The sequence below is a fragment of the Microbacterium sp. MPKO10 genome (genome assembly GCF_026107415.2).
In the GTDB taxonomy this organism is placed as follows: domain Bacteria; phylum Actinomycetota; class Actinomycetes; order Actinomycetales; family Microbacteriaceae; genus Paramicrobacterium.
The window spans coordinates 458,323-512,895 of sequence record NZ_JAPCHX010000001.1; the positions used below are offsets into that span (position 1 = coordinate 458,323).

A 54,573-nucleotide genomic window follows, 5' to 3' on the forward strand; every position below is an offset into this window, starting at 1 on the left:
TTAGCAAGAAAAGACCCGCCCTCACGTGGAGGAACGGGTTGATAAACCGTACTTTACACACTCTCCGCGTGAGATATCGCAAGGCATCTGGCCTTCACGATTGCACTGAGCGAGAATGGTGTAGCGCACTGCAATAACGGCAAGTTCTCGCACGAATACTGAACGAGGTATCCGATTAGGGCAGCAGCTCGATCGTCTGCGGTCGAGCTTTCATTGCGTGAATCACCAGCTCATTGCCGCTGTCGAAGACGAGAACGACCGTCTCCAAGAGTCGACCGCGAGTGTCGAAACCGAGTCGCAATTGACGTGCCGGACTGTTCGCGTCAAGATCCTCGATCCATACCGCCCATGTCGCTGCTTGGATCGCATCCTCGCGGAGAACACCGTGCTTCAACGCCGAGTCATGAACGTTCACGCTACCGACAGGTGAAGCGCTTCACGGATAACTTCTGAGCGTGACTTGCCCTCACGCTCTGCGCGCTCATCGATCGCGGCGATCTCTTCAAGGGTGAGCCGGAGCGCGACGACCTGAGACGGCTCAGCGCCCCGCCCCGGACGTCCGCGACCGCGCTTCTTCAATGCCGCAACATCATAGCCAGCCTCGGCTTCGGCGGCCCAGGCGGCGATCTGCTCCTCAGTGACGGGAACCCCGTTGATCGTCTCGCGCCCACTCATGTCATTAATGTATAACGAAAATACTGACTGAGCAAGAGAGTTCCTTCGCATGGTCAGCTCCCCGGCCAGCAACAGGCCAAGCTCTACGCCGACTGCCTGGAACGGCAGTTCGGCCGCCGATCCGTCGTCTTCTTCACGAACGGACGCGAACACTGGATGTGGGATGACGCGGCCGGGTAGCCGCCCCGCTAGGTCGCTGGTTTCTACACACGGGGCGAGCTCGAACTTGCTGTGTCGCGCCGCCGCACGCGCCAAGAACTGAGCACAGCCCCGACCGATGCCTACGGGCTCGACGAGTGGGATGCTCTGGAATGGGGCGACGAGGAGCCACCCGTCGAAGTGAGCGCCGACGAGGTCAACCGCCTTCTTTTAATGAGGACACCGTCGACAAGGTGATTTCCACGCTCATGAGCGAGGGTCACGCGGTCGCAGGGGGGGCGACAGGCTCGGCGAGACCATCAGCTTCGCCAAGAACCAGCATCACGCAGACTTCATCGCAGACCGCTTCAACGCTATGTACCCGGAACTCGCCGGTCACTTCGCGCAAGTCATCACCCACGGGTATCCCTACGCCCAAAGCCTCATCGACACGTTCGGGGTGACCGAAAAGACTCCGCACATCGCGATTTCTGTCGACATGCTCGACACCGGCATCGATGTTCCTGACGCGGTCAACCTCGTCTTCTTCAAACTCGTGCGCTCCCGGAGCAAGTTCTGGCAGATGATCAGTCGCGGCACGCGTTTACGCCCGGACCTACACGGACCGGGCGTCGACAAAGCAGACTTTCTCGTCTTCGACTTCTGCGGAAACCTCGAGTTCTTCAATCAAGATCTTCCGCCACGCAACGATTCCATTGCGAAGCCACTCGCACAGCGACCCTTCGAGTATCGCGTAAGCCTCGTTCTCGCCATCGACACGCTGCACGCGGATGCGCGGGAAGCACTCGCGAACCTGCGTGGAGACACCGCCCTCATCGGCGTCACAACGATCCCGGTGGTCGCGGAGCACGCCGAGCATCTCGAGAATCTCGCGAGCGACGAATGGTGGGGTGATGTCACGCTTCCCATGCTCGAGAGCGCGCGTAAACGCATCCGGAGTCTCGTTCGCTTCATCGACGTGGCAAAGAGACTGCCTGTATACACCGACTTTGAAGACGAGCTGGGCGATGCCGTCGCTATCGAACTCAAGCATGCGGCGACGGGAACCGACTGGGCACGCTTTCGAGAGAAAGCCGGCGCCTACCTCAGAGCACACGACGATAATCTTGCGCTGCAACGACTGCGCCGCAACAAGCAACTCACGTCTAACGACCTTGAAGAACTCGAACGGATGCTGCGCGAGAGTGGTTCCGGAGACTCCGCTGATCTGGAACGTGCACGCAGCGGCGGCCTTGGTCTCTTCGTTCGTCAACTCGTCGGCCTTGATCGCCAAGCCGCGATTGATGCGTTCGCACGTTACCTCCATGAGGGGCTATTCAGCGTTGATCAGGTGAGGTTCGTGAAGCTGATCATCGACGAACTGACCGCGAGAGGCGTGATCGAGCCGCGTCGGCTCTTTGACCAGGAGCCGTACACGTCGGGGAAGACCAGTGGAATTCTTGCGTACTTTCCCGAGGATGATGTGGAGATTATCATCGGCACGGTCGCGGAGTTCACGGAGCGCACGAAGCCCTCTGGGGTTGCGTGACGTCGTTCGACTGGCTTGCGTGGTCTTCGATCAGCGCACGCCACGCATGAGGCGAAGCACCCACGGCGAGATCGCCACCACGATCAACCCCAACACGATCGCGATGCCGCCGATGATCCCGAAGTACACGCCCTCGGGCAACGACGTATAGAGACCAGCGAGCTCACCAGAGACGGCGGAACCCAGCGCGACGGAGAGGAAGAACAGGGCAACCATCTGCGCACGCATCGACCGCGGCGCGAGCTTCGTCGAAACCGACAGCCCAACCGGCGACAACAGCAGCTCGGCAATCGTGAACGTGAAGAGAATGAGAACGATGGCCAGAAGCGGTGTCGTGGGCCCTTCTCCTCCGGACCAGATGAGGAAGATCAAGAAGGCGACTCCGACACCGGCAGTGCCCAGCCCGAACTTCACGGGCGTCACGGGCTGACACTGACCCCACTTAGTCCACAGCGCCGCAAAGGCGCCCGAGAGCAGGATGATGAACACCGGGTTGATCGACTGCACCCAGGTCGGCGGAATCGACCAGCCGAAGAGCGTCAGATCCAGACGCTGTTCGGCGTAGATCGGAATCACTGTGAACTGCTGCTGATACAGCGACCAGAAGGCACTCGAGGCGAGGAAGAGCGGAATGAAGGCGAAGACACGGTGACGCTCTGTCGCATCCAGTTTGCGGCTCGTGAGCAGCACCGCGAAATAGGCGATCGCCGCGAACACCGTCACCGCGATCACGATTCCGGGCAGATTGTCGGCGCGAATCAGGCCGACGAGGCACAGAACGACGATGACCACGGCGGCCACGGCAGCGACAGATGCCCAGATGAGCCGCCCCACTCCCGAGAGCGGGTTTGGCACCTCGCGTGCGCTTGCGGGAAGACCACGGCGGCCGATCGAGTACTGAATGAGCCCAAGAACCATGCCGACGGCGGCCGCGCCGAAGCCAATGTGAAAGCCGACGCTCGACTGCAGGGCACCGGTCACGATCGGACCGACGAATGAGCCGAGGTTGATTCCAAGGTAGAACAGTGAGAACCCAGCATCCCGCCGTGTGTCGTCTCGGGAATACAGCGTGCCGACCACGCTTGTGGCGTTGGCCTTGAGGCCGCCGCTTCCGAGAGCGACGAGGATCAGCCCGACACCCACTCCGATGAACCCCGGCAGAAGCGCGAGCGCGAGGTGGCCGCAGACGATGATGATCGCGCTCGAGAACAGCACGCGCTCTGAGCCGAAGACACGGTCCGCGAGCCAGGCGCCGAGAACAGTCGACAGATAGACTCCGCCTCCGTACGCGCCGACGATTCCAGCCGCCGCTGCCTGCGGCATCCCCAGGCCACCGTCGGCGACGGAGAAGTACAGGTAGTAGATGAGGATGCCCTGCATCCCGTAGAACGAGAAGCGCTCCCACATCTCCACACCGAAAATATGGGCGAGTGCGCGCGGCTGGCCGAAGAATGTGCGCGTGGGCGTCGAGGCGCCGCCGTCCGGGGAATGGTCAGATGAGGGCGTGTCAGTCGGAGTATCGCCGGAAGCCATGGCTGCCAGCCTAAGCAGTGAGAATGAATGCGAGGTTCATGGTTGCCGAGTGCGACGTGCTCGGGCATCCAGGACACTCTGCTACATCGCGTAGAGATCGAAGCGCACGTGGCGCTCCACAGCATCCGCCCCGCCAGTAATCCCGAGCACCTGGCGCCGTGCCTGCTCGAGCACGGGATCATCGCTGAGCGCAGCGAGGTACTGAGCATGCTCGGCGAGCGACGCGATCGCGGCATCCACTCCCCCGGAGACCTCGACGGCGTGCGTTCCCGACGGGCTGTTCACGGCGATCGCCGTCACACCCGACCACGGCTCGAGGCCGTCGTCCGCGAGGTCGCGAAAGATCCACTCGTTCGCGGCGTCGGCTACGGCATCCATGACGGCGAGGCCGAACGCACGGTGGTCGGCGCTGTTCCAGGCACCCGGAAACCAGGTCTCGTGGAAGTTCATGGTGACGACGAGTTCTGGCCGGTGCCGCCGGATGGCCGCGGCAATATCGTGGCGGAGCATGGGTGAATACTCGATCGTGCCGTCGCGGTGCCCGAGAAACTCAAGCTCGCTCACGCCGACATGCGCGATCGCCCGGCGCTGCTCGCCCTCGCGGACGCGCGCAGATTCTTCGGGCAGCATCCCCGCGATGCCGGCTTCGCCGCGCGTGCCGAGGACGTAGCGCACGTCCTTTCCCGCGGCCGTCCACGTGGCAACGGCGGCGCCCACCCCGTATTCGGGATCATCGGGGTGCGCCATGATCACGAGTGCGCGCTGCCAGTCGTCGGGCAGGGGCGTGAGGCCGGATGCTGTCAGAGCGGCGTTCATGTCGCCCCGTGTGTCGGGGCATCCCCGCCGCACGAGTCCGACCCCGAGGTGCGAGCCCCGGAACGGCGGATCGCGGGAATGAAGGCGATCCAAGCGATCGACGCGATAGCGCCGCCCATGATCATCGATGCAGCATCCATGTCTTCACGGTATGACTCCGATCGGATGCTGTCGAGAGCGGGACCCATGCGCTTCAGCGACGGCCGTGAAATGCACGATGCCGGCAGGGTAGCGCATACTGGTGCCGTGCCCGAGTTGCCCGAAGTTCACGCGCTCGTCGGCGATCTGAAGCGCAGGGTCGGCGGGCACACGATCGAGCGATTCGACGTATCCGCAATTTCGGCTCTGAAGACCGTCAGCATCCCCCCATCAGCACTTCACGGTGAAACGGTGGACGCTGTCTCACGGCACGGGAAGTTCCTCGACCTGAGAATGGGGTCGACCCACGTGATCATCCATCTCGCACGCGCCGGGTGGATCAAGTGGCGCGCGTCCGCCCCCAAGGCGTCCACGCGGCCTGGCAAGGGGCCCCTCGCCGCACGACTCGTTCTCGCAGGAGGCGAGAGAGCACCGGCTGGATCAGGGCTCGACATCACCGAGGCGGGGACGAAGAAGAGCCTCGCAATCTCGCTCGTCTCGCAGCCGAATGAGGTTCCCGGCATCGCCCGCCTCGGCCCCGATCCGCTTGATGGTGCATTCACCCTCGAGAGGTTCCAGACGATCCTCACGGAGGCTGGCCGGTCGCGCATCAAGGGCGTGCTGCGGAACCAGTCGCTCATCGCAGGGATCGGGAACGCCTATTCCGACGAAATTCTCCACGCCGCACGAATGTCGCCGTTCAAGCCGGCGGACATGGGCACCGATGATGCAGCGCAGCTCTATGCTGCACTGCGGACGACCCTCGACGACGCCGTGGCCCGCGCCGTCGGCCTCGCGGCCGCGGATCTCAAACGCGAGAAGAAGGCACACCTGCGCGTTCACGGTCGCTTCGGCGAGCCCTGCCCCGTCTGCGGTGACACCATCCGGCAGGTGATCTTCACCGACTCGACTTTTCAGTACTGCCCGACGTGTCAGACCGGAGGCAAAGTGCTCGCCGATCGGGTGCTGTCACGACTCCTGAAATGACGCCACGTCAGAGGTCACGACCGTTCGCAGGCCGGGAGAGAAGACTTTCGAGGTCGTGTTCCGGATTCCCGAGGCCGACGAGTAGCGTCTTCATGACGCGGTACGCGCTCTGAGACGCCGACTCGCTGGCGCGCCGGCGCGCGGACGCCTCGTGGATCAGGGCGAGATAGATGCCTCGGGCCCACTCCGCATCGACGTCGGGCTGCAAAAGCCCGGCATCGCGCGATCGCCGTAAGAGCAGGTCAAGATCGGCGATCGCAGACGGGTCGATGCCGCGGGCGCCCGTGCTGTCGAAATCCACGAGCTGCCACGAGGCTCTCCAATCGACCTTGAGCTCGAGGGTCACCACCGTCAGCTGGTACAGAGCGACGAGCGGCGGGGCTGTCGCGACCTCCGCTTTGTCGAGCGCCTCGCGAAGCCGACGGTTGACCGTGGCGACAAGGGCATCGTGCAGGTCGTCGCGCGACACGAAACGTCGGTGCACTGTGGTTCGCGCGACACCGGCGGCACGCGCCACGTCTTCCAGGCTCGCGCGCGGATCAGCAACGAAGACCTTCTCAGCAGCTTCGAGAATGCGCGCGATGGAGTGCTGTGCATCGGCACGAAGTGGACGCTCGGGTTCGAAAGAGGACTGCATTACTCCATACTACGATGCAGCTCTTGACTTAACTGCATCAATTATGTTGCAGTTAATTACTGGCGACCTGCCAGCCGACCAACGCGACAGAAAGAAGACACACGATGGACATGCAGCTCGCAGGCAAGACTGCTCTCGTGACAGGTGCAAGCAAGGGAATGGGACTGGAGATCGTTCGGGTCTTGCGCGAAGAAGGCGTCGCCGTTGCCGCGGCATCCCGCGCCGTGACAGCCGAACTCGCCGAAACCGGTGTTATCACCCTCACCGGAGACCTGTCCGACTCCGAAGCCCCGGCGCGCATCGTGGCAGAAGCGGTCACTGCCCTCGGCGGCCTCGACATTCTGGTCAACAACGTCGGCGGCGGCGCAGCAGCGCCCGGAGCGGGTTTTCTCGATTTCGACGATGCCGCGTGGTCGTCGACGTTCGACCTCAACCTCTACGCGGCGGTCCGCACGACACGCGCGGCACTGCCCGAACTGCTGACCTCTCGCGGAAGCGTCGTGACGATCTCGTCCGACAGCGCCCGTCGCCCTCAGTCAGCGCCGCTGCCGTACGGCGCGGCCAAAGCAGCCCTCAACGCCGTAATGAAAGGACTCTCAGCCGAGTACGGTCCTCAGGGCGTGCGCATCAACACGATCACCCCGTCATCGACGCTGACCGCATTGTGGACAGGCGAGCAGAGCTTTGGTGCGGGGTTGGCCACAGCAATGAACATCAGCAACGAGGAGCTGCTCGCCACGCTTCCGGCGCAGATGGGCATGATCACCGGCCGCTTCATCGAACCCCGAGAAATTGCGACTGCCGTCGCCTATCTCGCCTCGCCGCTTGCCGATAGCGTTCACGGCGCGAACTGGATTATCGACGCGGGGGTTTCGGAGACCGTCTGACAGACTCCGGGTACCCCGCAGCACGGTGAATGCTACGCGATGACCTGCGCGATTTCGGTCGCGTCGACATCGGCGAGCGCGGCCGGATTCCACCGCGGGGCGTTGTCTTTGTCAACGACACGCGCACGGATGCCCTCGACGAGGTCCGGGCGGTCGAGCAGCCACGACGATGTGCGGTACTCCTGATCGAGCACGTCGCCCAAGTGGTCGCGCTGTCGCGACCGCCGCACGCCAAGAAGCGTCGCCACGAGACTCGTCGGGCACAGCTCGGCGAGTTCCGCGGATGCTGCGCGCGCAGCATCCGCCCCCTGGGCCTCGAGCCGATCGATGATCTCGGGCACCGACTCGGCGCTGTAGCAGCCATCGATCCAGTCACGGTCGGAGGCGAGCGGCGCCGGGCCGGGATCGACCTCGAACCGCGCCACTGTCTCACGCGGATCTTCACCCTCCAGAAGAGCATCGCGCAGCTCGGCCAGACGGTCGCTCGGCACGACGTGGTCCGCGAAGCCGCACCACACAGCATCCGCGCCCGTCATCGTCGCCGCGTTGAGACCGAGGTAAGTGCCGACCTCGCCTGGCGCACGCGACAGAAACCATGTTCCGCCGATGTCCGGTGCCAGGCCGATGCGCGTTTCGGGCATCGCGACCTTCGAACGCTCGGTCACGATGCGGATGCTGCCGTGCGAGGCCACGCCGACACCACCGCCCATCGTGACGCCGTCCATGAGGGCGATGTAGGGCTTCGGGTAGTTCGCGATGACCGCGCAGAGTGTGTATTCGTCGCGCCAGAAGTCTCGCGTGTCGTTGGGGCGATCGGCGAGCACGTTCTCGCGGAGCCCGCGGATGTCGCCGCCCGCGCACAGGCCCCGGTCGCCCGCCCCGTCGATCATCACGACGTGCACCCGCGGATCGGTGCGCCAGTGGCCGAGGGCGTCGCGAATCCCCGTGATCATGCGGTGGGTGACCGCGTTGATCGCCCGAGGTCGATTGAGTGTGAGATGCCCGACCCCGTTTGTGACGCGGGCCAGCAGCTGCGGTTCGTCGCTCATGGTTCCACGCTACTCGGGCTGCGACGCCAACGGCGTATGTGCTCGGCTGCCCGAATTCAGGTGTCGATTCTGGCGATTATTCGGCAGTTGAAGCGCCAACTGTGACATCTGAACGCGGTATACCCGATACGGAACGCGTCACACACAATGCTCCGAGTCAGCAGCCCGGCGAAATTAACGGGGTTGTGACAAGCCAGCGTCAGAGGAAGATGTCGGGGAACAGCTCCGACTCGTCGACCCCCGGCGAATACCGCGCCAGATCGGTGACGCCGGCCTCCGCAAGCACGTCCTCGACGATCAGCGACTGCGCCGTGTACTCGCGCGCGGGCTTGATGAGCACCTCGTGCGCAGCATCCGCGTAGATTTCGGGCGTCCGACTGCGCTCAAGCATCGCGTCGCCGCCGAGGATGTTCCCGACCGCTGCCGTCTTGATAGTGGTGCGCGGCCAGAGCGTGTTGGCGGCGATGCCGTCGCGCGCGAACTCGGCGGCCATGCCCAGCGTCGCCATGCTCATGCCGTACTTCGCCAGGGTGTACCCGGTGTGAGCGCCGAGCCACTTCGGGTCGAGGTTGATGGGCGGGCTGAGCGACAGGATGTGCGGGTTTGACGCATCACGCAGGTGCGGGATCGCCGCGCGCGACAGCATGAAGGTGCCGCGCACGTTGACGTCCTGCATGAGGTCGTAGCGCTTGGGCTCGAGGTCGAGCGTGCGCGAGAGGTTGAGCACGCTCGCGTTGTTGACGACGATGTCGATCCCGCCGAACTCCCCGACGGTCTCGGTGACAGCGCGCACCACGTCGTCGTCGCTGCGCACGTCGCCCACGATCGCGATCGCGCGCCCACCGACATCCCGAATCTGCTCGGCTGCGGTGTGCACCGTCCCCTCCAGCTTGGGATGCGGCGTGTCTGTCTTCGCCAGAATCGCAACGTTGGCGCCGTCGCGGGCGGCGCGCAGGGCGATCGCAAGGCCGATGCCGCGGCTGCCGCCGGACATCAGGATGGTCTTTCCGGCAAGGGTGTCAGTCATTGTGCCTCCTGGGCAGCGGTGTTCTCGGGGTTTTCGGGGGTGGATGCTGTCGCCCGACGCGACGATCGCGCGGCAAACGCGGCAATGCGCGCAGCGGCCTCCGGCGTCTCGAACGCCGCGCCGATTGTGCGCGCCTCGTCATCGAGGGCGTCTTGGTAGCTGCGCGGCGCGACGGTGCCGGCCCGGATGAGTCGCTTCGCCTGGCCGAACGCTGCTGCGGCACCCTCGACCCACGATGCTGCGATCTCTCGGGCGTGCGTGCTGAGCGCAGCATCCGTTGTGACCTCATTGACGAGCCCCCAACCGAGCGCGTCCTGCGCACTCAGTCGGCGCGACGTGAGCGTCAGCTCGAGCGCACGGCGCGCACCGATCGCCTCGGGGAGCAGAGTGCTGACGCCGCAGTCGGGGGTTAAGCCGATGTCGGCGTACTTTGAGGTGAAGGTCGCGGCCTCGCCTGCGACGATGTAGTCGGCGGTGAGCATGAAGCCCAGGCCGCCACCGGCGACAGCACCCTGCACGGCGGCGACGATCGGCTTCGGCATCGTCGAGAATGTGGCGTGGCCTGTGTGAATCACGTCGGCGAGCCCTGCGATCGTGCTGCCGCCCTCAGCGAAGCCCGCCATCGCGGCAACGTCGCCACCGGCGCAGAACGCGGGCCCCGCGGCGTCAAGCAGCACAGCGGCGATGTCGTCACGCTCGGCGATCTCGGCAGCCAGGTCGCGCCAGCGGTAAGCCGCCTCATCGTTGATCGCGTTGAGTCGCGTCGGCCGGTTGAGGGTGACGTGGGCGATGCCGCCGTCGACCTCGAACAGGATGCTGTCAGACATCGTTCTCCTTTACTTAGGGGCCATGCGGATGGCGCCGTCGAGGCGGATCGTCTCGCCGTTGAGGTAGCCGTTGTCGACGATGTGCTCGACGAGCCGGGCATATTCAACGGGCCGGCCGAGCCGAGAGGGGAACGGCACCTGCTGCCCGAGCGACTCCTGCGCGGGCTGCGGCAGGCCGGCAAGCATCGGCGTCTCCATGATTCCGGGGGCGATGGTCATGACCCGGATGCCGTAACGGGCGAGCTCCCGGGCAATCGGCAGCGTCATCGAGTGCACGCCGCCCTTCGACGCGGCATACGCCGGCTGCCCGATCTGCCCGTCGAATGCCGCCACAGAGGCCGTGCTCACGATGACGCCGCGCGAACCGTCGTCATCGGCATCCGTCTCGGCCATCGCGGCGGCCGCCAGCCGAATCACGTTGAACGTGCCGATCAGGTTGACGTTCACGATCTTCGCGAAGGCATCGAGTTCGAGCGGCCCGTTCTTGCCGAGCACTTTCGCGGGCGGAGCGATGCCGGCGCAGTTGACGACGGTGCGCAGCGGGCCGAGCGCCGTTGCGGCATCCACGGCTTTCTGCACCTGTTCGGGGTTCGTCACGTCGGCGGCGACGAACTCCCCCTCGAGGGCCCGGGCCGTCTCTTTGCCGTCTGAAGACTCGAGGTCGACGATCACGACCTTGATTCCGCGGGATGACAGCCGCCTGGCCGTGGCATTGCCCAGTCCGGATGCCCCTCCCGTCACGAGTGCCGTTGTGCCGTCAAGCGTCATTGCCTACCTCCAAGCGTCGCAGCCGGTTACGGTGCGAGCCTATGCCGGGCGGCTGTGTGCTTCCACCTGTTGTCGCGAGATGACCGGATGCTGTCGCCCTGACGGCGCGCGCATTGTCGACGCCCTACAACCCCACGCCGGGAGCGCGCCGCCGCTCGTTCCCGTCGCGCCCCAACTCCACGCCGGGCGCTCCGCCGCCGCGATTCGGTCCCGCCGCGCGCCGCGCAGTCTCGCGTTCGACCCGCTGCATTCACCTCGTGCCTCGTCGTGCTCGCACCTCACGCATCGCCTTGTCCTCAAAGATGTCGCCGATTCTCGATGAATCGGGAACAACTGCCGCAAAGTACTTGTTCGGCTAACTAAACCCTCTTCGCGGGAAATGCTTGAACTGACACATACGCCGTTAGACGCGAGAGACAAAACGTACACACGAAAGGAAAGAAACCATGTCACAGTCCAGCGACCGGATGCCGAAAGCGGCAGACGGTCTTTCACGCTCCGGAGCATCTCCGTCACTCCACACCGCGGATGTCGTTGGCCCCGACGATCCGTCACGCGAGCTGTCAGTGCGTCGGCCGAACACCGACGACACGCTGCCTCACTACGGAGTGGTGGGCGACAACTACACGATTCTGTTAACCGGCGCCGACACAAACGGCAGGTACGCGCTGATCGATATGAATGTACCCGCCGGAGGAGGCCCGCCTCCGCACCGGCACGACTTCGAGGAGATGTTCCACGTGACCGAGGGAGAGATCGAGGTGACGTTCCGCGGGCACACGACTGTCGTGCAGGCTGGCGAGACGGTGAACATTCCCGCACGAGCGCCGCACTTCTTCCGGAACGCCTCCGAGCACAACGCACGAATGCTCGGCATGGTCACGCCGCCCGGTCTCGATGAGTACTTCTCGCTCTTCGGGACTCCGCTGCCGGGCCGCATGGCGATCGCGGATCTCACTGACGACGAAAAGCAGGAGTCCATGGCCGCAGCGATACAGCTCGGCCCCCGCTTCGCGATCGACAACATGACCGACTGACCATACAGGCCACGAAGCAGCAAAAGTGACGCGGTCAGTTCCCCGCCCCAGCGGGGGACTCGACCGCCGTCAGGTTGCCCTCAAGACCCTCGAGCGCATCAAGAACGTCGGCTTTGCGAGGGCAATCCCACTCACCGACCGTCAGCTCTTCCAACTGCGCCCAGATGCGTTCGACGCTGCGCTTGAGCGGCACGCTGGCCTGCGTGGCCTCGATGATCGTCGAGCGACGGTCCGAGGGACTCGGCACGCGGCGCACGAAGCCGGCACGCTCCAGCCGCCGGACGGTGCGCGTCATCGTGGGGGCATCCGAGTCCAGTGAGCGCACGAGGTCGACCTGACGTTGCGGCCCCTCGTCCCAGAGCTTCATCATGAGCAGCTCTTGGCCCGGGTGCAGGCCCACCTCGCGCAGCAGCTGACCGGCGAGAGCCTTGTGCAGTCGTGCGACGCGAAAGATGGCGTGGCTGACGGGCCCCAGAGACGACACCGGCTGCGACGATGGCTTTTCGGTGGCCACGGTATCCTCCGACGAAACATCACGTCGTGGGCAAAACCCCGCGACTAGTTGTGCAGGCAATAATACCTTGGTCCCTCTACGCCGATGAGCGAGTCGCAGGTCTGCTGTGGGCGCGTAGGCTGTTGCCTGTGGCCGAGTCACCGTCGAAACCTCGCCGAGGGCGCCCGCGCAAGACCCAGCGCGGCGACACCCGTGCAAGAATCGCGGATGCTGCTGCCGCAGAGTTCGCCGAGAAGGGCTACGAAACAGCATCCGTGCGCGCAATCGCCCGCCGCGCGGAGGTCGACTCTGCGCTCGTGCATCATTACTTCGACACGAAGGCCGCGCTCTTCGCCGAAGTCGTGAAGTTGCCGGTGCGTCCAGACCGCATCGTGAAGCAGGCTCTTGACGCTCCGCTCGAACGCCTGGGCGAGTCTCTGGTGCGCACGGTACTCTCGGCGTGGGAAGACCCGAAGGTGAAGCCCATTGGGGTCACCGTGCTCCGCTCTGCGATCAGCGGCTCGGCCACAGGCGGGCTGATTCGGCAGTTTCTGCTTCGAGAGTTGATGAGCGCTATTGCGTCGAGGCTCGAGAGCTCCGGAGTCCCGGCGTCAGAAGCCACGGTACGTGCCGAATTGGTGCTCACACAGATCGCTGGGGTCCTCATTCTGCGACATGTCGTGGGCGCCGATCCTCTCGCATCGCTTCCCGTCGACGCTGTGATTGCGCGCGTGGCTCCCGCGGTGCAGCTGCACATTGACGGCCTCGAGTAAACCACCCCGGCACAGACCACCACGCGCGAACTCGAGAGCTTCCGGAGGGCGCCGCAACCGGTCATCCATTCGGAGTTGCCCCGACTGTAACGGCGTGTCCCCGCCAACACGCCGGAACGGACTCACGATCTCCGAATGCTTGAACACAACGACGACGCGTGATGGCGTCGCACACACGGCGTGAGGCAGCACACTGCTTGACGCACAACCCCACAGAGGCGTTTAATTCATCACATGGTGAATAATGCGATTGAGGCACGCGGTCTGACTGTCCGTCGGGGCCGCACAACGGTGCTCGACGGCCTCGACCTCACGGTGCCGCGGGGCGCGATCGTCGGTCTGCTCGGCCCCAGTGGGAGCGGAAAGACGACGCTCATGCGCGCCATCGTCGGCGTGCAGATCGTGCGCGGAGGAGAGATCACCGTGCTCGGCGAGCGCGCGGGCTCGGCACCATTGCGTCAGCGCGTCGGTTACATGACACAGCAAGCGAGTATTTACGACGACCTCACAGTGCGCCAGAACCTGCGATATTTCGCGCGTGTGCAGGGCGCACCAGCATCCGATATCGATCGCGTGATTGAACGCACAGACCTCACCGGGCAATCCGACCAGCTCGCCCGGACACTCTCCGGCGGCCAGGCCAACCGCGTCTCGCTGGCTGCGGCGATGCTCGGCTCCCCCGACCTGCTCGTGCTCGACGAGCCGACGGTCGGACTCGACCCTGTGCTGCGCGCCGACCTCTGGGCGATCTTTCGTCGCATCACTGACGACGGCGCAACGTTGCTTGTCTCGAGCCACGTCATGGATGAAGCGACGCGCTGCGACCGCCTCCTGCTTATGCGAGGCGGCGACATCATTGGCGACACCACGCCGAGCGAACTGCTCGAAAGCACCGGGGCGACGTCGGCCGAAGATGCATTCTTGCGCGTGATCGAAGCCAGCGAAAAGATGCCGGATGCTGCTGGGCAGCCTGCAGCATCCGGCAACTCTCGAGACGACAACGCACCGCCTCACGCCTCGCACCCCGACGCCCAGAGTCCGGACAGCCGACGAACAGGCCAGCGCCTATCAGAACCCGCGGGGCCAGCGGAGCCCGCCAAAGCAGACAAACCTCACGGCCGCCACGGACGCCACGCGGGAGGTGCACAATGAACCCGATGCGAACGCTCGCCACCGCGGGCCGCGTGCTGATGCAAATCCGCCACGACCCGCGCACGATTGGCCTTCTGCTCATTGTGCCGAGCCTGCTGATCGGTCTCGTCGCCTGGATCTTCGACGAGACGCCCGTCTTCGCCGATATCGGCCCCGCGATGCTCGCGTTGTTTCCGTTCATCGTGATGTTTCTCGTGACAAGCATCGGCACTCTCCGCGAGCGGCGAAGCGGCACACTCGAGCGCCTGCTGTCGATGCCGCTCGGCCGCGGAGACTTCATCCTCGGCTACACTCTCGCGTTCGGGCTGCTCGCCGTCGCGCAGACAGCCATCGCCGTCGCGTATGCGACGTGGGTGTGCGGACTCGAGATCGAGGGGTCGATCGGGATGCTGTTCGTCGTCGCCATCGCTGATGCACTGCTCGGCACGGCGCTCGGCCTACTGGCCAGCGCGTTCGCCCGCACAGAGTTTCAGGTTGTGCAGTTCATGCCCGTCTTCGTGTTTCCGCAGATCCTTCTCGGCGGCATCTTCCTGCCGCGCGATCAGCTGCCCGATGTGCTCGAGGTGGTCGGCGACTGGCTTCCGCTGTCGCATGCGATCGACGCACTCACCGCCGTATCGACGGGCGACGAAGACGCGGGCTACGTCTGGTTGCGCATTCTATTCATCGCCTGCTGGATCATCGGCGCCATCGTTATCGGCTCGCTAACATTGCGCCGTCGTACGCCATAGCGTCAGCGAACACACAGCGAGGCAACGCGCACAGGGCAAACTGGGTGACCGCAGCTAATGTCGAAGCAGCGACAGCACAATGCGAGGCGAGAAATCATGACAGTAGAAGAACCCGTAGCTCTTATCACCGCGAGTGGCGCTGGAATCGGCGAAGCGATTGCGCGACGATTGGCAGCAGATGGGATGCGCGTTGTCGTCTCTGACGTCGATGATCACTCAGGGCGCGCCGTTGCCGACGACATCAATTCCTCGGGCGGTCAGGCGCTTTATGTGCACACCGATGTCTCTGATGAAGACGAGGTAGCGGCGCTCATCGCCACAACAATCGAGCATTTCGGGGCGGCTCGACTTCGCTGTCAACAACGCAGGGCTCGGAGCCATGCCCAAGCGGCTGTCAGAGGTCACCGCTACGGAGTGGGATCGCGCAATCAACGTCACCCTCCGCGGAACATGGCTCTCGATGAAAGCTGGGCTCACTCATTTTCTCGCGAATGGCGGAGGTTCTATTGTGAACATCGCCTCGATCGCCGGGCTTCAGCCGACACCTCAGCTGACGCCATACGGCGCGAGCAAACACGGAGTGGTCTCGCTCACGCACAGTGCTGCGTCCGAGTACGCCGCAGATGGCATTCGGATCAATGCGGTAGCGCCGGGGCCCATTGAGACAGCATCCTTGGCGTCTCTTCCCGATTCAGCGCGGGAGAGGTATGCCAGCGACGTTCCCATGAAGCGTCTCGGGCGCCCGTCTGAGATCGCGGCGGCTGCGGCGTGGTTGCTGTCAGATGAAGCGTCGTTCATCACCGGCGTCGTTCTGCCCGTCGATGGCGGAACTCTCAGCGCCTAAGCCCTTCGACCTCAGTGCACTCGCACGGTCGGGAGACCTGGCGCGTTCCAGCCGAAGAGCGTCAGATGCCAGAGCCCGGGCCGTTTGCGCGACGGATCGATCAGGCCGTTGGCTCCCGCCGCAACGAGCGCATCGCGCACGCGCCACGAGGGCGGTGTACGCCCCGCGGCGACGTCGGCTTGCCAGTCCGCAGCGGCACGCCTGGGGTTGATACCGAGGGATGCCGCCGCAGCAGCATCCCGAAGGTCGACAATGTTCGACGCGGCGACGTCGAATCCCACAACCTCGAGCTCCCGTGCACGGCTCGCCGCATGGGCGATCATGGCTGCAGCGACTCCCTCTTTCGACGAGCTGAGATACAGCGTCGGCTGATCTGCCCGGGAATATCGCCCGGCGCTACGCGAACCGGCAAGTGCGTCACCTCGGTGCAGCGGATCGATCGCTCGCCAGAATATGCCTCGCACGCTGCAGAATCCGTCGGCGCCCTTCTGGACGACCGGGCCTGACGATGAACCTGCAGGATCTGAGGATCGGTCCACGTTGATCCCCTTCCTCCTTCGCGCCGACGCATCGGCACTCATGCTCGCCGCCGCGGTTTCTGCCAGTTCGGCGCCGATCTACTCATACATGTCGTCGCCGTCACTCAGCTTGCCAGACGACGCCCACACACGGGTGGTACTCTGACCGCGTTCCCATCTGAGGCCCACGCCTTCGACCCCGAGGTCACCATGCTGCAGTACATCGAATTTCTCGCGCGGTTCTTCACCGCCGCGTTCGAGCTGTCTGCTGCCGACCACACGCTGTGGGAACTCGCGCTCGTCGCTGCCATCGGGCTTGCTGGCACCGCCGTCGTTGTCACCGCGCGCACGAGCTTCGCTCCTGCGGTCACAGCGGGAACGCCGCGCACCAGCAGCATCCTGCCACCGCGCGACACCTCACGCATGCTCGCACAGAGCGCACCGGATGCTGCCGGCAAACCGCGCCCGCGAGCTCCGGGTCTGGTCACCGCGACCGTCGCCTAACGCGCCGCAGCATATCTGCGTGCCACCGCGTTCTGTATCGCCACGCTGCGCCCTGCGCACGACGCTGGCCACAGCATCCGCCGACGGTCACACGGTACCCACCCGACTCGTCGAAAGTGACACATGAACATCTACGAATTCGCGCCCATCGCGTGGCTCATCAACATCGCCCACACCGTCCTCACATTCCTGAGCGACCTCATCGAACCCGTCGTCGGCGGAGCCAGCGCGGCTCTTGCCGTCATGCTGCTCACGATCATCGTGCGCGCATGCCTCATTCCGGTCGGCCGTTCGCAGGTCAAGGCGCAGATCGATAGACAGCGCATCGCCCCGCAGCTGCAGGCGCTGCAGAAGAAGTACAAGAAGAAGCCCGAGGTGCTGCAGCGCAAGACCATGGAGCTGTACCAGAAAGAGAAGGTCTCGCCGATGGCGGGCTGCCTGCCGATGCTGGCGCAGATGCCCGTGCTCATGGCCGTGTACGGGCTCTTCCTCGTGCCGACCATCGGCGGCGAATCGAACGATTTGCTGACGCATTCGTTCTTCGGCACTCAGCTCGGCGACAGCCTCGTGCTGCAGATTCAGTCCGGCTCGGTGACGGTCACCTCGGGAATCATGTACGCAATCATCGTTGTCATCATCGCCGTTGTGGCGCAGGCCTCGCGCAAGATCCTGATGCCGCCGACTCCCGCCCCCACTCAGCGCGCCGAGCCCGCACCGGGAATGCCGCAGATGCCGGATATGACGAAGATCACCAAGGTGCTCAGCTTCATGCCGTTCATGACGGCGATCATCGCCACGTTCGTGCCGCTCGCCGCCGCGCTCTACCTTCTTGTCACGGTGTCATGGACCCTCGGCGAGCGCGTCGTTCTGCGCAAGCTGATGGGTGCCGACAAGCCGTCAGACGGCACGGATGCTGTGGAGGCGAAGCCGAAGGCCGCGTAGCAGCAGCCCCACCCGCGCCTGTGCCGTGTCCCGAGAATCGGGCAGTGGAACGCGCGACTGCGAGCGCACGCGCAGACGCAGGTGCAGGTGCAGGTGCAGGTGCGAGAAGTGTGACGCTGCGGACAAGTTGCCACCGCACACCTGCCGATCTTGTCCGCAACGCCACACTTTCTCTGCAACGGCATCGGAACACAGGAGCCGCAGTCCAGTTCTTGGGGCTCGCACACGCTCGCAACACGACACGAGCGTCGACGTCAGTTCACAAGCACCTGCCGGATTTCGCTCCAGAAGCCGGTCACATGGGCGCGCGCTACGTCCTCTGCCGCATCAGGGTCGCCGTCGATGATCGCGGTCAGTAGACCACGATGCTCGTCAACGGCTTCATCCAGCCTCTGCACCCGCTCGAGGCCGAGGAACCACAGTCGCAAACTCAGAGTGAGATACTCAGTCAAGGTCGACTGAAGGTAGCGGTTGTGGGTGGCACGGTGAACATGTTGGTGCACACGCTGGTCACGCCGGATCAGATCACGCTGGCTCGTGGCCCCCGACTCGAGGCTCGCGCGCAGCGTGGCCATGGCCTCCCGGTCGGCTGCTTCGGCTCGATCGGCAGCCAGCCGCGCCGCCAACGCCTCGAGCGGGACGCGCACTTCTGAAACACGCGCCAGGTCGCGCACGTCCACCGGCGCAACGATGGTCCCGCGCCGCGCGTAAATCTCAATCAGCCCTTCGCCGCCGAGCCGCCTGATCGCCTCTCGCACCGGAGTGCGCCCGAGCGCCAGCTGCGTCATCAGGCCCCGTTCGTCCAATGCCGTACCCGGCTCCAATTGAAGGGTGACGATCAGGTCGCGGATGCGGTAATAGGCGATGTCAGAGAGCGATGTTGCGCGCGCGTCAGGTGGTGGCAGCACAGTCAGAGCGGCCCAGGGTGCCCCCGCCGTCTCTTGCCCGTCAGCCTCGGACTCCAATGTCGCACGAACCATGGCCAATTCCTCCACGCTGATATATCTTGAGAGTATCAGGCGGAGGGCAGGAGGTCGCCATGGCACAGCTGCCAAGTCGAGCGGACGTCGTCGTCATCGGAGCGGGAGTGGTGGGCAACTTCGTCGTCCATCATCTAGCCGATCTGGGGTGGCGCAACATCGTCCAGCTCGACAAAGGACCATTGCCGGACCCGGGCGGGTCCACCGGGCATGCCTCGAACTTCGTATTTCCGGTGGATCATTCCAAGGAGATCACCGACCTTACGGTGGACTCCATGCACCAATACTCCGAGCTTGGTGTGCTCACGCCCTGCGGAGGCATCGAGGTTGCTCGCACTGAGGAACGAGCCCAGGAGTTACGCCGCCGCATGACGTCGGCTCGGTCCTGGGGCATCGAGGCCGAACTGCTCACTCCAGAACAGATCGGTGCCCTGGTGCCCTATTGCAATACCGACCTGCTGATCTCCGGCTTCCACACCCCCACGGGAGCGATCGTGGACCCGGTACACGCGGGAGCACTTGTGCGCGACGACGCCGAGCGGCGTGGAGCGCTCACGGTCTGCGCCGAAACCGAGGTTCTCGATCTCGACGTTTCCGCCGGACGCATAACCGGCGTCGTCACGGATCATGGGAGCATCGAAACCGAGATCGTTGTCGTGGCCTGTGGGGTGTGGAGCCCGAAGGTCGCCGCGCTCGCCGGTGCGCGCATTCCCTTGAGCCCGGCCGTGCATCAGATGGTCGACGTCGGCCCGATCCCGGAGCTCGAACAGAGCGGTGACTGGATCAGCTTCCCCCTTGTCAGGGACATGGACTGCTTGATGTACGAACGCCAACGTGGGTCAAGCCTGGAGATCGGCTCCTATGCTCACCGTCCGATGCTGCACAGCCCGGGGGAGATTCCACCGGTCGGGGTGCCTGGTCAAGACAGCCCGACCAGCTTCCCGTTCACGGCAGACGACTTCGCCCCGCAGCTGCGACACGCGCAGGAGCTCTTCCCCGAGCTGCTCGGCGGAGCGACACCACAACCGCACAAGGCGCTGAACGGCCTGCTCTCACTCACCCCCGACGGCGGCCCGCTTCTCGGAGAGACCCCCGAGGTCGCCGGGCTGTGGTCAGCGGCAGCAGTCTGGATCAAGGAAGCACCCAGCGTCGGTCGCATGATCGCGCAATGGCTCACCGACGGCACGACCGAGATCGACCTGCACGCGGCAGATATCTCTCGGTTCTACCCGTACGCTCGGACAGACGCCCATGTGAAAGCGCGAACCGCGGAGGGCTTCCCGAAGATCTACGGCATTACCCATCCACGAGAGCAGTGGCTGAGCAACCGGCCCATACGCACGAGCCCCTTCCATCCCCGCACCACCTCCCTCGGGGCGGTGTACTTCGAGGCGGGCGGCTGGGAGCGGCCCCAGTGGTACGACTCGAATGCGAGCCTGCTCGAGGAGTATGCCGGACGGATCCCGCAGCGCAGCGCAGAATGGGATGCCCGGTGGTGGTCGCCGATTATCGAGGCGGAGCACTTGGCCATGAGGGACCGCGTCGCCATGATCGACGTCAGCGCTTTCGCCATATTCGACGTCTCCGGCCCAGGTGCGCTTGGTTTCCTCCAACGACTAGCCGTGGCACAGCTGGATCGCCCCATTGGCCGCACGATTTACACGCCGCTGCTCGCCCCCGATGGAGGCTTCCGAGCGGATCTGACGATCGTCCGCCGCGGCAACGACGACTTCCGAGTGATCACGGGCGGGTCTGATGGCGGCCGCGACCTGGCATGGCTTCGCGCACACCTGCCCTCCGATGGCTCGGTGCAGCTCACCGATATGACCTCGGCCGTGTGCACCGTGGGCGTCTGGGGCCCACGGGCACGCGATCTCATCGCGGCAGTCACCGAGGAGGACGTCAGCGATACCGCCTTCCCCTTCGGCACCGCCCACGAGATGGTACTGGGAGGTCTGCCGGTCGAGATGCTCCGCATTTCCTATGTCGGTGACCTGGGTTGGGAGATCCACGCCCCCGCTGAGTACGGGTTGTCGCTCTGGGATTTGCTCTGGGCCGCGGGGGAGCCTCTCGGCGTGGTTGCCGCCGGAATTGGCGTCTACGGAACCACCGGTCGCCTGGAGAAGGCACACCGTCTGATGGGTGCCGAGTTGACCGGCGAATACGACCCTGTGGAGGCCGGCCTGGCGCTGCCTCGGGTGAAGAGCCCGGACTTCATCGGTAAGACTGCCTATCTCGCGGCCCGCGAAACTGAGCCGGCGGCGACCCTGTGCGCGCTGGCCGTCGCGGACGGCATAGACCGTTTCATGACAGGGCACGAACCCATCCTCACTCGGAATGGCGAGCCGATCGTCGATGCCAAAGGTCGTCGTTCGTTCGTTACCTCAGCCGGCCCCGCTCCGTCTCTGGGCAGGTATCTTCTGCTGGCGTACCTGCCGCCGGAGCAGGCGGTCGAGGGCCGGGAGCTTCTGGTGGAGTACCTCGGTGAGAGGTACCCGGTGTCGGTGCTGACCGTGGGGCGCACCGCACCGTTCGATCCCGACATGACCCGGGTGAAAGCGTAAGTATGACAGATATGGACGATTCGATCAGGATGCTGCTTGAGCAGATGGCGTCCGGGAGTCCGGGCCCATCTGCTGGGTCTGCTGCAGCCCTCGCGACCGCGCTGGGGGCGGCGCTGGCCGCGAAGACCGCCCGGCTCTCCCATCAGCATCTTGACAATGCCAGCGCGTACGCCGACACAGCGGATGCTCTCTGGGAAAGAGCGCTCACACTGGCAGAAGAGGACGCCCGCGGGGTCCGTGCGATGCTGAGCGCGGCTGCAGACGCTCCCGCCGATCCAAGTACGACACCACGGGAGATTGCCGACGTCGCTGTTGCCGTCAGGGAACTCGCCGCCACACTCGCGGGTCAGGGCAACCCACGGCTCCACGCCGACGCTGCTGCGGCCGCGAGCCTTGCTGTCGCCGCGGGCGCGGTCATCGACGGAGTCCTGCGCAGCAATGCCGGCGATACCGGTTTATAAAAGAGAACATGGGCAAGCACCCGCTGCGCCCTGGAGTCATGCTCAGGGCTCTTCGGCGGGCCCCCGATAGCCCATCCGGCGAGAGATGGCCTCGCCCGCTCGAACCACGGTCACCGCGACGTCAGGCAGCCGCTCGGGACTGAGCCGATATGTCGGACCGGCCACACTGATCGCGGCGACCACAGAACCATCGTGCCTTCTAATCGGGGCGGCCACGGCGTTCAGACCCGTTTCCAGCTCCTCGACGGCGCCCGCCCATCCGTTCTGGCGCACGATCTCCAGTTCTCCGCGCACATCAGCCTCCGAGACGAGAGTGTGCTCGGTGAAGCGTTCCAGCGGGAACGCGAGTCGGCTTTCGCACTCGTCATCGTCAAGGTACGCGAGCAACACTTTCCCGCTGGATGTCGCGTGCAGCACGGTTCGCTGACCCACCCAGTTCTGCGTGGCAACCGCGCTCGTCCCCTGGGCCTGACAGACATTGATGGCATCGTCACCGGCGAGCACTGCAACGTTCACTGTCTCGCCAACTTCGTCGGAGAGAGCGTCGCAGACGGGCTGCGCCTGCGTGGAGACATCAAGGCGATAAGCCGTGGCGCCGGCGAGCCGGAGCAACCCGACGCCGAGCCGGACGCGCCGGCTGTCGGACATCCGCTCAACGAGCTCGTGCGCGGACAGCGCGGTGATCAGCCGAGACGCCGTGGAATTATGCACGTCAAGCTCACGCGCGACCTCGGCGACCCCAACCTCCCCGTCACGCGCCAGCATCTCCAGCACCTGAATCGCCCGGTCAACCGACTGCACTGAACCCGTGTCTCGCATGCCGCGTGGCCTCACTCTCTTGGACAGTCCCGATCCATTGTTGCGCTATACGCAAGTATTGCATAATGCGATGCCTAGAGGGGACACTGGAGTACGGGACCACATGGTGGCCGTGGATAAATTCGGAGGCAACGATGTCTGTGAACACCAACCCACAAATGCTCCTTTACCCGCGCATTCGGAAATCCCCGTTCTTTTACGCCTCCCGGCGCCACGGGGTCGCGATGTACAGTGTCTACAATCACACCTACCATCCGCGTCATTACGGTGACCCAGTCGCCGAATACTGGGCGCTCCTGAACGGCGTCACGCTCTGGGACGTCGGTGTCGAACGTCAGGTGGAGATCACCGGCCCAGATGCCTTTGAGTTCACGAATCTTCTTGTCACGCGAGACCTGTCCATGTGCAAGGTGGGCCAGTGCAAGTATGTCTTCCTCACCGATGAATCCGGCGGCATCCTGAATGACCCGGTGCTTCTGCGACTGGGCGAGAACCACTTCTGGCTCTCCCTGGCCGACAGCGACATCATTCTCTGGGCCCGCGGCGTCGCCTATCGCTCCGGGTACAACGTGCAGATCCGTGAGGCTGACGTCGCTCCGGTTCAGGTGCAGGGACCACGCTCGGCCGACGTGATGCGAGAGCTCTTCGGCGATGCCGTGCTCGACATCGGGTACTACTACCTGCACGAGTTCACTCTCGACGGCATCGACGTGATCGTCTCCCGAACCGGATACACGGCAGAGATCGGGTACGAGATTTACGTTCGTGACGCGAGCGTCAACGCAGAACGGGCATGGGACCTGATCTGGCAGGCAGGACAGCCGCACGGGCTCCAGGTGATCGGGCCGTGTCACATCCGGCGGATCGAAGGCGGGATCCTCGCCCACGGGGCCGACATCACCTTCGACACGAATCCATTCGAAGTCGGCATGGGGTATGACTGGATGGTCAGCGTAGACAAGGAAGGCGACTTCATCGGCAAGGAGGCCCTGACCCGAATCCGCGCCGAGGGCCCCACGCGCAAGCTGGCCGGCGTCGAGATCAGCGGCGCACCGCTGGGAAGCTTCAACGATGGCTCAATGATCGACGTTTTCAGCGTCCGTCACGATTCCCGACCGGTCGGCGAAGTCACGTCGGCGTGCTATTCGCCACGACTCGAGAAGAACATCGGTTACGCGATGCTCCCGGTAGAGCTCACGGAGCTCGGTACGCGCGTCCAGGTCGACACCGGGAGCGAGGTAGCTGAGGCTGTCGTCGTGCCCAAGCCGTTCATCGATCCGACGAAGGACCGTCCGAAGCAGAATGTCTATGCCCTCGCCGGGTCAGACACGTCGACCGCGCCCATGCACGGACCGGCGTGACATGAGCACACCTCGCCTTAGCGCTCCCCTGAAGCATGATGCCTTCGAGCCGTTGCGCGAACCACGGTTTGAGGTGATCCCCCTCCCGGGAATCGCGGACGAGATCCATCGCCACCTTCCCGTCGGTGCGACGGTCACGGTGACCGCGTCCCCGCGCCGCGGGCTGGCGCCAACCATCGCACTCGCAACACAGCTCGCGAAGCGGGGCATCCACACCGTGCCACACATTGCCGCACGGTATGTCACCGATACGGTCGAGCTGACCGGTATCGTGCATGACCTCGATGCCGCCGGAGTACGTGAGGTGTTCGTCGTCGGCGGTGACATGCGCGAGCCCGTCGGGGAGTTCGGCAGTGCACTGCAGCTTCTCCAGACCATGCAGAACATTGGGCACCCGTTCGCCGTGGGCATCGCCGGCTACCCAGAGCCTCACCCGCTGATCAGCGACGACGTCATCGTGCGGGCTCTGCACGACAAGCAGCAGTACGCGTCGTACATCGTCAGTCAGATGTCATTCGACGCTCGGGTCGTGCTCGAGTGGGTGACGCAGCTCAGGCACCGCGGCACCACCCTTCCCGTCCGGGTTGGCATCGCCGGACCCGTCGGAATGACTCGCCTGCTGCGGATCGGAGCACGCGTGGGCGTTGGAGATTCGCTGCGGGTCCTGCGCACGCACCGGGGCATGATGCAGCACGTCTCCGGGTCATGGACGCCCGGCCCTCTGCTGGAAGACCTCGCGCCCGCGTTCGCAGATCCCAGCTACGGCCTCATCGGACGACACATCTACACCTTCAATGCACTGGCGCAGACCGCCCAGTGGTGGTACGAAGAGGGCAGCCCTCGCCCCGGCCAAGCGGTCGAGGGCGAACCGGACGATCATCCGTCAGGGGAATGAGGCGATGACAGAGAGCAGCGCAACACCGGGAAACCTGCAGATCGCGCGAGACGCGGTACTGATGCCGATCGAGGATGTCGCCTCCGGGATGGGGGTGGGTGCTCATCTGCTTGAGCACTACGGCCGCGGCGTCGCAAAGATCGACCTCGCGGCAATCGATGAGTTGTCGAGCCGCCCAGCCGCGAAATACGTCGTCGTGAGCGCGATCACGCCGACACCGCTGGGTGAGGGGAAGACGACAACGACTGTCGGCCTGGGGCAGGGCCTCACCCGCATCGGACGACCCGCCACCATTTCGGTACGACAGGCATCGATGGGGCCCACACTGGGGATCAAAGGCGGAGCAGCGGGCGGCGGTTATAGCCAAGTGGTGCCGATGGAGCGGCTGAACGTTCACCTCACCGGGGACCTGCATGCGGTGACGGCCGCACACAACCAGCTCGCCGCGATGATCGACAACGAGCTGTTCCGCGGAAACTCACTCGACATCGATCCGGACGCAGTGACCTGGCGGCGCGTGGTCGACATCAACGACCGCGCCTTACGCGACGTTGTCACCGGTCTCGGAGCACGCACGAACGGACCACCCAGACAGACGGGGTTTGACATCACCGCTGCTTCGGAGCTGATGGCGACGCTAGCTATGGCCACCTCATTGCGCGATCTACGCGAGCGTCTCGGCAGGATCGTCATCGGCTACACGCGCGACTCCGGTGAACCGGTGACCGCAGAACAGATTCACGCCGCCGGAGCGATGACCGTGCTTCTGCGCGAGGCGCTGAAACCAAACCTGCTGCAGACGATCGAGAACACCCCGGCTCTTGTGCACACGGGCCCGTTCGGCAACATTGCCACAGGCAACTCCTCAGTCGTCGCTGATCTGATCGGGATCCGTACCGGAGACTACCTCGTCACCGAGGCGGGGTTCGGTGCGGACATGGGTGCCGAACGCTTCTTCAACATCAAGTGCCGTGTCTCTGGGCTCGTCCCTGACGTTGCGGTCGTCGTTGCCACAGTCCGGGCGCTGAAGCTGCATTCCGGACGGCACAGCGTCGTGGCCGGGCGGCCGCTGCCCCTCGAGATGCTGGCCGAGAATCCGGAGGATGTTCTCGCCGGAGCCGACAATCTGCGCAAGCAGATCTCCAACATCCGCCGGCACGGAGTCACGCCGGTCGTCGCAATAAACGCGTTCGGCGGCGACTACCCCTCCGAGCACGAAGCGATCAAACAGGTAGCGGCCGAGGCCGGCGTGCGGTGCGCCGTGTCAACGCACTTCTTCAATGGCGGTGCCGGCGCCGTCGAGCTCGCCGAAGCGGTCGCCGAGGCGGCCGAGGAGCCGAGTGAGTTTCGGTATCTCTACCCGGTCGACGCGGGATTGCGCGAGAAGATCGAAACCATCGCTACCCAGATCTACGGAGCCGATGGCGTCGAGTACACACCTGCAGCGTCTCGCTCACTGGACCAGTACGAGCGCAACGGATGGGGCGACCTGCCAATCTGCATGGCGAAGACACACCTGTCGCTGTCCGCCGATCCGACGTTGCGCGGGGCGCCCGGTGGCTGGACACTTCCAGTCCGTGAGGTACGTGCTTCGGTCGGCGCTGGCTTCATCTACCCGATCTGCGGGCAGATGCAGACGATGCCCGGGCTCGGATCAGACCCGGCGGCCGCCCATATCGACATCAACGACGACGGCGAGACCGTCGGCCTGTTCTAATCAGAGGTCCTTGATGGCGTCGCCTTCAACCCACCGGCGGAGCTCTGCCGTGAACTCGGCGGGCTGACACAGGTTCGACGGGTCGAAGGAGTTCGTGATCACACGAAACTTCGAGCCGGCGATGGCGTTGTGCACGCGACGCATCATGCCGACAGCCTGAGAAGCGTGGTCTCCAACAAGACACAGCGTCGGGCAGTCGACGGACCGAAGCGCGTCTTCGTAACGAATGGAATTGATGGCGCGGCGCTGCGTGACGAGATCATCGCGCCTGGCTGTGGTGACAGCATCCGCCATTGCCGTTCCGGCGTCGGGCCACCGCGTGTAACTCCGGCGAATGAGCGCGGCGAGCCACCGTCGCGGCACGCGGTACAGAAGAGGCTGGGTCTTCGCTCCCCACATCAGCAGCCGTTCAGAGAAGGAGCGCGGCCGAGTGTCGCACAGGCTGTCGCAGATGACAGCCGATCGAACGCGGTCACGGTGCCGAATGAGCAGTTCTTGGACGACAGCGCCACCGTATGAAACACCGATGACGTGCGCACTGTCGATGCCCCGATCGTCCAGAGTGGCCACGATGTCGGCTGCCTGTCGCGGGATGACATCGTCAACGGCGATCCCCTCGAGCGTGGGCGACTGCCCCGTCCCCCGTAGGTCAACGGTAAGACACCGAAAGCGGTCAAGAGCCGTATACTGCGGCTCGTACATTCTGTGGTCGCTTCCCAACCCCGGAATCAGCACCAGCGGAGGGCCGCTGTCGGAACCAGTCTCGTGCACGTGCATTGGGATCTCCCCTGATCGCCATCGGTAGTACTACGATCGTAGTATGAGTACACGTCACGTGGAAGTGCTCGACGCCGCGATCCGCGTCATAGCATCGTCAGGAATGCACGGATTGACCCATCGCACCGTGGACCGAGCGGCCGGAGTGCCTGAAGGGTCAACGAGCAATGTTTTTCGGACCCGGAGTTCGCTCGTTGCCGGCGTCGCCACGCACATCGCCAACCATCGGCTGGCTGCGGGCTCAGCCATGTCACCCGATGTCTCGCTTGCCTGGTTCGAGCTCCTCATCGAAGCCCGGCGCAACGCGGATGTCGCCACTGCGATCGCTTCGCTGCGCGCTCAGATGATCGACCGGCTCGGAACTGAACGATCAGATCAGCTTCCCCTCACCAACAATGAGCTGGCTGCCCTGCTCACGGGTCTAGAGTTCGCCGAGACAGTTACCGGTGAGCAGGTGATGACCCGAGTCTTCGAGCGTCTCGATCGAGACACCGAGAGTCCGAGCCAGCGAAACACCTGACGTCGCAGTGGCAGCATCCCGAATCAGGGTTATTGGCGGCCACCGCCGAAGAGCGAGGCGACCAGTCCGATGATTCGGAAGACCTGCACGATGATTGCCAGCGTCTGAAGAATCGCCATCGTCACCTTCAGAGTCGACCCGAGGGCACGGAGGTTCTGAATCGTGACGTCGGCATTGCCGAGGTATTCAAACTCCTTCTGCCATTCGCGCTCACACCGGAACAACACGGCGTAGGGCAGCATCCGCTCGATGAGCACATACCTGTCGAGGCCTGACTGCGCGACAGCATCCCCTGCTGTCGGCCGCTCGCGGAGCCCGAGCGCACGACCACCAGGTGTCAGCGCCCCGGCCGGAGTACGCAGCGCACCCTGCGGCGATTGCAGCATGCGCAGACGATCCTGCTCGGCGAGGCGCACGTAGTCGCGCAGACCGGAGAGATGCCGACGCAGCTCCTGACCACGCGGCGTGAAGAGCATCATCGGCGGAGGCGCGATCGTCAGCACGCCGAACACCCCAGCCGTGGTGAGGATGGCAACGCTCCCCCCGACCACGTCCCCGTTCATAAAAGCACCCAACGCGAAAATGCCACCCCCGACGATCAACGCGAGGATCAGCAGCGAAAGCACGTAGAGGTGGACGCTCATCGTGAACTTGCGCGCAAGGCCGTTCTGCTTCATCTGCCGGCGCACTGAGTCGAAGTAGTCAGACAGCGCACGACGCTGGTAGCCGCGAAAAGCGCCCTTTCCCGTGAGGAAGGAGATGTCTGGGGCTTCTTCGGGTGCGTTCACGTGGATACCGATGTTGGCCAGCGCGCGCACGTAGCGACGCCGCTTCCGCTTCGAGTTCATCGGCGGCCGCAGTGCCTGCAGGAAGAACCGTTCGTCTGGGCCGAACGATGCGCCCGGTCGCGCCTCGATTGCGACGGGGCCATGGCTTCCACGCGGGGCGAGCACGCGAACCTTCTTCTGCACGGCCAGCTGAACGATTGTGGCTGCGAGCACCGTTCGATCGGCCCGGAGAGCCAACCCGTGCTGCACGACGCTGCCGGGCGGCGGCACATAGTGGGCGACGAGCGACTTCGGCAGATGGCGCGCGAACGGGCGCGTGATCGCCACGACGAGCAGGGCGAACCCGACGATGAGGATGCCGAGAACGATCACACCGACGATATAGTTCGGTGTCAGGTGCTGGTCGGTCATTCCGGGCGTCGGCTCCCTGTCAGGTCACAGTTTCATGGTGCCGTCGTGAGTCGAGGCCCCGTGACCGATGCTACGGAGAATCGCGCAGCCCGACGATGGAGAGTCCTGCCCATCGGGACGCCACGTCTCGGCCCGTTACGCGGCGTCTCTTCTGACATCTGCGGACTTCCTGCAGCACCGCGGAATGACAGCCGGGCCGCACAGGACAGCAAACTTCGCTTCCGCGCCCGTTACTCGGCGCCCCCGAACTCACCGATGCCCTTGAGGATGCCGCGTGCGAGGGTGTGGAAGTGCAGGTTGAACCCGAGCACCGCTGGCGTCGACTGCGCGTCGATGTCGAGCGATGGCACATCGACGGCGTGCACGACGAAGTAATACCGGTGCACGCCGGTGCCCTCAGGCGGCGCAGCACCCGTGAACGAGGGCTCACGCAGTTCGTTGGGCAGCGTGACCGCACCCGCGGGCAGCATCCCGGAATCTGGCGCACCTGCTCCGGAAGGCAGTGATGTCACATCGGCGGGGATGTTGAAGACCGCCCAGTGCCAGAATCCCGAACCGGTCGGGGCATCCGGGTCGTACGCTGTGACGGCGAAGCTCTGAGTCTCGGGCGGAAACTCAGACCAGGTCAGGTGCGGCGACGTGTCGGACCCGCCAGCATCCGAGGCGTACTGAGGGGCCTTGAGCGGCAGGTCAGGGTCGAGATCATCGCTCTCGACGGTGAACTCCGGCACTGCGTCGAGCTGTGCATACGGATCGTAATCAAACATGAACTACTCCGTTCTGTCGGGCTCTTTCCAGCCTAACCACGAACCCAGAGAACGCCAGAGAACGCCAGAGAACGCCAGAGACCTCAGGCGAACACTCGTGCCAACTCGGCAATGCGCGCGTCACGCCGAGAGGTCGGCAGCCGTCCGTCCCGCTCAAGTGTGGCCAGACCGTGTAAAGCGCTCCAGAACAGCTCTGTGCGAACGTGGCTCTCGTCGCGATCATCGAGGAGCTCTGCTAATGCGTCGAACGAGGCGCGCAGTTCCTCTGGCGTCTCAACGCTGGCGAAGCGGGTATGCGACTGCAGATGGAACATGGCTTCGTAGAGGGCCGGATGCTCACTGGCGAACTCCACGTACGAGTGGGCAGCCGCCGCGAGCGCGCCCCTCGGCTGCTGGGCGAGCGCCTCGCGTAATCCGGCAAAACCGGCTCGCGATACGGCGGCGACAATCTCGCGACGCCCGTCGGAAAAGTGTTGGTAGAGAACGGGCTGGCTGTACCCGATCGCCGTTGCAAGACGCCGAACCGTGACCGCCTCCCAGCCTTCAGTCTCGGCAATCGATCGTGCCGTTTCGATAATCGCCTGAGCGCGCTGCGCGGCGCGGGGCCGGTGCGTTCCCGTCGTGGTCTTCACACATCGATGCTAGCAGTGCTAGGCTTCATCGAAAGGAATCTAGCACTGCTAGCTCCGGAGAGGGGTTCAGGTGTCTCACGTCGTCCTCGGTGTCAGCATCGTTCTGACCGGAACACTCGTCGGCGTCGAATTCTGCGTCGCCGTCTTCCTGGGCCCCGTCGTCGATCGGCTTCCGGGCAGCGGCGGACTCACTGCCCGTGCTGACAGCGCTCGCCTGCTCGGGGCAATCATGCCGTTCTGGTATGCGGCAACGCTCGCCACCGCCTGCTTCTCGTCCGCATTGCTGTGGGCGACAGCATCCGGGTCACTCGCGACAATGGCTGCTGTGCTTCTCGCTATCACGATCGTGCTTTCCGCGACCGTCCTCGTCCCGATCAACAATCGCGTCAAGCGTTGGTCGACGAGCGATCACCCCGATGACTGGCGCACCCATGTGCATCGGTGGGACAGATGGAACAATGTGCGCGTCGTGCTGGCATTCGCGGGTTTCGCGCTGCTCGTAGTCGCCGCACTCATACCTTCGGCGTAGTCAGGTTCATCCTCTGGCGTGATGTGCATCACCGCCGAACACGATGAACTGAGATCGTGAACGAAAACACGAAGGCATCCAAGCCCCTGGTAATCCTCGCGACACTGACGGGGGTGATTGCCCTCACGTGCGGTGCGGCAGCCGTGTGGCTCGTGACCGTGGGAATCTGATCTGATCCGATCCGGGTAAAATCGGGCGGTGGCCATTCCGAAGATCCTGCTCTATTACGTCTTCACTCCGCTCGCCGACCCCGATGCGATCCGGCTGTGGCAGCGCGACCTGTGTGCCTCGCTCAACCTGCGCGGTCGCATCCTGATCTCGAAAGACGGCATCAACGGCACGGTCGGCGGTGAGTTGGACAACGTCAAGCGCTACCTGCGCACGACTCGTGAATACGCGGCGTTCGCCGACATGGACGTCAAGTGGTCTCAGGGCACGGGGCTCGATGACGACGGGGCGAGCCTCGACTTTCCGAAGCTCAGCGTCAAGGTGCGCGACGAGATCGTCTCGTTCGGCGCGCCAGACGAGCTCGAAGTCGACGCGTCTGGCGTCATCGGTGGCGGCACGCACGTGACACCGGAACAGGTCAATGAACTCGTGGCCGCCCGCGGGGACGAAGTCGTGTTCTTCGACGGCCGCAATGCGTTCGAGGCGGCGATCGGACGATTCAAGAACGCTGTCGTCCCCAACGTCGACAACACCCGCGACTTCGTCGAGGTTCTCGATTCCGGCGCCTACGACCACCTCAAAGACAAGCCGATCGTCACGTACTGCACCGGCGGCATCCGCTGCGAAGTGCTCTCGAGCCTCATGCGCTCACGCGGCTTCGATGAGGTCTACCAAATCGACGGTGGCATCGTGCGCTACGGTGAGCAGTTCGGCGACGACGGCCTCTGGGAGGGCTCGCTGTACGTCTTCGACAAACGCATGTCGCTCGAATTCTCAGACCACGCCGCGGTCATCGGCGAATGCGCGGTATGCACCGCGAAGACCAGCCACATGCAGAACTGCGCCGACCCCTCATGCAGAACGCAGCTTGTCGTCTGCGACGTGCACGCAGCATCCGCCCCATTCTGCCTGGTGCACGACGATCACTCGTCGTAGTCGCTCGCGGTCGGCTCCTCGTCGTAATCGCCGCCTGATTCGTACTCGTTGGCGTCTTCAAGCTCAGTTTCCGCGTCGTCGCCGTAGCCCTGCACGGTGCCGCCTTCGTCGACGTCTTCGGGAGTCTGACTGAGATCCTCGCGGTTCTGCTCGATGACGTCGGCCTCGTTCGCCTCGAGATCCTCCAGCGACGGAGTGTTCTCGTAGTTCGGTATGAAGTCCGGATCGCTCATGTTCCGCTCCTCTCGTGTGATTCGACCGTACGGCGGCTCGGGCGTCACGGCAAGAGTTCACAGCCACGGGTCAGCAAGATCCCGGATGCTGTCAGCCGCGGCGTGCCGAAATCTCCGCCCTCCGACGGATGCGCCGGGCCCCAGCATCCGCCACACTGTAGTCAGGGTATCGAGAGGAGACACGGTGGGAGATCTCGGGCAGACGATCGAGTTCACGGGCCTCACGAAGAGTTTCGGCGGGTTCACTGCCGTCAACGATCTGTCGTTCAGCGTCCGCCCGGGACGCGTGACGGGATTCCTCGGGCCGAACGGAGCAGGGAAGACGACGAGCTTGCGAGCGCTGCTCGGGCTCGTGAATCCGACGAGCGGAACGGCGACCTTCGACGGCATCCGGTATCGCGACCTTGCATCACCGCTCACCACGGTCGGTGCCGCCCTTGAAGCCGCGAGCTTCCACCCCGGTCGCACGGCGAGACACCATCTTGAGATCTACGCCCGAGCAGCGAAGCTCCCGATCACGCGCGCCCGCGAGTCGCTCGCTCTCGTCGGCCTCGACGGTTTCGCCGACAAGCGCGTCGGCGGCTACTCCTTGGGGATGCGGCAGCGTCTCGGCCTCGCCTATGCGCTGCTCGGAGACCCCGGTGTTCTGGTGCTGGACGAACCGGTCAATGGCCTCGACCCGGAGGGCATCAAATGGATCCGTGAGCTGCTGCGGAGCCTCGCGGCCGAGGGCCGGACGGTTCTCATTTCGTCGCACCTGCTCAGCGAAGTGCAGCAGAGTGTCGACGACATTGTGATCATTTCCAAGGGCGAGATCGTGCATCAGGGCACCCTCGCCGACCTGGATACGGGCGACCAGCTGCGCGTGCACGTGGATTCTCCCGACCGCGCAGCGCTGGGCGCAGCTCTCGAAGCGTCCGGGTTCCAGATCGAGATGAGCCGCTCGGGCTTCATCGTTCACGATGTCGAGCCCGGAGCGGTCGGCCATGCGGCCTTCGTCGCGGGCGTCGAGCTCAGCGCCCTGCAACGGAAGACGTCTGGTCTTGAAGACAGATTCCTGTCCATCGTGGGGGGAGGTGCCTCATGAGCACGCTCATCGCCGCGACCCGTGCCGAATTCGCCAAGGTGTTCACAACGCGCATCTGGTGGATCCTCCTGATCATTCTCGGCGGCTACGTCGCCTTACTCTCCGGCGGCCTCGGCCTGCTCTTCGGCGCCACATCGCAGGGCATGCTCGGTGCGTCCGAGGGCGTCGAGGGAATGCCGACGACGGGGCTCGCCACCATGATCTACAGCACGGCGACAAGCATCGGCTACGTCTTTCCCCTGTTGCTCGGGGCACTTGCCACGACCGGGGAGTTCCGTCACCAGACTCTGACACCGTCCTTTCTCGCTACGCCCAAGCGCGGGATCGTCCTGTCGGCGAAGGCCATCGCCCTGTTCCTCATCGGCGCGGGCTTCGGCGTTGTCGCCATCGCGTGCTCGGTCGGCGCGGGGTCAGCGGCGCTCGCTGGTTTCGACATTGATACGGCGCTCGATTCTTCCGACACCTGGGCGCTGATCGGCCGGTCGGTTCTTGCAATGGCGATCTGGTCAATTCTCGGTGTCGGTCTGGGCTCGGTCATCCCAAACCAGGTGGCCACAATCGTTGTCGTACTCGCCTTCACGCAGTTCGTCGAGCCCATTCTGCGCTCAGTCGGTGCGCTCGCCGACTGGATCGGCACGGTCACCCAGTGGCTGCCCGGTGCGGCAAGCGACGCGCTCGTCGGCGCAAGTTTTTACGGGGCAATGGGGGCGTCCGGCGCGCAGCTCGATTGGTGGGCCGGCGGGCTCGTGCTGCTGGGGATCGCCCTCGTCGTAACGGTCCTGGGATGGTTGGCAACATGGAGCCGCGACGTCACCTGACGCACGGGGAAGAAACACCGGGCGGATGCTGTCAGCCCCACGAACATTCCCAGTCAGCGCATGTCCACCGACCGTAGGATTGGCGCATGGAAATCGTCGTCATTCTTGCAGTGCTGCTCATTGGCGGGGCCGTCACCTACGTCGTTCTCGGAGCACGCCGCAGAAAGCGCACGGCCGTTGCCCAATCCGAGTCCCTCGCACAGATCGATGCGCTCGAGACCGAGGCCGGGCAAGCGCTGGTCCGTGCGGATGAACGGCTGCGCCTCGCCTCAGACGAGCTGGGCTTCATCACAGCAGAGTTCGGCGATCAGGTCATCGAGCGATTCCGGGCAGCCCTGGCCGATGCACGCACGTCACTGGCCGAGGCGTTCCGGCTGAATCAGCTGCTGCACGATGAGAAGCCGGACACCCCGGACGAACGCCAGAGCATGTCTCAGGGAATCCTCGCCCGGTGCTCTGAGCTTGAGAAGACGCTCGGTGACCAGACGGAGTCCGTCGCAAAGCTGCGCGACTCGATGCGCGGACTTCCCGATGCTGTCGCGTCCGCTCGCCGAGCTATCACCCAGGCAACCGAGCGTATCGAACCGGCGCGCCGATCTCTCGATGGCGCATCCGAGCGATACGCCGAGTCAGCATTGCGCTCGGTAGCCCCCAACGTCGATCAGGCCGAACGCCTTCTCGAGTTCAGCGAGCGCAGTCTGCAGATCGCCGAGCAGAAGCACGCTGAACACCTCGCAATCCCGGCGAGCAAGGCGCTGACCGTCGCTCGCGAGAGCATCTCGCGTGCCGAGGGTCTGTTACGTGCGGTCAATGACTTCGAGATGGAGGCGCTCTCCGCCGAGTCGACGCTCGCCGCGGTACTTGAGGATTCCCGGAACGACATCATCGCCGCGCGTGAGATCTCCAACCCGCCGACCGACCTCCACCCGGCGGTTGAGCGTCTGCGGCAGGTGACGGATGCTGTCGCCGAGCAGAGGGGAAAGCGCGACCCCTTCGAAACGCTGTCGAGGCTGCGCGAAGCGAATTCCGCACTCGATGCAATCACGAGCCGTATCGCTGAGAAGCGCGAGAACGCCGAACGAATGCGAACTCAGCTGCCCACGGCCATCGACGACGCCGAGCGCCAGATCGCGGCCGCTACCAACATCATCGACGAATACCAGGCGCCCGTGGGTCCGGATGCCCGCACGCGACTAGCCGAGGCATGCCGCGTTCTCGATTCCGCCCGACTCGAGTCTGATGCGGTCACGGCAGTCCCGGCAGCGCGTCGCGCCGCCGACCTCGCCTCAGAGGCCGCCCGTCTGGCGCACAATGACATTCAGCAGGGTGGAATGTACGGTGTTCCGGGCGGCTACGGTCCGCCGGGCGGTGCCTACGGGCGTGGCGGGTACGGGCGTGGCGGGTACGGGCGCGGCGGCCTCGGCGGCAGCGGAATGCTGACGGGCATCCTGGGCGGCATGGTCGTCGGCGGACTGCTCGATGACATGGGCGACATCTTCGACTGAGGCTGCCGGTCCCCTTCCCTTGCGCGCCCCACACGCACGCGTAGGCTGGCCCCATGACGTTTCGTGGATGGCTCGTCGAGAAGACGACAGACGACGAGGGTGCGGCTCAGCAGTCGGCCCGGCTCGCGGATCTCGAGCCCGATGTCCTGACGACGGGCGACACGGAGGTCGAGACAGCCGCGTCGAGCATCAACTACAAGGATGCGCTCGCTCTCACCGGGAGCCCGGGCATCATCAAGAACTGGCCTCTCGTCGCGGGGATCGACGTCGTCGGCACGGTCCGGTCGTCAGATTCGGGTCGGTGGATGCCGGGGGACCACGTGCTTCTCAATGGTGCGGGTCTCGGCGAGTCGGTGAACGGCGGCCTCGCCGAGCACGCGCGTGTCGATGGCGCACATCTGGTGCGCGTCCCCTCGAAGTTCACCCCGACGCAGGCGGCGGCGATCGGCACCGCGGGTTTCACTGCGATGCTCGCCGTTTTGGCAATCGAGCGCCACGGCGTCAGGCCGGGTGATGGACCCGTTCTCGTCACGGGTGCCGCGGGCGGTGTCGGCTCCATCACGATAGCCACGCTCGCCCACCTCGGCTACGAAGTCGTGGCGTCGACGGGCCGCGCCGACACCGAAGGCGAGTACCTGACGAGCCTCGGCGCCGCCGAGATTATCGACCGGGCTGAGTTCAGTGAACCGGGCAAGCCTCTGCAGTCCCAGCGTTGGGCTGCGGTGGCGGACGCTGTCGGCAGCACGACTCTCGCCACCACGCTCTCGCAGACCCGCTACGGCGGTATCGTGACGGCGTGCGGGATGGCACAGGGTGCGGATCTGCCCGCGACCGTCGTGCCATTCATCCTGCGCGGCATCACCCTGGCGGGCATCAACTCAGTCGACGCACCGCTGTCGCTGCGCGAGGAAGCATGGTCACGGCTGGCGCAGACGCTCGACGTGGGCCTTCTCGACAGCATGACCGAGGTCTACGCCCTTGCTGATGCCCATGCGGTCGCTGAGCGCGTGCTGGCAGGAGAGGTCAGAGGGCGCAGCGTCATCGACGTGACCCAGTAACACGTGACGCCGCGGCTGCCGGGCGGTCACTCGCCTGGAGTGTCGTCCCCAGCGGTCTTCTGCTCTGGTCGCGACTCGCGCTTCGCCTGAGCGGTCTTCTTCTCTGCCGTCTTCTTCTGCGCTGTCTTCTTGGGCACAGCCTTTTTAGGGGCAGCCCTCTTTGGGGCGGGTGTGCTCTGCGTCGCAGCATCCGCTGACTCTGCAGGAGCCCCGGAGGTCCCGCCCGTCGATGCCGCCTTCTTGGCTGCCGGCTTCTTCGGTGCGGTCTTCTTAGGCGCCTTCTTCGCGCCCTTCGACGCGTCGTCCTTCTCGCTGAAGCTCGCCACCGCCTTCGTTCGCGGCTTGGCATGGTGCACACGCACCTTGTGCGGCTTACGCTCCTCGAGACGCAGCGCGGCGATAAGTTCGACACCCTTGCGCGTCGACACCAGAACGCGGCGGAACTCTTCGTCGATCAGATCGATGACGACCGCCGGGCGCGACCCCTTGAGAACGAGAAAGTCTTTGCCGCCGTGAAACTTCCACTGCCCGATCGCGAGTGTCAGCGGGACGGCGGTCCCCGGTGCCCGCACGCCGCGCACCCAGATCCACGGGTCGTCAGTGAGCGCCACAGACCGGATGCTGTCACGCGGGATCACCAGAGACTCCGAGCGACGCGCCAGCATCTTCTCTGCCGCGGTCAGCTTGATCTCAAGTCGATCGGTGTGCAGCAGGATTGAAGCCATACGTCTAGTCTGCCGGTTCCATTCCCGTAACGGGATGGTGAAACCTCACAAAGAGGTAACGCCCAGTTTGGTCTCAGGCGATCACGAGGCTCGGCCCGGAAGCCGCCGAACGTCAATGCGCTCCTCCACCGCACGCTCACCATCGCGATGAACCCGGAAGACAGGGCGGTCCGGCTGCTCACAGATGGCCTCGACGAACTGGCCGTCGTGCATCACAATCGCCGCATACTCGTCGACGGCGTAGCCGCCCTCGAGCTCCCCCGCTGCCACCCAGCGCTGGTACAGGTCGCGTCGCTCTGGCTCGCCCAGATAATGCGGGCAGGCGCTCCCGGAGAGAAATCCGAGTCCGTCGCGCAACGGGGCGAGCGGGCCGAACGAGTCCGTCGACGAGCTCTCGAACCAGCAGTTCATGCCCGCGCTGATTCCCGCAAGCACAACGCCGTTCCCGGCAGCTTCCGCGAGAATCTCGGGGAGCCCGTGCAGACGCCACACCGCAAGCAGGTTTGCCGTCGACCCTCCCCCGACATACACGAGATCCTGATCGAGAAGTATCCGCGGATCGGCATATCCCCACGGATCGTGGCAGAACAGCGACAGCACGCTCGTCTCGGCCCGGCCCGCAAACGCGTCTTCGAAGCGTCGACTGTAGCTCTCAGCATCCCCACTCGCCGTCGGGATGAAGCACACGCGCGGGCGCGATGCCCCGGTCAGGTCAAGCAGGACGTCATCGATCGGCGACGAGCCATCGTCTGACATTGAGAATCCGCCGCCGAGCGCGACGATCGTGCCCCTCATCAGTCAGGAACAGCGGATGCTGCCGCACGAGCGGCTGCGGGCAGGGCGTCGATGATGCGGCTCACCGCGCGCTCATCGTGCGCAGCGGTGACGAACCATGCCTCGAACACGCTCGGCGGAAGCGCAATGCCCGCGTCGAGCATCGCGTGGAAGAACGGCGGGTAACGCCAGGCGTCCTGCGCCTGCACATCGGCGTAGTCAACCGGGGCGGCGTCTGTGAACGCGAAACTGAAGAGGTTGCCCGCACGCTGCACCGAGTGCGCGACACCTTCCCGCGCAAGCGCCCTCGAGGTCTCGTCGGCGAGCACGTCGGCCGTGCGGTCGAGGTGAGCGTACACCTCGGGGGTCGCTCCCGTCAGCGTGGCGATGCCCGCGGCCATCGCCACGGGGTTCCCCGAGAGCGTCCCGGCCTGGTAGACGGGGCCCGTCGGTGCGAGCTGCTCCATGACATCGGCGCGGCCGCCGAGTGCGGCGACGGGCATCCCCCCGCCAATGACCTTTCCGAAGGTGAAAAGATCCGGTTGGTACGCCGGACCTTCGGCATTCGAGCGTTCCCAGTACCCGCCACGCGACACGCGGAACCCGGTCAGCACCTCGTCGAGGATGAGCAGTGACCCATTTGCGTGTGCAATGTCGGCGAGTGCGGCATTGAAACCGGGCTTCGGGGCGAGGACGCCCATGTTCGCCGCGGCCGCCTCGACGATGATTGCGGCGATGCGGTCCCCGTGTTCGGCGACGGCGGCCCGCACGGCGTCGATGTCGTTGTAGGGAAGGACGAGCGTCTGCGCGGCGATCGGCGCTGGAACCCCGGCAGAACCCGGCAGCGCCATGGTCGCAACGCCCGACCCCGCGGCAGCGAGCAGACCGTCTGAATGGCCGTGATAGTGACCGGCGAACTTGATCAGCAGGTCGCGCCCCGTGTATCCGCGGGCGAGCCGGATGGCGCTCATCGTCGCTTCGGTGCCCGTCGACACGAGCCGGAGGCTGTCGACGGGTGCGACACGCTGCTCCACGAGTTCGGCGAGCTCGGTTTCACTCGGAGTCGAGGCGCCGAACGAGAGGCCGAGTGCGGCAGCATCCTGCACCGCCTTCACGACAGTCGGCTCGGCGTGGCCGAGAATCGCCGGCCCCCAGGAGGCGACGAGATCGACGAACTCGGTGCCGTCGGCGTCGTACACGTACGGGCCCTCCGCGCGCACAAGGAAGCGCGGGGTGCCGCCGACCGAGCCGTACGCTCGCACGGGCGAGTTCACACCGCCAGGGATCGCCTGCTTCGCTCGGTCGAAGAGCTGCTCGTTCGTCTGCCGGTTCTGGGTCATCTGATCCACTCCGCAATCTCGGCCGCCCAATAGGTGAGCACGGTGTCGGCCCCGGCACGGCGAATGCCGAGCACGGATTCTAGGACGGCGGCCTTCTTGTCGATCCAGCCGCGCGCCGCTGCCGCCTCGATCATGGAGTACTCGCCGGAGATCTGATATGCCCACACGGGAATATCGCTGATCTCGGCGACATCGCTCAGCACGTCGAGGTAGCTCATTGCCGGCTTCACCATGACGATGTCGGCACCCTCGGCGATATCGAGGGCTGCCTCGCGCACGCCCTCGCGACGGTTTGCCGGGTCCTGCTGGTAGGTGCGACGGTCGCCCGTCAGCTGAGAGTCGACGGCTTCGCGGAACGGCCCGTAGAACGCTGACGAGTACTTCGCCGCGTACGCGAGCACTGCCGTGTCGATGTGCCCCGCAGCGTCGAGAGCATCGCGCACGACAGCGACCTGGCCGTCCATCATGCCGCTCAGACCCAGGATGCTGGAGCCGGCACCGGCCTGCGCGAGCGCCATCTCGGCGTAGCGTTCCAACGTCGCGTCGTTGTCGACGCGGCCCGCCGTGTCGAGAACGCCGCAGTGCCCATGGTCGGTGAACTCGTCAAGGCAGAGATCGGTCTGTACGACGAGCGCGTCTCCGACCTCGCGGGCGAGCAGCTCCGTCGCCCGGTTCAGGATGCCGTTCGGGTCCGTCGCCTGCGTTCCCGTTGCGTCGCGCACGGTCGGGATGCCGAAGAGCATGACGCCGCCGATGCCCGCCGATGCCGCTGCCTCTGCCGCACGCACGAGCGAGTCAAGGGAGTGCTGCGAGACACCCGGCATCGAGCTGATCGGCACGGGCTCGGTCGCGTCTTCACGCACGAACATCGGCAGCACGAGATCTGCCGGGTGCAGCCGCGTCTCGGCGACGAGCCGCCGCATCGCCGGTGTTGTGCGCAGTCGGCGGGGGCGGATGCTCGGACCAGTCATTGCTCTTCCCTCACGGCTCTCTCGTCACTGTGCGGAGGTGGCATTGCGTTCGTCAACGATGCGGATCGCCGACGTGATGACCTCGCTCTGCTTCGACGAGCGCACAGCCTCGTCGAGTCCGCCCGATTCCACGACCCGCACGACGGTGTCGAGGAGGTCCTGCACAGTCTGCCGTGGCGAGACGATGTGCACGGTGAGACCTGCCTTCTCAGCATCCTTCGCCGTTCTCGGCCCAATCGCGGCGATCAACGTCGTGGCGGGCAGAGCGGGGAACTGCTCGACGACCTGTTCAGCGACCGAACCACTCGTCACGAGGATCGCGTTCGTGCGCCCGCTCTCGACATCGGCAAGCACCTTAGGCGTGACCGGTTCTCCGACAGTGCGGTAAGCGATCACCGAGCGAACGTCGTGGCCGGCCTCGGTGAGTCCGGTCGAGAGAACAGGCTTGGCGATTTCGGAGCGCAGTGAGAGAAACTTCTTGGGTTCTGGCTCGAGCGCGGTGAGCTGAGCCACCATCCCCTTCGCTGAATTGTCTTTCTCAGGCAGCAGGTCGACGCGATAGCCGACGGCCTGAAGCGCGGCAGCGGTGGTCTCGCCCACGGCGGCGATCTTGGTCGTCTCCGGAACCTTGACGCCCTGGCTGTACAGGACGTCGACGGTCGTCGCGCTCGTCACGGTGAGCCAGTCGAAGACACCGGCCGTGAGGTCCTCCAGCGCTGTGCTCAGAGTCTCCGGGTCCGCCGTTGCGGCGAAGTTGATCATGGGGGCGATGACGGGGGTGGCGCCGCGCTGGCGAAGCTCTGCTGCGACGTCGTCCCCCCACGGGCCGCCGCGCGGGACGAGAACGCGCCAGCCCTTCAATGGTTTGATCGGTGGAGTCGTCATGATTCCTTCAACGGTGCGATGTCGGCCGCTCCAGCGGCCAGGAGGGCATCAGCCAGCTGTTCGCCCGCGCCGGATGCGCGCGCGTGCAGCGCCTCATCAGTTCGAGAGGGAGCCGGTGTGCCCGGGGAGGGCACGCGCTGTCGCACGTCACCGAGGGGGACAGTGACGGTGTGCGTGCGCGTGGTGGAGCCGTCAAGCGCATACACGTGTGCTGTGACGGTCAGGTCGTCGCCCGCGATGACCGCGTGCGCGCCGATGGGGGCGGCGCATCCGGCTTCGAGGCGAGCGAGCACTCCGCGTTCTGCACTGGCCGCGGCTGCCGCCTCGGGGTCGTGGACGGCGGCGAGGGCAGCGCGAAGCGGAGCATCCGCGTCGAGGGCCTCGAGATCACTCGAGCGCACCTCAACGGCGAGGGCGCCCTGGGCGGGGGCGGTTGGCCACTCACCCAGGTCGAAGAATTCGGTGACGCGATCGCTCAGTTCCAGACGTGCCAGCCCAGCGGCAGCCAGCACGACGGCGTCGAGTTCACCGGAGTCGACAAAGCCAAGTCGAGTTCCCACGTTGCCGCGGATGTCGACGACATCGAGATCGGGACGCCGATGCTTCAGTTGCGCAACTCGGCGCGGGGACCCCGTGCCGACGCGAGCACCGTACGGCAGATCCGCGAGTGTGAGCCCGTCGCGGGCGCACAGAGCGTCGCGGGCATCCTCGCGTTCAGGAACGGCCCCCACGACAAGTCCGTCGAGAGGAGCTGTCGGCAGGTCTTTCATCGAGTGGACGACGACATCGCACTCGCCATCCAGGAGAGCCTCGCGCAGGGCAGCGGCGAACACGCCGGTGCCGCCGAGGCTCGACAGCGATGCCCGTGACACGTCGCCGTGCGTCGTCACCGGCACGAGCTCCGCCTCGCCGTTGATCGCCGCGGCGAGCTGCCGTGCGACGCCGCCGGCCTGAGCCGTCGCCAGCGCGCTTCCGCGAGTGCCGACACGCAGGCCCGTCATCGTGTGGTCGTCACCGCCGACTCGAGTGCGGCTCCTTGCGACGGATGGTCGGGCCACGGACCGAGGGGGCTCTCGTGCGGGCGCTCGCTGTCGGGAACAGCATTGATGCGCTCGAGAAGAAGGTCGACGAGCCCGGCGACGAACGCCTCGTGGACGCCGGGCGTCGGCACGCGGACGGCGCGGATGTTATTTTCGCCCGCGGTCTCCATCGCCTCGGTGTCGAGGTCCCAGATGACCTCCATATGGTCGCTGACGAACCCGATCGGCACGATCACGAGGCCGTCGACACCATCGAGAGCGGCGATGGCATCGTTGATGTCTGGTTCTAGCCACGGTGTCGCCGGATTGCCGGAACGTGACTGGTAGACGAGGCTGTGCGGAGCATCCGTTCCGACGCCCGCCAACACGGCATCCGCAACCGCGAGGTGCTGTGCCTCATAGGCACCGCCCTCGCCATACTCGGGCCCGGACTCCGTCGCGGCGGTGGTCGGGATCGAGTGCGTCACGAACATGATGTGCGTTTTTGCAGCATCCGTCAGCTCATCGAGTGCCGAGCGCACGCCCTCGACGAACGGTGCGATGAATCCCGGGTGATCGAAGAATTCCCGGATGCGGCTGATGCGCACCTCGTCGCGCAGCCCCGTCTCGTCGAGCGCACGTTCGAAGTCCTCGCGGTACTGGCCCACCCCGGAGTACGAGGTGTAAGCGCTCGTGACGATTGCGAGCACGTCGCGTTTGCCATCGGCGTGGAGCTTGCGCAGGGCGTCCGTGAAGTAGGGGTCCCAGTTGCGGTTGCCCCAGTACACGGGCAGATCGATGTCACGGCGAGCAAGCTCAGCTTCGAGAGCGGCCTTCAGGTCGCGGTTCTGCTGGTTGATCGGTGACACGCCACCGTGGTGACGGTAGTGAACGGCGACCTCTTCAAGGCGCTCCTCGGGGATGCCCTTGCCCCGCGTGACGTTCTTCAAGAACGGGATGACATCGTCCTGGCCCTCGGGTCCGCCGAAGCTGGCGAGCAGAATGGCGTCGTAGCTCACGACAGAACCTCCGCGATCTCGGACGTCTGAATGCGACGCCCCGTGTAGAAGGGAACCTCTTCGCGCACGTGGAGCCGTGCGTCGGTGTATCGCAGATCGCGCATCATGTCGACGAGCTCGTAGAGGTCGTCGGATTCGATCGGCAGCACCCACTCGTAGTCGCCTAGGGCGAACGCGGCGACGGTATTGGCGATGGCGCCGCTGAACGCTGCACCCTTGCGCCCGTGGTCCGCCAGCATCCGGGAGCGCTCTTCGTCTGGAAGCAGGTACCAGTCGTAACTGCGCACGAACGGATAGACGACGATCCAGTCTTTGGGAGCGAGGCCCTTGAGGAAGCCGGGAACATGCCGCTTGTTGAACTCGGCGTCGCGGTGGCAGGCCATGGCATTCCAGGTCGGAAGCAGCGGGGCGAAGAGACTTGTGCGGCGCAGGATTCGCAGGGCCGCCTGGATGTCCTGCGCGCGATCTCCGTGCAGCCACACCATGATGTCGGCGTCCGCCTTGAACCCCGAGACATCGTAGAACCCGCGGAGCGTGACCCCGAGTTCGGCCGTGGCACGCACGGCATCGTCGAGCTCAGAGGACGAGGCATCGGTCACAGAAACCGGCGCGGCGGGGTTGCGCCGGAAGACAGCCCACAGAGTGAAACCGCTGAGCGGGAGTTCTTCCTGCGCTGTGAGGGAGGCGTCGCGGGGGTTCGACAGAGCCTCTTCAGAGGCAGGTGCAGTCATGCTCTCCATAATCTCTCACGACTCTGCGGAGAGCAAAACGGACGTCGTCGGGTGCGGAAACCACGCTCTATTTGACGATGGCGCGGACGATCGCCCAGACGCCGAGGCCGAGAGCCGCTGCGGCTCCGGCTGCCCCCGCGACGAGCGCACCCGGATTCTGCGTGCGCAGCCTCTCATACGTGGCCTTCGCCTGCTTGGGCAGGTTGAGCTTGTCTTCAAGGGCGTCGAGCGTTGCCGCGAGCTCTGCGCGGGCTTCGGCCGGAGTCGGGAGCTTCTCAGTTGTCATAGGAACCCATCCCCTTCAGAGCGTTCACGTCTTGCTTCACGCTCTCGACCGGGTCCGGATCCTGGCTGATCTTCTTGAAGAACGAGACGCCGATGAGCGCAAGGATCACAGCGATCAGCACGAATGCCGCGAAGACGCACAGGGCGGCGAGCCAAGCAGGGAGCACGAGGGCGAGGGCGAGGATGCCCACGGCGACGAGCACGCCGATCGCAAAGTAGATGAAGATGAGCGCGCCCACGAAGAACCCGGCGCCGATCCCGGCGTACTTGCCCATGTGGATGGCTTTGGTCTTCGCCTGTTCGATCTCTGCCTTGATGAGATCGGTGATGAGCCCCGGAAGGGAGCGCACAAGTGTGATGAGCGATTCATTGCTGCGGTCAGTCATGTCGAACCCGCTTACTTGCTTTGCTTCTTCGAGCCGGATGAGGACGATTTCTTCGTCGCCGCACCTCGCTCGCTCACGTCATCGAGGTCGTCAGCTGTGCTCTTCGCCGTCTGGATCGTCGAGTCGAGCTTCTCGCCTGGCGTGGCGTCGGAAGCCAGTGTAGAGACGACCTTCTTTGCACCGGAGGCGAGCACCTGGGGCACCTCCGAGATGCGTGCCTTCGCGAATCCTTCGACCTTGGCGACCTGCTTCTGCACAGGATCAGTGTTCCAGATCGTCAGCCAGCCAGACTTGATCTGCTCATAACGCTTGCGTCCGGCTCGGGTTCCCAGCACATAACCGGTCGCCAAACCGGCTACAAAAAGCACTTTCCCCTTCATGTCGCCTCCCTGTCGTCGCGTCGCGAATGTTTCCAGCGTAACGCCCTCGACGCAGTTGCACGAAGGCGCGCCAGAATTCTTATTCCGAAAACGGCATAAACGCACCGCTGCTACTCGCTGTCGAGCACCTCGGCGATGATCCGCTTTCTCACACGACCGGCTGCGGCGACAGCATCCGGAATCACCGATGCAAGCCCCGTTCCGCACAGCCACGCGCCCGTGGCGTCGAGTCCCGCGAGACTCGTGATCGCGTCGCGAATGCCGGAAGCGCGCTCTTTCTGGCCCGCGAACGCACGCGGCAGAGTTGACTCCCAGCGGGTGCGCAGAATGTCGACGACATCGGATGCTGCGATGTCGACGCCGAGCAGTGCTGACGCCTCCGCGCGCGCGAGGTCGGACACCTGCTGTTCCTCGAGTCCGTCAAGCGGGCTCGCCTCGCCCGTCCGGCCGAACGAGACGCGGACGATGTGGCGGTGCGGGGCGTCGATCGCCTCGGCGAGCCATGGCCACTTGGCGCTGCTGTGCGTGAGCGCTTTGGCCGCGCGCCCGGCAGAACGAGCTGTGAGCACTCCCGTGCCGCGGGGGTGGGCGTCCAGCGCTGCGCTGTCGATCGCGAGGGTGACGATGTCGACGACGGGCGCCGTGGCCTCGGCGGGCACGGCTGCGGCGGGGACGAGCTCGCCGAGCAGCTGCGCCGCCGCGGGTTCGGGCGTGGCGACGATCACGGCGTCGGCGTCCATCGTCACGGTCGCCTGGCTTGTCGGCACCGCCGGCTTTGTCGGCGCCTCGGGCTCAGCGTCGCTCTCACCGGCAGAGGCCGCGTGGACACGCCACTGCTCATCACCGAGCATCTCGAGACGCGTGGCCGCCGTCGCGGTCAGCACGCGCACGTCGTAGTTCGCCAACGTGGTGACGAGCGCGTCGACGAGAACGCGCATGCCTCCCGCGAAGCCGCCGACGGCGGAGCCGGCCGGCACGGTGTCGCGCAGCGTGGCGACGGCTCCCGAGAGCGAACCCGCAACGGTGAGCGCATTGTTGAGGCCCGGTGCGGCGCGCGAGACGTCGAGCTGCGACGGATCGGCCGAGTAGACGCCGTTTGTGACGGGGGCGACGAGGTTCTCGAGAACCGCGGTTCCCATGCGCTTCTCGACGAGTTCGCCAAGGTTGTGCTCCGTGCCGATCGTGAGCACCGGTTTGACCCGGTCGAGGTAGGCACGAGTCGCACCTTTCCAGCCGATGATGCGCCGGACGTCGTCGGCGAGGGGGTTCGACGGGATGCCGAGGATCCCGGCCTTCGGAAGCGGTGCCGCGTCGTCGTCGAACGCCAGCCACGCGCCCTCGGGGGACGGCGAGACGACAGCATCCGCGAGCCCGAGCTCGTCGACGAGTTCACGCACCGCTCCACCGCGCGTCGCGAAGCTCTCGGCTCCCGTGTCGACGTCGATGCCGGCGATCTGCTCGGTGCGGACGCAGCCGCCCACGCGGTCGCCGGCCTCCAGCAGGGTGACGCGCACACCGATCCGCGCGCATTCGAACGCGGCGACGAGACCGGCGATCCCGCCGCCCACGATGACGACGTGGCGGTCGCTGGGAACGCTGCCCGTCATCGGCTGTGCACCAGCTCGACGAGTCGGGTGAGAACCTCGGCGTCAGCATCCGGTGGCACGCCGTGCCCGAGGTTGAGCACGTGAGCGGGGGCCGATTCGCCGCGGCGCAGCACGTCAAGCACGTGCTCCTCGAGCGTGCTCCAGGGGGCGAAGAGCATCGCCGGGTCGATGTTTCCCTGCAGGGGGACGGCCCCGCCGAGTCGCTCCGAGGCGACGTCGAGCGGTGTCCGGTAGTCGATGCCGACTGTGTCGGCGCCCACTTCGTGCATGACGGTGAGCAGATCGCCCGTGCCGACACCGAAATGCACGACGGGCACCCGGTGCGTCTGGCCGTCGCGCTCGTAGGTGATGTCGTGCACGTATTCGAGCGTGCGAGCGGATGCTGGAGCCACGCTGTCGCTGTAATCGGTGAGGGCGAGGCTTCCTGCCCACGAGTCGAAGAGCTGTGCCGCGGAGGCCCCGGCGAGCACCTGTGCCCGGAGGAAGCGACCGGTCACGTCGGCGCACCAGGCCATGAGGCGCGACCACGCGACCGGGTCGCTGTGCATGAGGGCGCGGGCGCGCATGTGGTCCTTCGACGGGCCACCCTCGATGAGGTAGGCGGCAAGCGTGAACGGCGCTCCGGCGAAGCCGACGAGCGGGGTGGGCCCCGGGGTTCCGGGGATGTGCTCGAGCTGAGCAACGGTGAGCCGCACGGCCTCGATCACGGGTGCCAGAGCCTCGTCGAGCACCGCCGGATCGAGCGCGACCAGGGCGTCGAGCTCATCGTTCGTGCGTACGGGGTGCGCCATCACCGGGCCCGTTCCTGGAACGATTTCGACGTCGACGCCCGCCAGCTTCAGCGGCACGACGATGTCTGAGAAGAACACGGCGGCATCGACGTGGTGCCGGCGAACGGGTTGAAGGGTGATCTCGCTCGCCATGCCGGGGGTGAGGCAGGCGTCGAGCATGGCGGTTCCGGCACGAAGTTCTCGGTACTCGGGAAGAGATCTCCCGGCCTGGCGCATGAACCAGACGGGGGTCGTCGAAGGGCGGTCTCCGCGATACGCGCGAATCAGCCGGGAGTCATGGGTGAGGCCTGCCGCGAGGGGGTGGCCGGAATCGAGGTGCACCCCCTCATTGTCTCAAAGCCGCGCCACGTTATCTGGGGGTGCCCACACCACAATTAGAAACGTCGCGATCGGGCCGAGAATGATCGAGAGGAGAAACCAGTTCCAGCGCGAACGGTTCTTCTGCTCGGCAAGCCCCGCGTTCACCAGCGCCAGCGTGAACCATCCGCCCCCTCCGGTCAACCACGCGTTCACATCCATGAGCGCAACGTTACTCCCAGCCGATTCAGCCGGCCGATTCAGCCGGTCGCTTCAGCCGACTCCCCCGGGCCACGGTGAGCATCGGTGATCAGCCGTGGCGTGCCCCCTGCCTCTCGTGCCCAGCGGTCACCGCGCACATCGGTGAACTCGAGTACGGCTGCCGGGCCGTCGGCCATTCCCGAGGCCGGCTGCCGGTGACCGCCGGGAAGAACGTGGTCGACGTGAACGGCGTCGGCGGGCGGCATCGTCACGTCGACGTCGTGAATGGGATGTCTCGATTCGTTGGAGATCCGAAGCTGGCCATTAGCGACCCAGGCGGACACGTTATCGGCGTGCACACGCTTGTGGGCGATCCATTCCCGATGCTCGCGTCGGTGGCGTTCCGAGCGCTCACGGTGGATCTGCATGAAGGCCACGATGAACGCGGCGATCGTTCCGATCGACCCAACCCATGTTGCGATGTCTCCGAGAGTCTCCCTCTCCATGTCGACTCACCCTTCCCGTCGCCTCACGTCCCGGTAGCCGATCACCATACTCGACACGGCGTAGAACGACCGCTCAGCTTTGTCGCGTTATCCTGGAGCACGTGCTCATGAGTCTGACGGCGAGTCATAAGAACGCCTCATTCGACCTGCTCGAACAGCTTTCGTCGCAGGCCGATCCTGACGCGATCGTGAAACACGTCATCGACGCGGCTCCCGGTGTCGCAGGCAGCATCCTCGTCTCCACCTGCAACCGCTTCGAACTGTACGTCGATGTCGACGACGAGCATCCGGATGCTGTCGCGGGCGTCACCTCGGCGGCGACGAGCGCCATCGCCGAGCAGTGTGACGTGGCCACCGACCACCTCGCGACGACCTGGCACGTGACGACCGAGCAGGGCACAGCTGAGCACCTCTTCTCTGTCGCATCCGGACTCGAATCGGTCGTCGTCGGTGAGGGCGAGATCGCCGGCCAGGTGCGCCGCTCTCTCGAGAGCGCACGCGCGGCCGGCACAACCACGTCTGCTCTCGAACGACTCTTCCAGCACGCATCGAAGACGTCGCGCGGCGTGAAGAACCGCACACCGCTTGGCCAGGCGGGCCGATCGATCGTGCGTCTGTCACTCGAGCTGGCATCGAGCCGCGTCACCGACTGGTCGACCTCACGCGTTCTTCTCGTCGGCACGGGCGCCTACGCGGGGGCGAGCCTCGCGGCGCTGCGCGACCGCGGTGTCACCGACGTGAGCGTCTACTCGACATCGGGGCGGGGCGCGAAGTTCGCGGCAAGCCACGGAATCGCTCTCGTCGAGCACGACGAGCTGCCGACAGCAATCGCCTCGAGCGACATCATCGTGACGTGCACACTCACCGAGGGCTACGTTCTCGACGCCGACCTTCTGCAGCGCGCACGCATCGAATACGCTCTCGATCATGCGAAGGCGCACACGAACGACGCGCTGCATCGCGACGAGACTCCCGGCTGCCCCGTCAACCACGACGCCTACCAGCTCGTGATCGATCTCGGCCTGCCGCGCAACGTCAACCCGGATGTCGGAGGCGTGTTCGGCGTCGAGCTGCTCGACCTCGAGACCATCCGCATTCATGCGCCGCTCGAAGAGCTGCAGGCCACAGACACGGCGCGCGCCATCGTCACCACAGCCGCCCGGAACTTCACTCGTGCCGGGGCCGAGGAATCGCTGTCCCCCGCCGTCGTCGCGCTACGCCGACGCGCCCACGCCATCCTCGACGAGGAGATCGCCCGTGTTCAGCGCACTGACTCTGACGGCACGGCGGCCGCTGCACTCCGCCACATGATGGGCCGACTGCTGCACACGCCGACAACGCGAGCCCGCGACTTCGCGCGCACGGGCGAGCACGACCGCTATCTCGATGCGCTCAGCGTTCTCTTCGACATCGATGTCGATGGTGACGTGGATGCTGTCGCGCGGCGCGCGGCAGACGACGAAGCCGCCTCTTAACCACGGCTCGCGCCGCGAGCATCCTCGAGAGTCTCGGTGATCCGCACGCGAGCTCCGGACTCCGCCGAGCGCACCGCGGCCTCGACCATCGCCAGGCTGTAGACGTTGGAGTGGATCTCGCCTGACGGGGTCTCGCCCGAGCGCAGCGCGATGACGAACTCGGCCAGGGAGCCGGCGATCTCTCGCGGGATCGTCGCCTCTGCGGCATCCGGAGTCGTGGCCGTCGATTCTCCGAGGCGATGCAGATTCGGCATGCTCTCGCCATCCCACGTCGCGGTCCCGCCCGCACCCGTGACGCGCCAGCTGCCGTTCCACGACGTCTCGTGTCCGTCTGCGCACCAGCTGCCCGTATAGATGTACCGAGCGCCACCCTCGAACTCGAACGTCGCCGTCGCGTTCGCCGCTCCGTCGTACCAGCTGAAACCCGGGTTCCACTCTTCGCAGTACACAGCGACCGGGTCCGCGTCGAGAACATACCGGGCCGCGTCGAACGCGTGAATCGCCATGTCGATGAGCAGCACGTGATCCATCTCTTCGCGGAACCCGCCGAAGTGCGGGGCCTTGAAGAACTCTGTTGTGACAACGCCAATCTCGCCGAGTTCACCGGCGTACGCTCGCAGTTCGGCGAGCTCGGGGTAATAGCGGCGCGATTGGCTGATCATCAGCAGCTCCCCACTCTCGGATGCCGCCCCCGCAAGCGAGAGCGCCTGCGCGACGGTCGGCGCGGCCGGCTTCTCGCAGAGCACGGGAAGACCGGCGAACAGGGCCTCGACGTTCACGGGATGATGCGCCGCGGGAACCGTAACATTCACGACAGCGTGCGCGTCGGCCTTTGCGGCAACCTCCGCGACGCTCGTTCCCACGATGATGCCCGACAGACCCGCCTCGGCGAGCGCCGCCGTCGCGGCATCCGTATTCAGATCGACGAGCCCGACGAGTTCGACATCCGGGTTCGCCGCGATCGTCCGGATCCACTGTCGGCCCATGCCGCCCGCGCCGACCTGCACGAGACGCAATACACCGGCATCCGTCACCGTCCTGAATGCGCTCAATTGTGCATCGCCCCCTTGTAGCCCCCGCCATTGTAGAAGTCTTCGGTCTCGTACCTCAGCAGCACCGGGTCGGTGCGTTCGGGGCGGAGAGTCTTCGCCCACTCGACGCCGTTTGCAATCACCTGACGCACCTCCTTCTGGTGGTACACGGGGAAGTCCTGGTCGCCGGGGCTGAAGAAGAAGATCTTGCCGTAGCCGCGACGGTACGTCATGCCGCTTCGGAACACCTCGCCGCCCGAGAACGTCGAGAGAAACACAAGCTCGTCAGGCGCTGGAACGTCGAAGAACTCTCCGTACATCTCTTGCTGCGGAATGATGAAGGGGTGAGGGATGCCCCGAGCGATGGGGTGCGACGGATTCACCGTCCACACGATCTCGCGGTCTTCTTCTGACCGCCAGCGGAGTGTGCACGAGGTGCCCATGAGCTTGCCGAAAATCTTCGACCAGTGCCCCGAGTGCAACACGAGCAGCCCCATGCCCGCGAGCACGTGACGGTGAACGCGTTCAACGATCTCGTCTTCAACCTCGGCGTGGGCGGCGTGCCCCCACCACACGAGCACGTCTGTGTTCTGCAGCAGCTCCTCAGTGAGCCCGTGCTCGGGGTCGTCGAGGGTGACTGTCGTCACTGACGCCCGCTCGCCGAGATTCTTTTCGATGCCCTCTTTAATTGTGGCGTGCATGCCGTCTGGGTAGATGTCTCTGACGTTCTGCTGCACCTGCTCGTGGCGGTTCTCACCCCAGACGACAACGTTGATCGGATATTCGGGGGTGGTGATTCCAGACATGGCTGGCCTTTCTCTCATGAGTCAGATTCGGTGGCGGTGATACGGATGCCGGCGCAGCATCCGTTGCTCTCAGATGGTCATTTCAGGGCGCCGCCCGTCGCACCTGCGGCGATGAACTTCTGCGCAAGCACAAGTAGCACGATCGCAGGAATCGACGACAGCACGGCTGTGGCCATGACAGCGCTCCAGTTGGAGACCTGTGTACCGAGGTACTGGTAGATGCCGAGCGTGACCGGGCGGATGTCTTCGGTTGTCGTGAGCGTGAGGGCGAACAAGAAGTCGCTCCACGAGAACAGAAATGCGAAGAGCCCTGCCGTGATGAGCGAATTCTTCGCGATCGGCAGCACGATCGACACGAACGCTCTCACCTGGCCCGCGCCGTCGACCCGCGCGGCCTCGATGATCGAGGGCGGCACCCCCAACATGAACGCGCGAAGAATCAGAATGGCGAACGGAATCGCGGTGGTGGAGTCGGCGAGAATGAGGCCGGGCAGCGAGTTCAGAAGCCCAAGGTCGTTGTAGGCCGCATACAGTGCATTGGCGATCACGATGCCCGGGATCATCTGCGCCACGAGAATCGCCAGCAGCGCGACGTTGATCCAGCGATAGCGAAACTGCGCGAGCGCATACGCCGCTGGCGCGGCAATCACCAGGCTCAGCACGACGGTGCCCAGCGAGATGATGAGGCTCGTGACGAGGTTGGCGCCTTGATCGGCGATCGCCGTTTCGTACCCCGCGAAGCTGGGGTCAAAGGGAAAGAAGTCGGCGGTGAGCGTGTTGCCCGATGGCTGCAGCGACGCGTTGATCATCCAGTAGACGGGAAACAGCATGACCCCGAGAAACATCACGCCGAGCACTGTAAAACCGACCGAGCGCGTCGAACGGGCTCGAGCACGGCGAGCGGCCGCGGCATCGACGGTCAGAAGAACTGTGGACATGTCGGAGCTCCTTACTCGTCGACAGCGCGGCGATTTGCCCGCAAATAGATCACGGCGAACACGAGCGAAATCACAATGAGAATGTTGCTGAAGGCCGCGCCAACGCCAAACTCGAAGTTGACGAACGACTCCTGGTACGAGCGAATCGCCAACGTCTGCGTCGCATTCGCGGGGCCGCCATTCGTCAGACCGAGGATGATGTCGAGAACCTTGAGGGTGTAGACGACCCCAAGCACCAGAACGACGCTCACGACCGGGCGCAGATTCGGCACGGTGATGTGCCAGAACGCCTTCCACCCCGTCGCGCCGTCGAGCGAGCCCGCTTCGTAGAGCTCATCGGGAATGTCCTGCAACCCGCCATAGAGAATCGTGACGTTAAAGGGGATGCCGATCCAGATGTTCACGATGATCACCGCGGTCAGTGCGACAGACGGGCTCGTGAGCCACGGAACGGCATCGAGGCCTATCCCGGTGAGGAACTGATTGAGGATGCCGCTGTCTTTGTCGAGTATCGATCGCCAGGTCGCGCTTGCGACGATGAGCGGAAGCAGCCAGGGCAGCAGCAGCATTGCGCGCAAGAATCCGCTGAGCGGGAACCGCCGTTTGAAGAAGACGGCGAGCGCGAGGCCGATGACGAACTGCCCTGCGATGGACCCGATGGTGAAGAGCGCCGTGTTCACGATCGACGGCCAGAAGAGGTTGCTGTTCACGACGGTGAGGTAGTTCTCGATTCCGACGAACGGCGCCTCCCCCGTGAAGAACGTCTTCGTCGTGTACTCCTGAACGCTCATCAGAAGGTTCTTCACGACGGGATAGCCGAAGAAGAGAATGATGTAGATCGCCGCGGGAACAATGAACATCGCCTTGACGACGTTGTCCTTCGTGAAGCTGCGGCCCCGTCGCGTCATGGCCGCAGCCGCACGGATGGAAGGCGCCGTCTCCTCGTTGGCTGCCTGCTGCGGCTCGCGTGTCGCTGGTGTCATCATCGACCCTTTCGGGATGCCCCGCCGACATGGGCGGGGCATCCGTTCGGTGAGTGTCGGGTGCGCATTGCTTAGCCCTCGGATGCCTGCGAGAAAGCCTCGTCGACTGGCGCTTTGCCTGTGATCGCGAGCTGAATGGCGTTGTAGATCACCGTCGCCGCCTCGGGCCAGTCTTCGCCGAGTTGGCCTGTGCGCGACCGTGCATTGGCAACCTGCTCGGTGAACGATGCCATCTCCGGCATCTTCTCGACAAACTCCTCTGCGAGAGCCGTGCGTGTCGGCACCAGGTAGCGCGACTCCGAGAGAGCGAGCTGGTTATCATCACTCGAGATGCACTCGACGAACTCGGCGGCTTTCGCCTGCTTGTCTTTG

At 65.0% G+C, this 54,573-nt stretch carries 63 protein-coding genes and 1 pseudogene (2 of these 64 cut by a window edge); 25 read left to right on the forward strand and 39 right to left on the reverse strand.

The features are described 5' to 3' along the window. On the forward strand, positions 1-4 hold the end of the coding sequence (locus OK352_RS02160) for a malate dehydrogenase (protein ID WP_265139749.1). It extends 989 nt beyond the left edge of the window; 4 of the gene's 993 nt are visible here — the last part of the coding sequence; the start codon falls outside the window, past its left edge; its stop codon occupies positions 2-4. Between the two features lie 171 nt (positions 5-175). Here OK352_RS02160 and OK352_RS02165 read toward each other — a convergent pair whose 3' ends face one another. Both OK352_RS02165 and OK352_RS02170 read right to left on the reverse strand, forming a co-directional pair. Continuing rightward, positions 176-415: a toxin gene (locus tag OK352_RS02165; protein ID WP_265139750.1), complete on the reverse strand. Its 240-nt coding sequence runs from the start codon at positions 413-415 to the stop codon at positions 176-178. Beyond that, a complete protein-coding gene (locus tag OK352_RS02170; RefSeq protein ID WP_265139751.1) occupies positions 412-675 on the reverse strand; it encodes a ribbon-helix-helix domain-containing protein in 264 nt (87 codons plus the stop codon). Before OK352_RS02170 ends, OK352_RS02165 begins: the two co-directional genes overlap by 4 nt. A gap of 514 nt (positions 676-1,189) precedes the next feature. Here OK352_RS02170 and OK352_RS02175 point away from each other — a divergent pair. Then, positions 1,190-2,362 (forward strand): type I restriction-modification enzyme R subunit C-terminal domain-containing protein, encoded by a 1,173-nt coding sequence (locus OK352_RS02175; protein ID WP_265139752.1) that lies wholly within the window; start codon positions 1,190-1,192, stop codon positions 2,360-2,362. Between the two features lie 30 nt (positions 2,363-2,392). Here OK352_RS02175 and OK352_RS02180 read toward each other — a convergent pair whose 3' ends face one another. From OK352_RS02180 to OK352_RS02190, 3 genes are all read right to left on the reverse strand, one after another. Continuing rightward, positions 2,393-3,895 carry a peptide MFS transporter gene (locus tag OK352_RS02180; protein ID WP_265139753.1) on the reverse strand — a complete coding sequence of 501 codons (1,503 nt, stop codon included), beginning with the start codon at positions 3,893-3,895 and terminating at the stop codon, positions 2,393-2,395. A gap of 81 nt (positions 3,896-3,976) precedes the next feature. Further along, on the reverse strand, positions 3,977-4,711 hold the full coding sequence (locus OK352_RS02185; protein WP_265139754.1) for a PIG-L deacetylase family protein: 735 nt from the start codon (positions 4,709-4,711) through the stop codon (positions 3,977-3,979). Continuing rightward, entirely contained in the window at positions 4,708-4,851 is a 144-nt protein-coding gene (locus tag OK352_RS02190) for a hypothetical protein (RefSeq protein ID WP_265139755.1), read from the reverse strand. Before OK352_RS02190 ends, OK352_RS02185 begins: the two co-directional genes overlap by 4 nt. A gap of 106 nt (positions 4,852-4,957) precedes the next feature. Here OK352_RS02190 and OK352_RS02195 point away from each other — a divergent pair, with 106 nt between their 5' ends. Beyond that, positions 4,958-5,836, forward strand: a complete 879-nt coding sequence (locus OK352_RS02195; RefSeq protein ID WP_265140255.1) for a DNA-formamidopyrimidine glycosylase family protein — start codon at positions 4,958-4,960, stop codon at positions 5,834-5,836. A 7-nt stretch (positions 5,837-5,843) separates the two neighbouring features. Here OK352_RS02195 and OK352_RS02200 read toward each other — a convergent pair whose 3' ends face one another. Continuing rightward, positions 5,844-6,473: a TetR/AcrR family transcriptional regulator gene (locus OK352_RS02200; RefSeq protein WP_265139756.1), complete on the reverse strand. Its 630-nt coding sequence runs from the start codon at positions 6,471-6,473 to the stop codon at positions 5,844-5,846. 104 nt (positions 6,474-6,577) lie between these two features. On the opposite strand from OK352_RS02200, the gene OK352_RS02205 reads away from it, so the two are divergent. Then, entirely contained in the window at positions 6,578-7,360 is a 783-nt protein-coding gene (locus tag OK352_RS02205) for an SDR family NAD(P)-dependent oxidoreductase (protein ID WP_265139757.1), read from the forward strand. A gap of 32 nt (positions 7,361-7,392) precedes the next feature. Here OK352_RS02205 and OK352_RS02210 read toward each other — a convergent pair whose 3' ends face one another. The 4 genes from OK352_RS02210 to OK352_RS02225 form a co-directional block, all read right to left on the reverse strand. Further along, a complete protein-coding gene (locus tag OK352_RS02210) occupies positions 7,393-8,409 on the reverse strand; it encodes an enoyl-CoA hydratase/isomerase family protein (protein ID WP_265139758.1) in 1,017 nt (338 codons plus the stop codon). Between the two features lie 199 nt (positions 8,410-8,608). After that, positions 8,609-9,436, reverse strand: coding sequence for an SDR family oxidoreductase (locus OK352_RS02215; RefSeq protein WP_265139759.1), 828 nt, complete (start codon positions 9,434-9,436; stop codon positions 8,609-8,611). Further along, entirely contained in the window at positions 9,433-10,263 is an 831-nt protein-coding gene (locus OK352_RS02220; protein ID WP_265139760.1) for an enoyl-CoA hydratase/isomerase family protein, read from the reverse strand. The genes OK352_RS02215 and OK352_RS02220 overlap by 4 nt, the downstream gene beginning before the upstream one ends. 9 nt (positions 10,264-10,272) lie before the next feature. After that, positions 10,273-11,031: an SDR family NAD(P)-dependent oxidoreductase gene (locus tag OK352_RS02225; protein WP_265139761.1), complete on the reverse strand. Its 759-nt coding sequence runs from the start codon at positions 11,029-11,031 to the stop codon at positions 10,273-10,275. Positions 11,032-11,477: 446 nt separating this feature from the next. Between OK352_RS02225 and OK352_RS02230 the strand changes: the two genes are divergently transcribed. After that, the gene (locus OK352_RS02230; protein WP_265139762.1) at positions 11,478-12,068 is read left to right on the forward strand and encodes a cupin domain-containing protein; all 591 of its coding nucleotides are present in this window, start codon (positions 11,478-11,480) and stop codon (positions 12,066-12,068) included. Between the two features lie 34 nt (positions 12,069-12,102). Here OK352_RS02230 and OK352_RS02235 read toward each other — a convergent pair whose 3' ends face one another. Next, positions 12,103-12,582: a MarR family winged helix-turn-helix transcriptional regulator gene (locus tag OK352_RS02235; RefSeq protein WP_265139763.1), complete on the reverse strand. Its 480-nt coding sequence runs from the start codon at positions 12,580-12,582 to the stop codon at positions 12,103-12,105. Positions 12,583-12,710: 128 nt separating this feature from the next. Here OK352_RS02235 and OK352_RS02240 point away from each other — a divergent pair, with 128 nt between their 5' ends. From OK352_RS02240 to OK352_RS02255, 5 genes and pseudogenes are all read left to right on the forward strand, one after another. Then, a complete protein-coding gene (locus OK352_RS02240) occupies positions 12,711-13,334 on the forward strand; it encodes a TetR/AcrR family transcriptional regulator (protein ID WP_265139764.1) in 624 nt (207 codons plus the stop codon). A 234-nt stretch (positions 13,335-13,568) separates the two neighbouring features. Then, positions 13,569-14,486, forward strand: coding sequence for an ABC transporter ATP-binding protein (locus OK352_RS02245; RefSeq protein WP_265139765.1), 918 nt, complete (start codon positions 13,569-13,571; stop codon positions 14,484-14,486). Further along, complete coding sequence (locus OK352_RS02250; protein WP_265139766.1) at positions 14,483-15,217, forward strand: ABC transporter permease; 735 nt, start codon at positions 14,483-14,485, stop codon at positions 15,215-15,217. Before OK352_RS02245 ends, OK352_RS02250 begins: the two co-directional genes overlap by 4 nt. 96 nt (positions 15,218-15,313) lie before the next feature. Continuing rightward, positions 15,314-15,538, forward strand: a pseudogene (locus OK352_RS17680) (SDR family NAD(P)-dependent oxidoreductase); the annotation flags it as partial. A 10-nt stretch (positions 15,539-15,548) separates the two neighbouring features. Continuing rightward, positions 15,549-16,061, forward strand: coding sequence for an SDR family NAD(P)-dependent oxidoreductase (locus OK352_RS02255; RefSeq protein WP_265140257.1), 513 nt, complete (start codon positions 15,549-15,551; stop codon positions 16,059-16,061). Between the two features lie 11 nt (positions 16,062-16,072). Here OK352_RS02255 and OK352_RS02260 read toward each other — a convergent pair whose 3' ends face one another. Continuing rightward, a complete protein-coding gene (locus tag OK352_RS02260; RefSeq protein ID WP_265139767.1) occupies positions 16,073-16,600 on the reverse strand; it encodes an RES family NAD+ phosphorylase in 528 nt (175 codons plus the stop codon). A gap of 189 nt (positions 16,601-16,789) precedes the next feature. On the opposite strand from OK352_RS02260, the gene OK352_RS02265 reads away from it, so the two are divergent. Continuing rightward, a complete protein-coding gene (locus OK352_RS02265; protein ID WP_265139768.1) occupies positions 16,790-17,083 on the forward strand; it encodes a DUF6412 domain-containing protein in 294 nt (97 codons plus the stop codon). A gap of 123 nt (positions 17,084-17,206) precedes the next feature. Continuing rightward, positions 17,207-18,025, forward strand: a complete 819-nt coding sequence (locus OK352_RS02270) for a YidC/Oxa1 family membrane protein insertase (RefSeq protein ID WP_265139769.1) — start codon at positions 17,207-17,209, stop codon at positions 18,023-18,025. 254 nt (positions 18,026-18,279) lie between these two features. On the opposite strand, the gene OK352_RS02275 is transcribed toward OK352_RS02270, so the two are convergent. After that, positions 18,280-19,005 (reverse strand): GntR family transcriptional regulator, encoded by a 726-nt coding sequence (locus tag OK352_RS02275; protein WP_265139770.1) that lies wholly within the window; start codon positions 19,003-19,005, stop codon positions 18,280-18,282. 59 nt (positions 19,006-19,064) lie between these two features. Here OK352_RS02275 and OK352_RS02280 point away from each other — a divergent pair, with 59 nt between their 5' ends. Further along, positions 19,065-21,569, forward strand: a complete 2,505-nt coding sequence (locus tag OK352_RS02280) for a GcvT family protein (protein WP_265139771.1) — start codon at positions 19,065-19,067, stop codon at positions 21,567-21,569. A gap of 11 nt (positions 21,570-21,580) precedes the next feature. After that, the gene (locus OK352_RS02285) at positions 21,581-22,030 is read left to right on the forward strand and encodes a cyclodeaminase/cyclohydrolase family protein (RefSeq protein ID WP_265139772.1); all 450 of its coding nucleotides are present in this window, start codon (positions 21,581-21,583) and stop codon (positions 22,028-22,030) included. Between the two features lie 42 nt (positions 22,031-22,072). Here the strand turns inward: OK352_RS02285 and OK352_RS02290 are convergent, their stop codons facing one another. Then, positions 22,073-22,849, reverse strand: coding sequence for an IclR family transcriptional regulator (locus OK352_RS02290; RefSeq protein ID WP_265139773.1), 777 nt, complete (start codon positions 22,847-22,849; stop codon positions 22,073-22,075). Positions 22,850-23,073: 224 nt separating this feature from the next. Between OK352_RS02290 and OK352_RS02295 the strand changes: the two genes are divergently transcribed. From OK352_RS02295 to OK352_RS02305, 3 genes are read left to right on the forward strand one after another with little or no spacing between them, the layout of a single operon-like run. Further along, entirely contained in the window at positions 23,074-24,210 is a 1,137-nt protein-coding gene (locus OK352_RS02295) for a glycine cleavage T C-terminal barrel domain-containing protein (protein WP_265139774.1), read from the forward strand. 1 nt (position 24,211) lies between these two features. Next, positions 24,212-25,105, forward strand: coding sequence for a methylenetetrahydrofolate reductase (locus tag OK352_RS02300; RefSeq protein WP_265139775.1), 894 nt, complete (start codon positions 24,212-24,214; stop codon positions 25,103-25,105). A 4-nt stretch (positions 25,106-25,109) separates the two neighbouring features. Continuing rightward, complete coding sequence (locus OK352_RS02305) at positions 25,110-26,822, forward strand: formate--tetrahydrofolate ligase (RefSeq protein WP_265139776.1); 1,713 nt, start codon at positions 25,110-25,112, stop codon at positions 26,820-26,822. Here the strand turns inward: OK352_RS02305 and OK352_RS02310 are convergent, their stop codons facing one another. After that, positions 26,823-27,599, reverse strand: a complete 777-nt coding sequence (locus OK352_RS02310) for an alpha/beta fold hydrolase (RefSeq protein WP_265139777.1) — start codon at positions 27,597-27,599, stop codon at positions 26,823-26,825. A gap of 43 nt (positions 27,600-27,642) precedes the next feature. On the opposite strand from OK352_RS02310, the gene OK352_RS02315 reads away from it, so the two are divergent. Further along, complete coding sequence (locus tag OK352_RS02315; protein WP_265139778.1) at positions 27,643-28,119, forward strand: TetR/AcrR family transcriptional regulator; 477 nt, start codon at positions 27,643-27,645, stop codon at positions 28,117-28,119. A 29-nt stretch (positions 28,120-28,148) separates the two neighbouring features. On the opposite strand, the gene OK352_RS02320 is transcribed toward OK352_RS02315, so the two are convergent. The 3 genes from OK352_RS02320 to OK352_RS02330 all read right to left on the reverse strand — a co-directional run bounded on the left by OK352_RS02320 (position 28,149) and on the right by OK352_RS02330 (position 30,717). Beyond that, entirely contained in the window at positions 28,149-29,318 is a 1,170-nt protein-coding gene (locus OK352_RS02320; RefSeq protein WP_265139779.1) for a DUF2207 domain-containing protein, read from the reverse strand. A gap of 230 nt (positions 29,319-29,548) precedes the next feature. Continuing rightward, positions 29,549-30,085: a YbhB/YbcL family Raf kinase inhibitor-like protein gene (locus OK352_RS02325; RefSeq protein WP_265139780.1), complete on the reverse strand. Its 537-nt coding sequence runs from the start codon at positions 30,083-30,085 to the stop codon at positions 29,549-29,551. Positions 30,086-30,168: 83 nt separating this feature from the next. Then, positions 30,169-30,717, reverse strand: coding sequence for a TetR/AcrR family transcriptional regulator (locus tag OK352_RS02330; protein ID WP_265139781.1), 549 nt, complete (start codon positions 30,715-30,717; stop codon positions 30,169-30,171). A gap of 70 nt (positions 30,718-30,787) precedes the next feature. On the opposite strand from OK352_RS02330, the gene OK352_RS02335 reads away from it, so the two are divergent. Together OK352_RS02335 and OK352_RS02340 are read left to right on the forward strand one after the other, a co-directional pair. Further along, positions 30,788-31,246, forward strand: coding sequence for an anthrone oxygenase family protein (locus OK352_RS02335; RefSeq protein ID WP_265139782.1), 459 nt, complete (start codon positions 30,788-30,790; stop codon positions 31,244-31,246). 198 nt (positions 31,247-31,444) lie between these two features. Further along, complete coding sequence (locus tag OK352_RS02340) at positions 31,445-32,350, forward strand: oxygen-dependent tRNA uridine(34) hydroxylase TrhO (RefSeq protein WP_265139783.1); 906 nt, start codon at positions 31,445-31,447, stop codon at positions 32,348-32,350. On the opposite strand, the gene OK352_RS02345 is transcribed toward OK352_RS02340, so the two are convergent. Further along, positions 32,338-32,583, reverse strand: coding sequence for a hypothetical protein (locus OK352_RS02345; protein ID WP_265139784.1), 246 nt, complete (start codon positions 32,581-32,583; stop codon positions 32,338-32,340). The genes OK352_RS02340 and OK352_RS02345 overlap by 13 nt on opposite strands. Before the next feature lie 184 nt (positions 32,584-32,767). Here OK352_RS02345 and OK352_RS02350 point away from each other — a divergent pair, with 184 nt between their 5' ends. From OK352_RS02350 to OK352_RS02365, 4 genes are all read left to right on the forward strand, one after another. After that, complete coding sequence (locus OK352_RS02350; protein WP_265139785.1) at positions 32,768-33,670, forward strand: ABC transporter ATP-binding protein; 903 nt, start codon at positions 32,768-32,770, stop codon at positions 33,668-33,670. Continuing rightward, entirely contained in the window at positions 33,667-34,488 is an 822-nt protein-coding gene (locus OK352_RS02355) for an ABC transporter permease (RefSeq protein WP_265139786.1), read from the forward strand. The genes OK352_RS02350 and OK352_RS02355 overlap by 4 nt, the downstream gene beginning before the upstream one ends. A gap of 86 nt (positions 34,489-34,574) precedes the next feature. Continuing rightward, positions 34,575-35,993 carry a coiled-coil domain-containing protein gene (locus OK352_RS02360; RefSeq protein WP_265139787.1) on the forward strand — a complete coding sequence of 473 codons (1,419 nt, stop codon included), beginning with the start codon at positions 34,575-34,577 and terminating at the stop codon, positions 35,991-35,993. 53 nt (positions 35,994-36,046) lie between these two features. Next, positions 36,047-37,051, forward strand: coding sequence for an MDR family oxidoreductase (locus OK352_RS02365; protein ID WP_265139788.1), 1,005 nt, complete (start codon positions 36,047-36,049; stop codon positions 37,049-37,051). A 26-nt stretch (positions 37,052-37,077) separates the two neighbouring features. Here the strand turns inward: OK352_RS02365 and OK352_RS02370 are convergent, their stop codons facing one another. The 15 genes from OK352_RS02370 to OK352_RS02440 form a co-directional block, all read right to left on the reverse strand. After that, complete coding sequence (locus OK352_RS02370; RefSeq protein WP_265139789.1) at positions 37,078-37,776, reverse strand: hypothetical protein; 699 nt, start codon at positions 37,774-37,776, stop codon at positions 37,078-37,080. 81 nt (positions 37,777-37,857) lie between these two features. Continuing rightward, on the reverse strand, positions 37,858-38,571 hold the full coding sequence (locus tag OK352_RS02375) for a Type 1 glutamine amidotransferase-like domain-containing protein (protein ID WP_265139790.1): 714 nt from the start codon (positions 38,569-38,571) through the stop codon (positions 37,858-37,860). Next, entirely contained in the window at positions 38,571-39,890 is a 1,320-nt protein-coding gene (gene hemL / locus OK352_RS02380) for a glutamate-1-semialdehyde 2,1-aminomutase (RefSeq protein ID WP_265139791.1), read from the reverse strand. Before hemL ends, OK352_RS02375 begins: the two co-directional genes overlap by 1 nt. Next, positions 39,887-40,861, reverse strand: coding sequence for a porphobilinogen synthase (gene hemB / locus OK352_RS02385; protein ID WP_265139792.1), 975 nt, complete (start codon positions 40,859-40,861; stop codon positions 39,887-39,889). The genes hemL and hemB overlap by 4 nt, the downstream gene beginning before the upstream one ends. Positions 40,862-40,885: 24 nt before the next feature. After that, positions 40,886-41,746, reverse strand: a complete 861-nt coding sequence (locus OK352_RS02390; RefSeq protein WP_265139793.1) for a uroporphyrinogen-III synthase — start codon at positions 41,744-41,746, stop codon at positions 40,886-40,888. After that, on the reverse strand, positions 41,743-42,747 hold the full coding sequence (hemC, locus tag OK352_RS02395) for a hydroxymethylbilane synthase (protein ID WP_265139794.1): 1,005 nt from the start codon (positions 42,745-42,747) through the stop codon (positions 41,743-41,745). The genes OK352_RS02390 and hemC overlap by 4 nt, the downstream gene beginning before the upstream one ends. Further along, the gene (locus OK352_RS02400; protein ID WP_265139795.1) at positions 42,744-43,784 is read right to left on the reverse strand and encodes a ferrochelatase; all 1,041 of its coding nucleotides are present in this window, start codon (positions 43,782-43,784) and stop codon (positions 42,744-42,746) included. The genes hemC and OK352_RS02400 overlap by 4 nt, the downstream gene beginning before the upstream one ends. Next, the gene (gene hemQ / locus OK352_RS02405; protein ID WP_372338070.1) at positions 43,781-44,515 is read right to left on the reverse strand and encodes a hydrogen peroxide-dependent heme synthase; all 735 of its coding nucleotides are present in this window, start codon (positions 44,513-44,515) and stop codon (positions 43,781-43,783) included. Before hemQ ends, OK352_RS02400 begins: the two co-directional genes overlap by 4 nt. Positions 44,516-44,582: 67 nt before the next feature. Then, positions 44,583-44,801, reverse strand: a complete 219-nt coding sequence (locus tag OK352_RS02410) for a DUF3618 domain-containing protein (RefSeq protein ID WP_265139797.1) — start codon at positions 44,799-44,801, stop codon at positions 44,583-44,585. Continuing rightward, entirely contained in the window at positions 44,791-45,186 is a 396-nt protein-coding gene (locus OK352_RS02415; protein WP_265139798.1) for a phage holin family protein, read from the reverse strand. The genes OK352_RS02410 and OK352_RS02415 overlap by 11 nt, the downstream gene beginning before the upstream one ends. Before the next feature lie 11 nt (positions 45,187-45,197). Beyond that, complete coding sequence (locus OK352_RS02420) at positions 45,198-45,566, reverse strand: hypothetical protein (protein ID WP_265139799.1); 369 nt, start codon at positions 45,564-45,566, stop codon at positions 45,198-45,200. A gap of 110 nt (positions 45,567-45,676) precedes the next feature. Next, entirely contained in the window at positions 45,677-47,173 is a 1,497-nt protein-coding gene (gene hemG / locus OK352_RS02425; protein WP_265139800.1) for a protoporphyrinogen oxidase, read from the reverse strand. Continuing rightward, complete coding sequence (gene hemE, locus OK352_RS02430) at positions 47,170-48,285, reverse strand: uroporphyrinogen decarboxylase (protein ID WP_265139801.1); 1,116 nt, start codon at positions 48,283-48,285, stop codon at positions 47,170-47,172. Before hemE ends, hemG begins: the two co-directional genes overlap by 4 nt. A 12-nt stretch (positions 48,286-48,297) precedes the next feature. Continuing rightward, positions 48,298-48,483: a hypothetical protein gene (locus OK352_RS02435; RefSeq protein WP_265139802.1), complete on the reverse strand. Its 186-nt coding sequence runs from the start codon at positions 48,481-48,483 to the stop codon at positions 48,298-48,300. Positions 48,484-48,521: 38 nt separating this feature from the next. Further along, positions 48,522-48,968: a hypothetical protein gene (locus tag OK352_RS02440; protein ID WP_265139803.1), complete on the reverse strand. Its 447-nt coding sequence runs from the start codon at positions 48,966-48,968 to the stop codon at positions 48,522-48,524. A gap of 107 nt (positions 48,969-49,075) precedes the next feature. Between OK352_RS02440 and OK352_RS02445 the strand changes: the two genes are divergently transcribed. Beyond that, positions 49,076-50,443, forward strand: a complete 1,368-nt coding sequence (locus OK352_RS02445) for a glutamyl-tRNA reductase (protein WP_265140259.1) — start codon at positions 49,076-49,078, stop codon at positions 50,441-50,443. On the opposite strand, the gene OK352_RS02450 is transcribed toward OK352_RS02445, so the two are convergent. From OK352_RS02450 to OK352_RS02470, 5 genes are all read right to left on the reverse strand, one after another. After that, positions 50,440-51,495, reverse strand: a complete 1,056-nt coding sequence (locus OK352_RS02450) for a Gfo/Idh/MocA family protein (RefSeq protein ID WP_265139804.1) — start codon at positions 51,493-51,495, stop codon at positions 50,440-50,442. The two genes, OK352_RS02445 and OK352_RS02450, sit on opposite strands and share 4 nt — an antisense overlap. Continuing rightward, the gene (locus OK352_RS02455) at positions 51,492-52,280 is read right to left on the reverse strand and encodes a ThuA domain-containing protein (RefSeq protein ID WP_265139805.1); all 789 of its coding nucleotides are present in this window, start codon (positions 52,278-52,280) and stop codon (positions 51,492-51,494) included. The genes OK352_RS02450 and OK352_RS02455 overlap by 4 nt, the downstream gene beginning before the upstream one ends. Positions 52,281-52,357: 77 nt before the next feature. Beyond that, positions 52,358-53,218, reverse strand: coding sequence for a carbohydrate ABC transporter permease (locus OK352_RS02460; protein ID WP_265139806.1), 861 nt, complete (start codon positions 53,216-53,218; stop codon positions 52,358-52,360). Positions 53,219-53,229: 11 nt separating this feature from the next. Continuing rightward, complete coding sequence (locus OK352_RS02465) at positions 53,230-54,126, reverse strand: carbohydrate ABC transporter permease (RefSeq protein WP_265140261.1); 897 nt, start codon at positions 54,124-54,126, stop codon at positions 53,230-53,232. A gap of 146 nt (positions 54,127-54,272) precedes the next feature. After that, a protein-coding gene (locus OK352_RS02470; protein WP_265139807.1) for a sugar ABC transporter substrate-binding protein crosses the window boundary here: on the reverse strand, positions 54,273-54,573 show its final stretch. The gene runs 914 nt beyond the window's last position; 301 of the gene's 1,215 nt are visible here — the last part of the coding sequence; its start codon lies off the right edge, out of view — the gene reads right to left on this strand; the stop codon is at positions 54,273-54,275.

What these genes read in the sequence shown, in the direction of transcription:
- hemQ (WP_372338070.1), bottom strand. Translation starts at nt 44,515, where the DNA reads ATGACTGCACCTGCCTCTGAAGAGGCTCTGTCGAACCCCCGCGACGCC.
- OK352_RS02445 (WP_265140259.1), top strand. Translation starts at nt 49,076, where the DNA reads ATGAGTCTGACGGCGAGTCATAAGAACGCCTCATTCGACCTGCTCGAA.
- OK352_RS02215 (WP_265139759.1), bottom strand. Translation starts at nt 9,436, where the DNA reads ATGACTGACACCCTTGCCGGAAAGACCATCCTGATGTCCGGCGGCAGC.
- OK352_RS02345 (WP_265139784.1), bottom strand. Translation starts at nt 32,583, where the DNA reads ATGAGCGATCCGGACTTCATACCGAACTACGAGAACACTCCGTCGCTG.
- hemG (WP_265139800.1), bottom strand. Translation starts at nt 47,173, where the DNA reads ATGACGGGCAGCGTTCCCAGCGACCGCCACGTCGTCATCGTGGGCGGC.
- OK352_RS02250 (WP_265139766.1), top strand. Translation starts at nt 14,483, where the DNA reads ATGAACCCGATGCGAACGCTCGCCACCGCGGGCCGCGTGCTGATGCAA.
- OK352_RS02190 (WP_265139755.1), bottom strand. Translation starts at nt 4,851, where the DNA reads ATGGATGCTGCATCGATGATCATGGGCGGCGCTATCGCGTCGATCGCT.
- OK352_RS02280 (WP_265139771.1), top strand. Translation starts at nt 19,065, where the DNA reads ATGGCACAGCTGCCAAGTCGAGCGGACGTCGTCGTCATCGGAGCGGGA.
- hemB (WP_265139792.1), bottom strand. Translation starts at nt 40,861, where the DNA reads ATGACTGGTCCGAGCATCCGCCCCCGCCGACTGCGCACAACACCGGCG.
- OK352_RS02315 (WP_265139778.1), top strand. Translation starts at nt 27,643, where the DNA reads ATGAGTACACGTCACGTGGAAGTGCTCGACGCCGCGATCCGCGTCATA.
- hemL (WP_265139791.1), bottom strand. Translation starts at nt 39,890, where the DNA reads ATGACCCAGAACCGGCAGACGAACGAGCAGCTCTTCGACCGAGCGAAG.
- OK352_RS02180 (WP_265139753.1), bottom strand. Translation starts at nt 3,895, where the DNA reads ATGGCTTCCGGCGATACTCCGACTGACACGCCCTCATCTGACCATTCC.
- OK352_RS02320 (WP_265139779.1), bottom strand. Translation starts at nt 29,318, where the DNA reads ATGACCGACCAGCACCTGACACCGAACTATATCGTCGGTGTGATCGTT.
- OK352_RS02310 (WP_265139777.1), bottom strand. Translation starts at nt 27,599, where the DNA reads ATGCACGTGCACGAGACTGGTTCCGACAGCGGCCCTCCGCTGGTGCTG.
- OK352_RS02455 (WP_265139805.1), bottom strand. Translation starts at nt 52,280, where the DNA reads ATGTCTGGAATCACCACCCCCGAATATCCGATCAACGTTGTCGTCTGG.
- OK352_RS02465 (WP_265140261.1), bottom strand. Translation starts at nt 54,126, where the DNA reads ATGACGCGACGGGGCCGCAGCTTCACGAAGGACAACGTCGTCAAGGCG.
- OK352_RS02300 (WP_265139775.1), top strand. Translation starts at nt 24,212, where the DNA reads ATGAGCACACCTCGCCTTAGCGCTCCCCTGAAGCATGATGCCTTCGAG.
- OK352_RS02275 (WP_265139770.1), bottom strand. Translation starts at nt 19,005, where the DNA reads ATGGTTCGTGCGACATTGGAGTCCGAGGCTGACGGGCAAGAGACGGCG.
- OK352_RS02175 (WP_265139752.1), top strand. Translation starts at nt 1,190, where the DNA reads ATGTACCCGGAACTCGCCGGTCACTTCGCGCAAGTCATCACCCACGGG.
- OK352_RS02410 (WP_265139797.1), bottom strand. Translation starts at nt 44,801, where the DNA reads ATGACAACTGAGAAGCTCCCGACTCCGGCCGAAGCCCGCGCAGAGCTC.
- OK352_RS02295 (WP_265139774.1), top strand. Translation starts at nt 23,074, where the DNA reads ATGTACAGTGTCTACAATCACACCTACCATCCGCGTCATTACGGTGAC.
- OK352_RS02435 (WP_265139802.1), bottom strand. Translation starts at nt 48,483, where the DNA reads ATGGATGTGAACGCGTGGTTGACCGGAGGGGGCGGATGGTTCACGCTG.
- OK352_RS02230 (WP_265139762.1), top strand. Translation starts at nt 11,478, where the DNA reads ATGTCACAGTCCAGCGACCGGATGCCGAAAGCGGCAGACGGTCTTTCA.
- OK352_RS02420 (WP_265139799.1), bottom strand. Translation starts at nt 45,566, where the DNA reads ATGAAGGGGAAAGTGCTTTTTGTAGCCGGTTTGGCGACCGGTTATGTG.
- OK352_RS02225 (WP_265139761.1), bottom strand. Translation starts at nt 11,031, where the DNA reads ATGACGCTTGACGGCACAACGGCACTCGTGACGGGAGGGGCATCCGGA.
- OK352_RS02290 (WP_265139773.1), bottom strand. Translation starts at nt 22,849, where the DNA reads ATGCGAGACACGGGTTCAGTGCAGTCGGTTGACCGGGCGATTCAGGTG.
- OK352_RS02200 (WP_265139756.1), bottom strand. Translation starts at nt 6,473, where the DNA reads ATGCAGTCCTCTTTCGAACCCGAGCGTCCACTTCGTGCCGATGCACAG.
- OK352_RS02370 (WP_265139789.1), bottom strand. Translation starts at nt 37,776, where the DNA reads ATGGCTTCAATCCTGCTGCACACCGATCGACTTGAGATCAAGCTGACC.
- OK352_RS02170 (WP_265139751.1), bottom strand. Translation starts at nt 675, where the DNA reads ATGAGTGGGCGCGAGACGATCAACGGGGTTCCCGTCACTGAGGAGCAG.
- OK352_RS02440 (WP_265139803.1), bottom strand. Translation starts at nt 48,968, where the DNA reads ATGGAGAGGGAGACTCTCGGAGACATCGCAACATGGGTTGGGTCGATC.
- OK352_RS02360 (WP_265139787.1), top strand. Translation starts at nt 34,575, where the DNA reads ATGGAAATCGTCGTCATTCTTGCAGTGCTGCTCATTGGCGGGGCCGTC.
- OK352_RS02245 (WP_265139765.1), top strand. Translation starts at nt 13,569, where the DNA reads ATGGTGAATAATGCGATTGAGGCACGCGGTCTGACTGTCCGTCGGGGC.
- hemC (WP_265139794.1), bottom strand. Translation starts at nt 42,747, where the DNA reads ATGACGGGCCTGCGTGTCGGCACTCGCGGAAGCGCGCTGGCGACGGCT.
- OK352_RS02390 (WP_265139793.1), bottom strand. Translation starts at nt 41,746, where the DNA reads ATGACGACTCCACCGATCAAACCATTGAAGGGCTGGCGCGTTCTCGTC.
- OK352_RS02220 (WP_265139760.1), bottom strand. Translation starts at nt 10,263, where the DNA reads ATGTCTGACAGCATCCTGTTCGAGGTCGACGGCGGCATCGCCCACGTC.
- OK352_RS02210 (WP_265139758.1), bottom strand. Translation starts at nt 8,409, where the DNA reads ATGAGCGACGAACCGCAGCTGCTGGCCCGCGTCACAAACGGGGTCGGG.
- OK352_RS02265 (WP_265139768.1), top strand. Translation starts at nt 16,790, where the DNA reads ATGCTGCAGTACATCGAATTTCTCGCGCGGTTCTTCACCGCCGCGTTC.
- OK352_RS02415 (WP_265139798.1), bottom strand. Translation starts at nt 45,186, where the DNA reads ATGACTGACCGCAGCAATGAATCGCTCATCACACTTGTGCGCTCCCTT.
- OK352_RS02270 (WP_265139769.1), top strand. Translation starts at nt 17,207, where the DNA reads ATGAACATCTACGAATTCGCGCCCATCGCGTGGCTCATCAACATCGCC.
- OK352_RS02375 (WP_265139790.1), bottom strand. Translation starts at nt 38,571, where the DNA reads ATGAGGGGCACGATCGTCGCGCTCGGCGGCGGATTCTCAATGTCAGAC.
- OK352_RS02205 (WP_265139757.1), top strand. Translation starts at nt 6,578, where the DNA reads ATGGACATGCAGCTCGCAGGCAAGACTGCTCTCGTGACAGGTGCAAGC.
- OK352_RS02355 (WP_265139786.1), top strand. Translation starts at nt 33,667, where the DNA reads ATGAGCACGCTCATCGCCGCGACCCGTGCCGAATTCGCCAAGGTGTTC.
- OK352_RS02365 (WP_265139788.1), top strand. Translation starts at nt 36,047, where the DNA reads ATGACGTTTCGTGGATGGCTCGTCGAGAAGACGACAGACGACGAGGGT.
- OK352_RS02305 (WP_265139776.1), top strand. Translation starts at nt 25,110, where the DNA reads ATGACAGAGAGCAGCGCAACACCGGGAAACCTGCAGATCGCGCGAGAC.
- OK352_RS02460 (WP_265139806.1), bottom strand. Translation starts at nt 53,218, where the DNA reads ATGTCCACAGTTCTTCTGACCGTCGATGCCGCGGCCGCTCGCCGTGCT.
- OK352_RS02185 (WP_265139754.1), bottom strand. Translation starts at nt 4,711, where the DNA reads ATGAACGCCGCTCTGACAGCATCCGGCCTCACGCCCCTGCCCGACGAC.
- OK352_RS02325 (WP_265139780.1), bottom strand. Translation starts at nt 30,085, where the DNA reads ATGTTTGATTACGATCCGTATGCACAGCTCGACGCAGTGCCGGAGTTC.
- OK352_RS02285 (WP_265139772.1), top strand. Translation starts at nt 21,581, where the DNA reads ATGGACGATTCGATCAGGATGCTGCTTGAGCAGATGGCGTCCGGGAGT.